Source organism: Methylobacterium sp. 22177 (genome assembly GCF_052045615.1).
Classification (GTDB): Bacteria; Pseudomonadota; Alphaproteobacteria; order Rhizobiales; family Beijerinckiaceae; genus Methylobacterium; species Methylobacterium radiotolerans.
Window position 1 is genome coordinate 1 of the sequence record NZ_JBQEPK010000006.1, and the last position, 56783, is coordinate 56783.

The following is a 56783-nucleotide window of genomic DNA, read 5'->3' on the forward strand; positions in this document are numbered from 1 at the left end:
GGAGCTTCAGGCGGTGGCGGACGCGGTGCGCGCCGAGATGATCGACGCGGTCTCGATCACCGGCGGCCATCTCGGCTCGGGGCTGGGCGTGGTCGAGCTGACGGTGGCGCTGCACCACGTGTTCGACACCCCCGACGACCGCATCGTCTGGGACGTCGGTCACCAGTGCTACCCGCACAAGATCCTCACCGAGCGCCGCGACCGGATCCGCACGCTGCGCCAGGGCGGCGGCCTGTCGGGCTTCACCAAGCGGAGCGAGAGCGTCTACGATCCCTTCGGCGCCGCCCACTCCTCGACCTCGATCTCGGCCGCGCTGGGCATGGCGGTCGCCCGCGACCTCGACAACGCCACCGCCAAGCAGAAGGGCGGCGCGCAGAAGCGCCGCAACGCCATCGCGGTGATCGGCGACGGCTCGATGTCGGCCGGCATGGCCTACGAGGCCCTCAACAACGCCGGCGCCCTGCACTCGCGCCTGATCGTCATCCTCAACGACAACGACATGTCGATCGCGCCCCCCGTCGGCGCCATGTCGGCCTACCTCGCAAGGCTGGCGTCGGGCGGCGCCTACCAGTCCCTGCGCGAGACCGCCAAGCAGCTCGGCAAGCTCCTGCCCAAGGCGCTCTACCAGCGCGCCGCCGCGGCCGAGGAGTACGCCCGCTCGCTGGTGGTCGGCGGCGGCACCATGTTCGAGGAGATGGGCTTCCACTACGTCGGCCCGGTCGACGGGCACAACCTCGACCACCTGCTGCCGGTGCTCAAGAACGTCCGCGACGCCGAGCACGGCCCGATCCTGCTCCACGTCGTCACCCAGAAGGGCAAGGGCTACGCGCCGGCCGAGGCCTCGGCCGACCGCTACCACGGCGTGGTCAAGTTCGACGTGGTCTCAGGGATCCAGGCCAAGGCCAAGCCGAACGCGCCGGCCTACACGCGGGTGTTCGGCGAGAGCCTGATCAAGGCGGCCGACGCCGACGACAAGGTCGTGGCGATCACCGCCGCCATGCCGGGCGGGACCGGCATCGACCTGTTCGGCAAGGCGCACCCGGACAAGACCTTCGACGTCGGCATCGCCGAGCAGCACGCGGTGACGTTCGCGGGCGGCCTGGCGACCGAGGGCTACCGGCCGTTCGTGGCGATCTACTCGACCTTCCTGCAGCGGGCCTACGACCAGGTGGTGCACGACGTGGCGCTGCAGAACCTGCCCGTGCGGTTCTGCCTGGACCGGGCGGGCCTGGTCGGCGCGGACGGGGCGACGCACGCGGGCGCGTTCGACCTGGCGTACCTGTGCTGCCTGCCGAACATGACCGTGATGGCGGCGGCCGACGAGGCCGAGCTGGTGCACATGGTGGCGACCGCCCACGCCCACGACACGGGCCCGATCGCGCTGCGCTACCCGCGCGGCGAGGGGGTGGGCGTCGAGCTTCCGGAGCGGGGCGAGGTCCTGGCGATCGGCAAGGGCCGGGTGGTGCGCCGGGACGCGGAGGCGCGGGTGGCGCTCCTGTCGCTCGGCACGCGGCTGGCGGAGGCCTTGAAGGCGGCGGACGCGCTGGCCGAGCAGGGCGTGGCGGTGACGGTGGCGGACGCGCGGTTCGCCAAGCCGCTGGACGAGGCGCTGATCCTGGATCTGGCGCGCGACCACGAGGTGCTGATCACGGTGGAGGAGGGCTCGCGGGGCGGGTTCGGCGCGATGGTGCTGCACCTGCTGGCCGAGCGCGGCGCGCTGGACGCGGGCGGCGTGCGGGTGCGGACCATGACGCTGCCGGACGCCTACCAGGACCACGACAGCCCGGAGAAGATGTACGCCGAGGCCGGCCTCGACGCCAAAACTATCGTCCGGACCGCCCTCGACACACTGCCCGAGCGGAAGGACAGCCGGTCGCGCCTGCGGCTCGCCTGACCGGGCGGGCCGCACCGGCTCCTCGAGAAGCGGGCCGGCCGCCGGAGGCCGCCCGCGTCCCGGTCCCGTGACGCCGCGGGCCCCGGGCGTCTTGCCGGCGCGCGCGATCCTCCGCATATCGCCGGCACGGGGTGAGGGCGCGCCGCGCCCTCCGGACCCCGCCGGTATGCCTGTCGCACCGCGCCGACACGGGGACGAACGAGCGGATGACCTCCGAGAAACTGCGCCTGGGCGTCAACATCGATCACGTCGCGACCGTCCGCAACGCCCGCGGCGGCGACTACCCGGACCCGGTGCGCGCGGCCCTGCTCGCCGTCGAGGCGGGCGCCGACGGGATCACCGCGCATCTCCGCGAGGACCGGCGCCACATCCGCGACACCGACATCGCGGCGCTCAAGCGCGGCCTGTCCGTGCCGCTCAACTTCGAGATGGCCGCCACCGACGAGATGGTGGCGATCGCGCTGGACACCCGCCCGCACGCCGCCTGCCTCGTCCCGGAGAAGCGCGAGGAGCGCACCACCGAGGGCGGCCTCGACATCGTCGGCGGCCGGGAGCACCTGGCGCCGCGCATCCGGGCCCTCGCGGAGGCCGGCATCCGCGTCTCGCTGTTCGTCGAGCCCGAGCCCGCGATCATGGACGCCGCCCGCGCCCTCGGGGCGCCGGTGGTCGAGCTGCACACCGGCAGCTACTGCGAGGCGGCTCTGGAGGACGACGACGCCCGGACCGCGCGCGAGCTCGCCCGCATCCGGCGCGCGGCGGAGCACGGCGCCGGCCTCGGCCTCGAGATCCACGCGGGCCACGGGCTCACCCTCGGCAGCGTCGGCCCGGTGGCGGCCCTGCCGCAGATCCGGGAGCTGAACATCGGCCATTCCCTGATCGCCGACGCGATCTTCGTGGGACTCGACCGGGCGGTGCGCGACATGCGGGCCGCCATGGACCGGGCGCGGCACCCATGATCGTCGGGATCGGCTCGGATCTCTGCGACATCCGCCGGATCGCCCGGACCCTGGAGCGGCACGGCGCGCGCTTCACCCACCGGGTCTTCACCGACGGGGAGCGGGCCCGCTGCGACCGGCGGGCCGCCCGCGCCGAGGGCTACGCCCGCCGCTTCGCCGCCAAGGAAGCCTGCGCCAAGGCGCTCGGCACCGGCCTCAGCGCCGGCGTCTTCTGGCGCGACATGGAGGTGGTGAACCTGCCCTCCGGCCAGCCGACCCTGCGGCTCGCGGGCGGCGCGGCGGAGCGGCTCGCGGAACTGCTGCCGGCGGGGCACGCGGCGCGCCTGCACGTGAGCCTCACGGACGATCCGCCGATGGCGCAGGCCTTCGTGATCATCGAGGCCTTGCCGGTCCCTGTCGCCGGTTGAGGCCGGCGTCGCGGATTAGCCAGCGGCGGTCGCGCGTTGCGGGGGGCTCGCGCATGGTCTAGACCGCCGGACACGGCGGACACGATTGCGGCGCATTCCTCGGGACAACCGCACATCAGGCCGCGCGCGGCGGGGCCGCGCCCCGCTGAGCGCGGGCGATGCACCTCAACCGAAGACGGAACGCGCGCGTGGATTACGACGGCAAGCCGCTCAGGAAACCCGCCGAGACCGGCACCTGGGCCAGCATCCGCGAGACGCTGAAGGTCGGCATCCAGGCGCTGCTGATCGCCCTGGTGGTGCGGACGCTCCTGTTCCAGCCGTTCAACATCCCTTCGGGCTCTCTGGTGCCGACGCTGCTGATCGGTGACTACCTGTTCGTGTCGAAATATTCCTACGGCTATTCCAAGTATTCGCTGCCTCTCTCGGAATACATTCCGATCCAGGCCGACGGCCGGATCTGGGGAGCCGACCCGAAGCGCGGCGACATCGCGGTGTTCAAGCTGCCCAAGGACAACTCGACCGACTACATCAAGCGCGTGATCGGCCTGCCGGGCGACAAGATCCAGATGATCGACGGCGTGCTCAACATCAACGGCAAGGCGGTCAAGCGCGAGCGGATCGCCGACTACGAGACCACCGACCCCTACGGCCAGCCGACCAAGGTGCCCCAGTACCTGGAGACCCTGCCCAACGGCGTGGTCCACCGGGTGATCGAGCGCGACGGCGACAACGGATTCTGGGACAAGACCGAGCTGTACACGGTCCCGCCCGGTCACTTTTTCATGATGGGCGACAACCGCGACAACTCCACCGATTCGCGCGATCTCGCCAATGTCGGCTACGTGCCCTTCGCCAACCTGGTCGGGCGCGCCGAGATGATCTTCTTCTCGATCGACGAGGGCACGCCGGCGTGGCAGGTCTGGAACTGGCCGGCCCACGTGCGCTGGTCGCGCCTGTTCACGACGATCCATTGACCGGCCCGGACTTGGACGACGCCGCGCAGCCCCGGGCGAACGCCCGATCCCGGCGGGCCCACAAGCCGCGCCCGCCCCTGACCGCGCTCGAGGAGCGGATCGGGCACAGCTTCGGCGATCAGGACCTGCTCACCCGCGCGCTGACCCACACCAGCAAGGCGAGCGGCCGGGGCGGCAGCTACCAGCGCCTGGAATTCCTCGGCGACCGGGTGCTCGGGCTCGCGGTCGCCGACCGGCTCTACGGCGCCTTCCCGGAGGCCGACGAGGGCGACCTCTCCCGGCGCCTCGCCGCCCTCGTCCGGCGCGAGACCTGCGCGGCCGTGGCCGCCTCCTGGGAGGTCGGCCCGCACCTGATTCTCGGCCAGGGCGAGGTCATGGGCGGCGGCCGGCGCAACCAGACGATCCTCGCCGACGTCTGCGAGGCGATCCTGGGCGCGATCTACCTCGACGCCGGGTTCGACGCCGCCCGGGCGGTGGTCGAGACCCATTTCCGCCCCGGCGAGCCGACCGCGGCGGCCCGGGGCCGCGACGCCAAATCCGCCTTGCAGGAATGGGCCATGGGCCGCAGCCTGCCGATCCCCACCTACGCGGTGGTGGAGCGCACCGGTCCCGACCACGCGCCCCGGTTCCGCATCGCCGTGCAGGTCGAGGGCCTCGAGCCCGGCCTCGGTGACGGCACGTCGAAGCGGATCGCCGAGCAGGCCGCCGCCCGGGCGCTGATGGAGCGGGAGGGAATCGGGGCCTCCGCGGATGCGGAGCCGACGGAGACAGCATGAGCGCGCACGAGCAGGACGATCACGACGAGCGGGACGGGCCCGACAGCGCGCCGGCCCGGGAGCCCGCGCGCGACCCGTCCACCCTTCCCGGCACGCCCGCCGACGCGCGGGCCGGCTTCGTGGCGCTGATCGGCGTGCCGAATGCCGGCAAGTCGACCCTGCTCAACAACCTCGTCGGCACCAAGGTCTCGATCGTCTCGCGCAAGGTGCAGACGACCCGGGCCCTGGTGCGGGGCATCCTCATCGAGGGGTCGGCCCAGGTCGTCCTGGTCGACACCCCCGGCATCTTCGCGCCCAAGCGCCGCCTCGACCGCGCGATGGTGCACTCGGCCTGGAGCGGCGCCGCCGACGCCGACGCCGTCTGCCTGCTGGTCGACGCGCGCAAGGGCGTCGACGCGGAGGTGGAGGCGGTGCTCGGCCGGCTCGGCGAGGTGAAGCGCGAGAAGCTGCTGATCCTCAACAAGATCGACCTGATCCCGCGCGAGCGGCTCCTCGATCTCGCCGCGAAGCTCAACGCCGCCGCGCCCTTCGCCGAGACCTTCATGATCTCGGCGCTGAACGGCGACGGCGTCGCCGACCTGCGCCGGGCGCTGGCCGCCCGCATGCCGCCGGGGCCCTGGCTCTATCCGGAGGATCAGGTCTCGGACGCGCCCCTGCGCATGCTCGCCGCCGAGATCACCCGCGAGAAGATCTACGACCGGCTGCACGAGGAGCTGCCCTACCGCTCCACGGTGGAGACCGACCAGTGGCAGATCCGGCCCGACGGCTCCGTGCGGATCGAGCAGACGATCTTCGTCGAGCGGGAGAGCCAGCGCTCGATCGTGCTCGGCAAGGGCGGCCAGACCATCCGGTCGATCGGGCAGGCGGCCCGGATCGAGATCGCCGAGGCGGCCGACGCCAAGGTCCACCTGTTCCTGCACGTGAAGGTGCGGGAGAACTGGGCCGACGATCCGGCCCGCTACCGCGAGATGGGCCTGGAATTCCCGCGAGGCTGACGCGCCGGGTCGCGCGCGGGAGGCTGGGCTTCCCGGCGGGTTCCGGTATAAACGCGGTGTTCCCCCCGGATGAACCGAGTCGGGCGCGGGTTTACCCCGCTCCGCCGCGGATTCGCGTTCCGGATTCGGCACTCCAAATCCCGAATTGTCTATGCGCCATGCCGTCTACGGCCTGCCGCCGGTGGACCTCGCCGAGGTCCCGGGCGACGCCGTCCAGCTCTCCCCGTTGATTCCCGGCGCCGCGCGGCTGGAGGACCTGTCCGAGAACAGCCTCGACGCGGCCACCGTGCTGGCGCCGCCCGGAACGGTCGAGCGGCGCTACGTGCTGGCCCAGGTGCTGCGCGCCCTCGGGCCCGGCGGCCGCATGGTCGCCTTGGCGCCCAAGGATCGCGGCGGAACCCGCCTGGCCAAGGAACTGACGACCTTCGGCTGCGCCGCCGCCGACCAGCCGCGCCGGCATCACCGGATCTGCACGGCGGAGCGCCCGACCGACCTCGCCGGCGTCGCCGAGGCGATCGACGAGGGCGGCCCGCGCCACGTCGACAACCTCGCCCTGTGCACGCAGCCCGGCATCTTCTCGTGGGACCGGCTCGATCCCGGCACGGCGCTGCTCCTGGCGAACCTCCCCGCCCTCAAGGGCCGCGGCGCCGATTTCGGCTGCGGCCTCGGGATCCTTTCGCGGGCCGTCCTGGGGTCCGAGGCCGTGACCGCCCTGACCCTGCTGGAGATCGATCGGCGCGCCGTCGAGATGGCGCGCCGCAACGTCGCCGATCCGCGCGCGACGATCCTCTGGGCCGATATCCGCGCGTCCGGCGCGGTGCCGGAAAACCTCGACTTCGTCGTCACGAACCCGCCGTTCCACGAGGGCGGGAGCGAGGATCAGGCGCTCGGCCGGGCGTTCATCGCGCGGGCGGCCGAGGCCCTGCGCCCCGGGGGGGCGCTGTGGCTCGTGGCCAACGCGCACCTGCCCTACGAGGCGAGCCTGCGCGAGGCGTTCCGGCACGTCGCGGTGGCCGTCCAGGCGAACGGCTACCGGGTCTACGAGGCCCGCCGGTGAGGGCGCCGCTTCCATGAGCGCGGCGAGATCCGTCCGCCTGGACAAGCTCCTCGCCAATCTCGGCTACGGCTCGCGCCGCGAGATCCAGGCCCTCGCCCGCGCCGGCGCGATCCGCCTCGACGGGGCTGAACTCGCGGATGCCGGCGACCGGGTCGCCCTCGCGCCGGACCTGCCGGAGCGCCTCACCGTCGACGGCGAATCCCTCGACCCGCTCCCCGGCCTGTGCCTGATGCTGCACAAGCCGCTGGGCGTGACCTGCTCGCACAAGGAGGCCGGCCCGCTGGTCTACGGGCTCCTCCCCGAGCGCTGGCGCCGCCGCGACCCGCCGCTCTCCACGGTGGGACGCCTCGACAAGGAGACCTCGGGCCTGCTGCTGCTGACCGACGACGGGGCGCTGCTGCACCGGATCATCAGCCCGAAGGCGCAGGTGGCGAAGCGCTACCGCGTGACCCTCGACCGGCCGCTGACCGGCCGCGAGGCGGAGGTGTTCGCCGCGGGCACGCTCGTCCTAGAGGGCGAGGAGCGCCCGCTCCTGCCGGTGCGGCTCGACGTCGAGGACGCGACCCGCTGCGCGGTGACCCTGACGGAGGGCCGGTACCACCAGGTCCGCCGGATGTTCGCGGCCGTCGGCAACCACGTCGCGGCGCTGCACCGGGACCGGGTCGGCGGCCTCGCTCTGCCGGCGGACCTGCCGGCGGGCGCGCACCGGGTGATGACGGCCGAGGACGTGGCGGCGGTGTTCGCGGGCGGGTGATCCGGGCTGCGCGCCTGTCAGTGCAGAGCCCGGGCGAGGGCGACGACCGCGCCGATGACAGCGAGTGTCTGGAAGCCGATCGAGCCCGCCACCCAGCGCACGATTTCGGACCGCGTATCCGCCAGCTCGACGCGCGGATCCGCCTTCGTAACGCGATCGCCCTGCAGCGCTTCCGCCATGGCATCGGCCAAGCCCTCCGCCTGTTCCGGGGACAGCTTGGCTCTCTCCCGGAGAGTCCGGGCGAATGTCAGGGTGTCGAAGGCGACCGCCGCCACGGTCCGAACTGTCGCGAGGCGCGCCCGCGCGGTGCAAGTGCTCTGAGCGCAGGCTGTGATCGAGGGATGGCCCGCGCCGCCCCGCCGCTTCTTGCCTTCGAACCCGCCCTCTGCTAAGCGCCCGCCCATCCCACACGCGGAGCCGGCCTCATGCCTGAATGAGGCGTTTCCGGTGGTCGTCCGAGATCTCGGCCGGCCGCATCCCTCCGCGGCGGATATAACCGGAGAGCACAAAGACATGGCCGTCGATTTCTCTATGCGTCAGCTCCTCGAGGCGGGCGCGCATTTCGGTCACCAGGCGCACCGCTGGAACCCGAAGATGCAGCCGTACATCTTCGGTACGCGCAACAACATCCACATCATCGACCTCGCCCAGACCGTGCCGGCGATGCACCAGGCGCTGCAGGCGGTGAGCGACACCGTCGCCAAGGGCGGCCGCGTGCTGTTCGTCGGCACCAAGCGCCAGGCGGCCGACACGATCGCCGAGGCGGCCAAGCGGTCGGCCCAGTACTACGTCAACTCCCGCTGGCTGGGCGGCATGCTCACCAACTGGAAGACCATCTCGGGCTCGATCTCGCGCCTGCGCAAGGTCACCGAGACGCTGGAGACCGGCGGCCCGGGCCTGACCAAGAAGGAGCGCCTGATGCTCTCCCGCGAGAAGGAGAAGCTCGAGAAGGCGCTCGGGGGCATCAAGGACATGGGCGGCGTGCCGGACCTGCTGTTCGTGATCGACACCAACAAGGAGCAGCTGGCGATCAAGGAGGCGAACCGCCTCGGCATCCCGGTCGCCGCCATCGTCGACACCAACTGCAACCCGGACGGCATCAGCTACATCGTCCCGGCCAACGACGACGCCGGCCGCGCGATCGCGCTGTACTGCGACCTGATCGCCAAGGCCGCCATCGACGGCATCTCGCGCGCCCAGGGCTCGTCGGGCATGGACCTCGGCGCCTCCGAGGAGCCGATGGCCGAGGAGCTGCCGGCGAACGACGACGCGGCCGTCACGGTCGAGTCCGACGCCCTCGACCCGGCCGACGTGGCGATGCTCGCCGAGTCGACCGAGCACTTCGAGCTGCTCGCCGCCCCGCGCGGCGCGCCGGACGACCTGACCAAGCTGAACGGCGCCGGCCCGCAGATCGTGCAGAAGCTCAACGACGCCGGCATCTACCACTACTGGCAGCTCGCCGCGATGACCCCCGAGGACGTCGCCAAGGTCGATGCCGACCTGAAGCTCAACGGCCGCATCGACCGCGATTCGTGGGTCTCCCAGGCCCGCGGCTTCGTCGAGGCCGCCGCCGCGGCCTGATCCAACGGGGCTTCGCGGCGGCACCGTCATCGGGCCGTCGCGAATCCAGGCATACCGGGCCCGGCCGCTCACCCGCGCGCCGGGCCTCTCGCATCCAGACCACACGAAAGGGACCGCCATGGCCAACATCACCGCCGCGATGGTGAAGGAGCTCCGGGAGAAGACCGGCGCCGGCATGATGGACTGCAAGGGCGCGCTCAACGAGACGCAGGGCGACATCGAGGCCGCCGTCGACTGGCTGCGCAAGAAGGGTCTCGCCAAGGCCGCCAAGAAGGCCGGCCGCGTCGCCGCCGAGGGCCTCGTCGCCGTCGAGTCCGCCGGCCACCACGCCGCCGTGGTCGAGGTGAACTCCGAGACCGACTTCGTTGCCCGCAACGACGCCTTCCAGGCCTTCGCCCGCGAAGCCGCCAAGATCGCCCTGAACACCGACGGCACGCTGGAGGGTCTCCAGACCGCCCACTTCCCGGGCGCCACCGAGACCGTCTCGGAGAAGCTGCAGGCCCTGATCGCCACCATCGGCGAGAACATGAACCTGCGCCGGGTCACCAAGCTCGAGGTCAAGAAGGGCGTCATCGCCTCCTACGTGCACAACCAGATCTCCGAGGGCCTCGGCAAGATCGGCGTGCTCGTGGCGCTCGAGTCCGAGGGCGACGTCGACGCGCTCTCGGCGCTGGGCCGCCAGATCGCCATGCACATCGCGGCGACCAACCCGGTGGCGCTGGACGCCTCGGGCGTCGACGCCGCCACGGTGGAGCGCGAGACGAACATCCTGCGCGAGAAGAACGCCGGCAAGCCGGACCACGTCCTCGCCAAGATCATCGAGAGCGGCCTGAAGAGCTACTACAAGGAGGTCACCCTCCTGGAGCAGCCCTTCGTGCACGACGGCTCCAAAACGGTGAGCCAGGTCCTCAAGGAGGCCGGCTCCAAGGTCGGCGGCTCCGTGACCCTGACGGGCTTCGTCCGCTACGCGCTGGGCGACGGCATCGAGAAGGAAGAGGGTCCGGACTTCGCCACCGAGGTCGCCCAGCAGGCCGGCCGCGCCTGAGTTCGAGCGCGAGCGCCCGGCCTGCCGGGCTCGCGCGTGACCAGCCCCGTCCGGCACGAGCCGGGCGGGGCTTCGCGTTTCCGGAGTCGCGGGATCGATCCACGCCGGGCCGTGTTGCGCCGCACGCCCCGCCTCGCGGCGCCGCTCTACGTTCCCGGCATGGCTCTGAAACCCTTCTCCTACCTCATGATCGGCGTGTTCGCCTCCGGCCTCGCCATGACCGTCTTCGGCGCCGTCGGCGTCCTCGCCGGCAGCTGAGAGCCGGCGCCGGCGCTCCGGATTCGGACCGCGCCGGCGGCGCAGACGTCCTCCCCGGGCGCCCGTCTCTCGCACGTCGCTCGCGCGCCGGTAGCATTTCGGCCCACGATCCCCGCCGTATCGGTGCCGGGCCTCTCGACGGCGCTCGGGCGGTTGACGTAGAAGCCTCCCCGCTTGCGCGATGCGGGATGGAGCCGGGGGCCCAGATGCCGGAGACGACGCCGTTTCGCCGTATCCTCGTGAAGCTGTCGGGCGAGGCGCTCGCCGCTCCGGACGGCTACTGGTTGCATCCGCCGACCCTGGCGGCGCTCGCCGAGGACATCGCCCGCACGATCGAGGCGGGTGCCGAGATCGCCATCGTGGTGGGCGGCGGCAACATGATCCGCGGGGCGCGGATCTCCGCGGCCGGCTGGATCGACCGGGCGACCGGGGATTCCCTCGGCATGATGGCCACGGTGATGAACTCGCTGGCGATCGAGACGGCGCTCAACGCCGCGGGCGTCCAGGCGCGGACCATGTCGGCGGTGTCGATGCCGACCATCTGCGAGACCTACGCCCGCCAGCCGGCGCTGCACCATCTGGACAAGGGCCAGGTTGTCGTCCTCGCCGGCGGCACCGGCAACCCGTTCTTCACCACCGACACCGCCGCGGTGCTGCGCGCCGCCGAGCTGCGCTGCGACGCGGTTCTCAAGGCGACGCAGGTGGACGGCGTCTACTCGGCGGATCCGAAGAAGGATCCGAGCGCCACGCGCTACGACCGCATCACCCACGACGAGGCGATCGCCCGCGACCTCAAGGTGATGGACACCGCCGCCTTCGCGCTGGCCCGGGAGAGCCGCCTGTCGATCGTGGTCGGCTCGCTCCACCCGCCGAGCTCGATCGCCGCGATCCTGTCGGGCGACGCGCCCTCGACCCTCGTGGCGCCCTGACACGCGGCACGATCGGGGTCGCGACCGTTTGCGGCCCTGAAAAAATTCGTCCATTGAGGCCGCGACTGCCCGCGCCGGGCTCAAGACCACGTCAGACGTCTCGGGACGACCCTCATGGCCACACCGGAATTCGATCTCAACGACATCAAGCGCCGCATGCAGGGCGCCGTCGCCTCGCTCTCGAAGGATCTCGGCTCGCTGCGCACCGGGCGCGCGACGCCGTCGCTCCTCGACCCGATCCAGGTCGACGCCTACGGCTCGATGATGCCGATGGCCCAGGTCGCCACCGTCAGCGTGCCGGAGCCGCGGCTCCTGTCGATCTCGGTCTGGGACCGCAGCATGGTCACGGCCGTCGAGAAGGCGATCCGCGAATCCGACCTCGGCCTCAACCCGCAGACCGAGGGGCAGACCATCCGGCTCCGCATCCCCGAGATGAACGAGCAGCGCCGCAAGGAGATGGTCAAGGTCGCCCACAAGTACACCGAGGAGGCCCGCGTCGCCGTGCGCCACGTGCGCCGGGACGGCCTCGACCACCTCAAGAAGCTCCTGAAGGACAGCGCCATCTCGGAGGATGACGAGAAGCGTCAGGCCACCGACGTTCAGAAGGCGACCGACCAGTACATCGCCGAGATCGACGGCGTGCTGGCCTCCAAGGAGAAGGAGATCATGCAGGTCTGAGGCGAGAGACGGGACGCGCGTGACCTCCGCCGCCGCACCGGCCGCGCGTCCCTCGGGGCGGCGCGAGCTGTGGCTGCGCGTCGCCTCGGGCCTCGTGCTCGGGGCCGGCGTGCTGGCCGCGCTCGTCTATGGCGGCTGGCCCTTCGCGGGGATCTGGCTCGCCGCCGGCATCGTCGGCTTCGCCGAGTGGATGGTGATGAGCCGCACGGAGCCCCGCGAGGTGCTGATCGCGCTGGGCGCGGCGACGCTCGGCGCCCTGCTGCTCTGCCAGCGCGGCGGCGCCCCGACGCCGGCCTGCCTCGCGGTCCTGCTGCTCGGCGCCGCGGCCTGCGCCACGGTGGCGCGGACCGGCCGGGGCCGGCTCCGCGCCTTCCTCGGCGTGCTCGGCGCGGCGGCGATCGCGGCGGTGCCGGTGGCCCTGCGCGACGATCCTGCCATCGGCCTCGTCGGGCCGGCCTGGATGTTCGCGGTGGTCTGGTCCACCGACATCGCGGCCTACTTCGCCGGTCGGAAGATCGGCGGCCCCAAGCTGATGCCGCGGGTCTCGCCCAACAAGACGTGGTCGGGCGCCCTCGGCGGCCTCGTCGGCGCGGTCGCCGCCGGGACGCTGGTCCCGGTGGTCGCCGACCTCGCCGGCACGACCCTGCCCAGCGCCGCCTCCCTCCCGGTGGTGGCGGGCGTGAGCGCGCTGGCCTCGGTCCTGAGTCAGGCGGGCGACCTGATCGAATCCGGCCTGAAGCGCCGCTACGGCGTCAAGGATTCGGGGAAGATCATCCCCGGCCACGGCGGCGTCATGGACAGGCTCGACGGATTCTTCGCGGTCGCCGTGCTGGCGGCCGTCTATCTCGCCCTGCGCGGCGGCGGTCTGATCCCGTGACGATGAGGGAGTTGAACCCGTGACCCAGGTCGTCACCGTCTTCGGCGCCACCGGCTCGATCGGCCGCTCCACCGCCGACCTCCTGGCCCAGCACGCCGACCGGTTCCGCGTCGGCGCCCTGGTGGGCGGCAAGGATCCCGTCGCCCTGGCCAAGGTCGCCCGCGAGCTCAACGCCTCCTTCGCGGCGCTCGCCGACGAGGCCGCGGGCCCTGCGCTGGCCGAGGCCCTGTCGGGCTCCGGCATCCCGAGCGGGGCGGGGGAGGCGGCCGTCATGGAGGCCGCCGCCCGCGACGCCGACATCGTCGTGGCGGCCGTGAGCGGGGCGGCCGGGCTGAGATCGACCCACGCGGCCCTTCGGCTCGGCCGCAAGGTCGCCCTCGCCAACAAGGAGAGCCTCGTCTGCGCCGGCGACGCCTTCATGCGCGACGCCGCCCGCTACGGCGCCACGATCCTGCCGATGGATTCCGAGCACGACGCGCTGAGCCAGGCGCTGGCCGGCCGGCCGCTCGCCGACGTCCGCACCATGATGATCACGGCCTCGGGCGGCCCGTTCCGGACCTGGAGCCGCGAGCGGATCGCCGCCGCCTCCGCGGCCGAGGCCGCCGCCCATCCGACCTGGTCGATGGGGATGAAGATCAACATCGATTCGGCGAGCCTGATGAACAAGGGGCTCGAGCTGATCGAGGCGCACCACCTGTTCGGCATCGAGCCCGAGCGGCTCGACGTCGTGGTGCACCCGCAATCGGTGATCCACGGGATGGTCTACTGGCTGGACGGCGCCGTGACCGCCGAGCTGGCGCTGCCCGACATGCGCGTGCCGATCTCGCACTGCCTCGGCCTCGGTGACCGGCTCACGATCCAGCGGGGCCGGCCCCTCGACCTCGTGAAGCTCGGATCGCTCACCTTCGAGGCCGCGGACGAGGCGCGCTTCCCGTGCCTGCGGATCGCCCGCGCGGCGCTGGCGGCGGGCGGTGCGGCGCCGACCGTGATGAACGCGGCCAACGAGATCGCGGTGGCGGCCTTCATCGCCGGCCGGATCGGCTTCTACGGGATCAGCGATCTGGTCGAGCGCGCCTGCGCGCACTTCGCCGGCCGGTACCGGACCGCGCCCGCCGACGTCGACGAGGCGCTCGCCATCGATGCCCACGTGCGGATCTGGAGCGCCGAGGCCCTGCCGGAGCTGCGCGCCGCCGGCTAAACCCGGTCATTGCGAGCGCGGCGAAGCAACCCAGGGCGGCGCAACATTCTGCGAGCGTCGCGCCGCTGGATCGCTTCGCCGCGCTCGCAACGACGTTTCCCGCCTGAGCTGCGCCTCAGCGCGCGGGGCCGTACCCGGCCAGGAACACCCGGACTGCCTCGTCGACCTGATGGCGCATCTCGGCCTCGCCGGCGATGCCGCCCGCCGCGAACAGCAGGCGGGTCAGCAGACCCGCCTGGCAGAGATGCAGGAAGTGCCGGGCCGCGAGCTCGGTGTCGGCGATCGTCAGGCGCCCCGCCTGGACCTGCGCGTCGAGGTAGCGCGAGAGGCGCTCGACGCCGCGGGCCGGACCGGCCTGATAGTAGACCTGCCCGAAGCGCGGAAACTTCTCGCTCGCGCCGATGACCATGCGGACCAGCGAGACGTGCGCCGGCCGGCACATCTCGGTCAGGAAGCTGCTTCCGAGCCGCGTCAGGACGCCCGGCACGTCGGGATCGTCCGCGTCCAGGGTGAACAGGGCCTCGGCGAGGCTGGCCTTCTCCTGGATCGCCAGCGCCTCGAACAGGTCCTCCTTGTTCTCGAAGTAGACGTAGAGCGTGCCCTTCGAGACCCCGGCCGCCCGGGCGATCTCGCCCATGCTGGCCCCGTCGAACCCCGCCGCCAGGAACACCGTCCGCGCGCCCTCGAGGATCTGCTGCCGCTTGTCGCCCTCGTGCTGGGCCTGACCCCGCTCCAGCGCCGCACCCTGAGCCATCATCCCGCTCCGCACCGTGACACCGTCACGCTTGACCGAACCGTTCGGTCAAAATAACCTGCGGCTTCTTCGGGGGCGCGTCAAGTCGTGCCTGGTTATTGACCGAACGGTTCGGTCATCGATGTCGAGGCGCTGATATGTCCCTTCGCGAGGACGCCGATCGGCCGAGTTCCGGTCTCGAGACCGGTATTGAGACCGGTATTGAGACCCGAATCGAGGCCGGGGACGAGGCGCGCGCCGAGCGCACCGCGCCGGCCGCCGCCGCGGCGTCCCTGCCGACGCCCGAGCCGGTCGAGGCGCCGCCCGCGCGCAAGCGCTCCATGAGGCGGCTCGTCCTGCTCGGACTGCTGACGGCCGCCCTGGGCGGCGGCGCGTATCAGGGGTGGCAGTGGTGGACCGTCGGGCGGTTCTTCGTCTCGACCGACGACGCCTACGTCCAGGCCGACATCTCGGTCCTCGCGGCCAAGATCCCGGGCTATCTCCAGTCGGTCCCGGTGGTGAACGGCCTCGCGGTGAGGAAGGGCGACGTCATCGCCAAGCTCGACGACGGCGACTACCGCCTCGCGCTGCAGGCGGCGCAGGACAAGCTCGCCACCCAGGAGAGCACGATCGCGCGGATCGGCCGGCAGGCCGAGGCGGCGCAGGCCCAGGTCGCCCAGGCCGCCGCGCAGCTCGACGCGACCCGCGCCGACGCCGTCCGCGCCCAGGCCGACTTCGCCCGGTCGACGCAGATGCAGGCGGATTACGTGGCCAAGTCGCGCATCGACCAGACCCGCGCCGACCGCGACCGCACCGAGGCCTCCGTGAAGGCCATGGAGGCGGGCCTCCTCGCGGCCCGCGCCAACGTGGACGTGCTCCAGGCGCAGAAGCGCGAGGCGGAGAGCCTCGCGGCGGAGCTGCGCACCGCCGTCGACCGGGCCCGGCGCGACCTCGACTTCACGGTCATCCGCGCGCCCTTCGACGGTGTGGTCGGCAACAAGGCCGTCGAGGCCGGCGCCTATGTCGGGCCCGGCACGCGGGTCGCCGCGCTGGTCCCGCTCCAGAGCGTCCGGATCGACGCGAACTTCAAGGAGACCCAGGTCGAGCGCATGCGTCCCGGACAGCCGGTGACCGTGACGGTCGACGCCTATCCGGACCGTGAGATCCACGCCGTGGTGGAATCGTTCTCGCCGGCCTCCGGCTCGGTGTTCAGCCTGCTGCCGCCCGACAACGCGACCGGCAACTTCACCAAGATCGTCCAGCGCCTGCCGGTGCGGGTGCGGGTGCCGGAGGATGTCGCCCGCGAGGGCCTGCTGCGGCCGGGCCTGTCGGCGGTGGTGCGGGTCGATACCCGCGCCGGCGCGGACCGCTCGGTGCTCGACCGGGCCGCGCGCGAGCGGCCGGTCAGCACCGCGAGCCGGTAGGACCCGCCATGGCCGCCACCGCCGCCCTCGCGCCGGGTGCGCCGGCCCGCGCCGCCGAGCCGCCCCTCGACCGCCGCCGCATGGTGGCGTTCGTCTGCATGGTCTTCGGCATGTTCATGGCGATCCTGGACATCCAGATCGTCTCGGCCTCCCTGAACGAGATCCAGGCCGGGCTCTCGGCCTCCGGCGACGAGATCCCCTGGGTCCAGACCAGCTACCTGATTGCCGAGGTCATCTCGATCCCGCTCTCCGGCACCCTGTCGCGGGTGCTCTCGACGCGCTGGATGTTCGCCATCTCGGCGGGCGGCTTCACCCTGATGAGCCTGATGTGCGCCACCTCCTCGTCGATCGGCGAGATGATCGTCTGGCGGGCGCTCCAGGGCTTCATCGGCGGCGGCATGATCCCGACCGTCTTCGCCGCGGCCTTCACGATCTTCCCGCCCTCGAAGCGGACCATCGTCTCGCCGATGATCGGCCTCGTGGCGACGCTGGCGCCGACGATCGGCCCGACGGTGGGCGGCTACCTGACTGACCTGATGTCGTGGCACTGGCTGTTCCTGATCAACGTCGTGCCGGGCATCTTCGTGACCGTCTCGACCTGGATCCTGGTCGATTTCGACGAGCCCAATTACGGCCTGATCAGATCGTTCGACTGGGCCGGCCTCGCCTTCATGGCCGGCTTCCTCGGCTGCCTCGAGTACGTGCTGGAGGAGGGGCCGAACCACGACTGGCTGCAGGACGAGGCGGTCTTCGCCTGCGCGGTCGTCTGCGGGGCGTCGGCGCTGCTGTTCTTCTGGCGGGTCTTCACGGCGAAGCAGCCGATCGTCGATCTCCGGGCCTTCTCGGACCGGAACTTCGCCAGCGGCTGCGTGGCGAGCTTCGTGCTGGGCATCGGCCTCTACGGTCTGACCTACATCTACCCGGTCTACCTCGCCCGGGTGCGCGGCTACTCGGCGCTGATGATCGGCGAGACGATGTTCGTCTCCGGCCTGTGCATGTTCGCCACCGCCCCGATCGCCGGCCGGCTCTCGGGCAGGGTCGATCCCCGCATCATGATGGGGATCGGCTTCGTCGGCTTCGCCTGCGGCACCTGGATCGTCACCGGGCTCACCAAGGACTGGGACTTCTACGAGCTGCTGCTGCCGCAGATCCTGCGCGGCTGCTCGCTGATGCTGTGCATGATCCCGATCAACAACATCGCGCTGGGCACGCTGCCGCCGGCGCGGATGAAGAACGCGTCGGGGCTGTTCAACCTGACCCGCAACCTCGGCGGCGCGGTCGGGCTCGCGCTGATCAACACGATCCTCAACGACCGCTGGGACCTGCACCTCGCCCGGCTGCACGAGCGCTTCACCTGGGCGAACACGGCCGCGCTGGAGCGGCTCGACGCGCTGCAGCGCGGCTTCGACGCCTACGGCAGCGCCGCCTCCGACATGGCCCTGAAGGCGATGACCAACACGGTGCGGATCCAGGGCCTCGTCATGGCCTTCGAGGACGTGTTCCTGTCCCTCACCGTCCTGTTCCTCGCGATTTCCTGCGCGGTCCCCATGATCCGGCGGCCGAATGCCGGCGCGGGCGGAGGCGGCGGCCACTGACGGGCGGGACCGCCGCGCGCGATCGGCCGGTGCGGTATCGGACGGTGCGGTTTCGGACGGTGCGTGCGACGTTCCGCGGCCGAGCCGCAGGATTGCGTTGGCGGTCGGCACCGCCGATCTGCTAGACAGGGCGGATGGCCGGCCCGAGAAGCCGGCGCCGAGACGGCCAGGAATACGGCTTATGGACTTCCTCAACGCGATGGGCGGGACCGCCGGCGGTTTCTTCGGTGCCGTGATCCCGTTCCTGTTCGTGCTCACCGTCGTGGTGTTCGTGCACGAGATGGGCCACTTCCTGGTCGGGCGCTGGTGCGGGGTCGGCGTGCACGCCTTCTCGCTCGGCTTCGGCCCCGAGCTGTTCGGCTTCAACGACCGGCGCGGCACCCGCTGGAAGGTCTGCGCGATCCCGCTCGGCGGCTACGTGAAGTTCCACGGCGACGTGAACGGCGCCAGCATGCCGGATCCGGAGGCCGTCGCCCGGATGAGCCCGCAGGAGCGGGCGATCAGCTTCCCGACCCAGCCCGTGTCGAAGCGCGCCGCGATCGTCGCCGCGGGCCCGGTGGCGAACTTCATCCTGGCGATCCTGCTCTTCGCGGGCGCCATCTGGCTCGGCGGCCGCTACGAGCTGCCCGCCCGGGTCTCGTCGGTGGAGCCGAACAGCGTCGCCGCCCAGGCCGGCTTCCAGCCCGGCGACGTGATCACCGCCATCGACGGCGAGAAGATCGGCGACTTCAACGCCATGTACCGCACGGTCACCGGCAGCGCCGGGACGCCGCTGACCTTCACGGTGGAGCGCAACGACCAGCCCATCACCATCCAGGCGACGCCGGCGACCTTCGAGGAGAAGACGCCGTTCGGCCGCCACCGGATCGGCCGGCTCGGCATCCGCTCCCCCGCGGGCTCGGAGGCGCGCCTCGTGCATTACGGCGCGCTCGACTCGCTCAATCTCGGCGTGAAGGAGACCTACTTCGTCGTCGAGCGCACCTTCTCGTATCTCGGCAAGCTCGTGACCGGCCGGGAATCCGCCGACCAGCTCTCGGGTCCGATCGGCATCGCCCGCGTCTCAGGCGAGGTCGCCAAGACCGGCGGCGTCGGCGGTCTGGTCGGGCTGATCGCCCTGCTCTCCGTCTCGATCGGCCTGCTCAACCTGTTCCCGGTGCCGCTGCTCGATGGCGGCCACCTGCTGTTCTACGCCTTCGAGGTGGTGCGCGGCCGCCCGCTCAGCGAGCGGGCCCAGGAGATCGGCTTCCGCATCGGCCTCGCCCTGGTGCTGATGCTGATGCTGTTCGCCGCCTGGAACGACATCCTCAACCTCGGCGCCTCCTGGCGGAACACCTGATCCGGGGCCGGCGGGGATCCCGGGATCCCCGCCGGATCTCCACCGGAAACGCTGCCCCAATCCCGCCGCGATCTCGCCCGGACACCGCCCGGATGACGCTCCGCCGGCGCGTCGAAACGGGGTTAAAATCGCGTTCACGGGATCGCGAGGGCCGCTGAAAAGGTGCGACGGCCCAGACGTTTACAGGTCGTTCACCACGATCCGCGGTTTGCCCGCAGGCTGACCGCACCGTTAAGTGGCGCGAAGGCCACGACCCCCCAAAATCCCCTGACGATGGCCTCCCGCGCGTTTGCTTGGCAGGGGAATCCCGCTAAGAGCTACGCTTGGACCGAAGCCACGCTTGGACCAGGTGACGGGACGGCCGATCAACGGTCGCCTGTGACGGGCTAACCCCCGCGACCAGAACAGAAACGGGCGATTGCATGATGTCGTTGACGGGGAAGCCCCGACGTAAGTCGGTGCGGAAAACCATCGTCCTAGTCACTGCCGGTCTGGGTGTCGTCCTGAGCGGGGCTGCCCAGGCGCAGCAGATCGTCGTCCAGGGCAACCAGCGCGTCGATGCCGACACGATCCGGTCCTACGTGACCGGGACGGCGTCCGGCTCCGCCGAGGAGGCCCGCCGCAACCTGCTCGCGAGCGGGATGTTCTCCGACGTGAAGGTCGCCCAGTCGGGTGGCCGCACGGTGGTGACGGTCCGCGAGAACAACCTGATCAACCGCGTCGTCTTCGAGGGCAACAAGAAGATCGAGAAGGCCACCCTGGAGGGCGTGGTCGAGGCCAAGGCCCGCGGGCCGTACAGCGAGGCGATCATCAACGCCGACCTCGCGCGCATCCGCGACGTCTACAAGCGCTTCGGTCGCGGCACCGCCAAGGTGACCTACCGGACGGTCGACCTGCCCAACGGCCGCGTCGACGTGATCTACCAGATCGACGAGGGCGATAAGACCGGCATCATCTCGATCAACTTCGTCGGCAACAACGCCTACTCGGAGCGGACGCTGAAGGGGCTGATGAGCTCCTCGGAGATGAACTTCCTGTCGTTCATCAAGACCTCCGACGTCTACGATCCCGACCGCATCACCAACGACCTCGACCAGGTCCGCCGCTACTACCTGAAGAACGGCTACGCCGACTTCCAGGTGGTCAGCGCCGACGCGCGCTACGTCGAGGGCGACAAGTCCGGCTACGTCATCACCATCACGGTGAACGAGGGCGAGCAGTACAAGGTCGGCGCCGTCCAGGTGGATTCGCGCCTGCCGGGCCTCGACACCACGAAGCTCGACAGCGACATCGCCACCTCGGTGGGCGACATCTACAACGCCGACGACGTCGAGAAGACGCTCAACAACGTCACCCGCGAGGTCAACCGCGCCGGCTACCCGTTCGCGCAGGTCCGCCCGACCGGCCAGCGCGACCCGGCGAGCCACCAGGTCTCCCTGGGCTTCGTGGTCGAGGACGGCCCGCACGTCTACGTCGAGCGCATCAACATCCGCGGCAACACCCGCACCCGCGACTACGTCATCCGCCGCGAGCTCGATATCGCGGAGGGCGACGCCTACAACCGCGTGCTGACCGACCGCGCCGAGCGCCGCCTGAACGGCCTGGGCTTCTTCAAGAAAGTCCGCTTCTCCAACGAGCCGGGCTCGGCCCCGGACCGCGTGGTCATCAACATCGACGTCGAGGATCAGCCCACGGGTTCGTTCTCGGTGGCGGGCGGCTACTCCACCCAGGACGGCATCATCGGCGAGGTCTCGGTCTCCGAGTCGAACTTCCTCGGTCGCGGCCAGTACGTCCGCCTCGCCGGCACGGGTGGCCAGTACTCGCGCGGCGTCGACTTCTCGTTCACCGAGCCGTACTTCCTCGGCTACCGCCTCGCGGCGGGCTTCGATGCCTTCTACAAGTACTCCGACCTGACCCGGTACTCGCGCTACGAGACCACGGTGTACGGCGGCCAGCTGCGCCTCGGCCTGCCGATCACCGAGGAGTTCGGCATCACGCTGCGCTACTCGCTGTACAACACCGAGCTGAAGGTGCCGAACACCCTCAAGCGGCCGTACAACGACTGCTCGATCCCGATCCCGGGCTACACCGCCACCTACGCGGCGGGCACGATCGACCCGAACACGGGCCGGAACATCGGCGGCCAGTCGATCTACCCGAACTGCGCGTATGACGGCGAGGCCTCGATCGCCATCAAGGGCTCGCAGGGCAACACGCTCACGTCGCTGGCCGGCCTGACGCTCGCCTACTCGACCCTCGACGTGATCGGCGCGCCCCGCAACGGCCTCTACGCCGAGCTGAAGCCCGACGTCGCCGGCCTGGGCGGCGACTCGAAGTTCTTCCGCGTGACCGCCGACGCGCGGTACTACAAGGAGATCTTCGAGGACGTGGTCGGCTTCATCCGCTTCCAGGGCGGCCACATCTCGTCGCTCAACAACGACCCGCTGCGGGTGACCGACCAGTTCTTCCTCGGCCCGTCGCTGGTCCGCGGCTTCGCGCCGAACGGCATCGGCCCGCGCGACGTCGGCATCGCCGACGCCCGCTCGAACGCGATCGGCGGTTCCACCTACATCGGCGGCACCCTCGAAGTGCAGTTCCCGCTGCCCCTCGTTCCGCGCGATCTGGGCCTGAAGGGCGCGCTCTTCGCCGACGCCGGCACGCTGTTCGGCTATCACGGCCAGCGCAACTTCAACGTGAACGGCGACGCCTTCATCAACGGTGTGTCGCCGACGACCGGGAAGTGCAACTTCAACGCCTTCACGATCGGCGTAGAGCCGGAATGCGTGAACGTCCGCGACACGGCGGCGATCCGCTCCTCGATCGGCGCGTCCATCCTGTGGAACTCGCCGCTCGGCCCGATCCGGTTCGACTACGCCTACGCGCTGTCGAAGGACGAGGGTCAGAAGGTGTTCGTCCCGATCCTCGGCAAGTACGGCCATATCGGCGCGGATCAGGTCCAGGCGTTCCGCTTCTCCGGCGGCTCGCGCTTCTGATAAAAAGTCCCGCGCGCCGGCCGGATTGTCCCGGCCGGCGCGTTGTCGAACATGTCAGATCCCGTTTTCTTCACCGCCGCCGCCACAGGCCTCACCCTGGCCGAGATCGCGGCGGCCGCCGGCACCGGCCTCCCCGAGGGGGCGGACCCGGATCGCCGGTTCAGCGGCGCGGCCTCCCTGGAGAGCGCCGGCCCGGACCACCTCGCCTACATGGACAACGCCCGCTACGGTGACGCCCTCGCGGCGACGCGGGCGGGCGCGTGCCTCGTCTCACCCCGCTTCGCGGCGCGCTGTCCCGCCGGCACGGTCGCCCTCGTCAGCCGCGACCCCTACCGCGCTTACGCCGCGTTGCTCGGCCGACTGCATCCGGACGCCCTGCGTCCCGGCTCGCAATTCGCCGTCCGCGGCGTCGCCCCCGGCGCCCACGTCCATCCCGAGGCCCGTCTCGAGGACGGCGTCACGGTCGATCCCGGCGCGGTGATCGGGCCGGGCGCCGAGATCGGCGCCGGAACGGTGGTCGGACCCAACGCCGTGATCGGACCGGGCGTCCGGATCGGTCGCGACTGCGCGATCGGCGCCGGCACGACTCTGAGCCACGCCCTCCTCGGAAACCGGGTGATCGTCCATCCCGGGGCGCGGCTCGGGCAGGACGGGTTCGGCTTCGCCATGGGCGCCACCCATCTCAAGGTCCCGCAGGTCGGGCGCGTCATCGTGCAGGACGACGTCGAGATCGGCGCCAACACCACGGTCGACCGCGGCGCCTCGCGCGACACGGTGATCGGGGAGGGCACCAAGATCGACAACCTCGTGCAGATCGCCCACAACGTCGTGATCGGGCGCCACTGCGTCATCGTGTCGGGGGTCGGCATCTCCGGCTCGACCACGCTGGAGGACTACGTCGTCCTGGGCGGGCAGGTCGGCGTCGTCGGCCACCTGCGCATCGGCCGCGGCTCGCAGATCGCCGGCTCGTCCAACGTCAACCGCGACGTGCCGCCGGGAAGCCGCTGGGGCGGGACGCCCGCCAAGCCGGTGCGGGCGTGGTTCCGCGAGCTGACGACGCTCGCGCGTCTCGCCGAACGCTCGGGCAAGGACCAAGCGGGAGACGACGCCTGACCGGGAAGGCCTTGCGCTTCCGGCGATTTCTTCCGAAGAGGGCGGTCGGCGCGCCGGAGGCGGCCGGATTGCGGGCCGCCGAAGGCGGCAAGTCGAGGTGCGGATTTCGATGAGTGAGGCGGCGCGCGAGACCGGCACCGAGCTGGGCACAGCCGACATCCAGACGCTGCTGGAGCTGCTGCCGCACCGCTACCCGTTCCTGATGGTGGACCGCATTGTCGAGATCGACCGGGACGAATCCTGCGTCGGCATCAAGAACGTCACGGCCAACGAGCCGCAGTTCATGGGCCATTTCCCCGACATGCCGGTCTTCCCGGGCGTGCTCCTGATCGAGGGCATGGCGCAGACGGCGGGCGCCATCTGCTGCCGCCACATCCGGGCGGACGGGCGGAACACCAAGCAGGTGTTCTTCATGACCATCGACAAGTGCAAGTTCCGCAAGCCCGTCACCCCCGGCGACCAGGTGCGCTTCCACATGACGAAGCTGAACCAGCGCCGGACCATGTGGTGGTTCCGCGGCGAGGCCCGGGTCGACGGCACGCTGGTCGCCGAGGCCGAGATCAGCGCCATGCTGGTGACGGAGTGACCGCGCCCGCCATCCACCCGAGCGCCGTGATCGAGTCCGGCGCCCGGATCGGCGACGGGGCGCGGATCGGCCCCTTCTGCCATGTCGGGCCCGAGGTCGTGCTCGGCGCGGATTGCGAGCTCATCAGCCACGTGGTCCTCGCGGGCCGGACCACGATCGGCCCCCGCACCCGGATCTTCCCCTTTGCGTCGATCGGCCACCAGCCGCAGGACCTGAAGTACCGGGGCGAGGCCTCGACCCTGACGATCGGCGCCGATTGCCTGATCCGCGAGGGCGTCACCATGAACCCGGGCACGAGCGGCGGCGGCCTGGAGACCCTGGTCGGCGACCACTGCACCTTCCTGGCCAACTCGCATGTCGGCCACGATTGTCGGGTCGGCGCCCACGTGATCTTCTCCAACAACGTCATGCTGGCGGGCCATTGCAGCGTCGGCGACTACGCGATCCTGGGTGGCGGCGCCGCCGTGATCCAGTTCGCGCGGGTCGGCGCGCACGCCTTCGTGGGCGGCCTGTCGGGCCTGGAGAACGACTGCATCCCCTACGGCATGGTGCTCGGCAACCGGGCCTACCTGTCGGGGCTCAACATCATCGGCCTGCAGCGCCGCGGCTTCGCCCGCGAGGACATCCACGCGCTGCGGCGCGCCTACCGCCTGCTCTTCGCCCCAGAGGGCACGCTGATGGAGCGGGTGGAGGACGTGGCCGCGACCTTCGAATCCCACGCGGCGGTCGCCGAGATCCTCGACTTCATCCGCCTCGGCGGCAAGCGCTCGATCTGCACGCCGCGCGAGGTTCCGACCCCGATCAGCGCCGCCTGAGCGGCCGGGCCGTGACCGAGGCCGATCCCGCCCCCGAGGGGGCCCTGGTCCTGATCGCGGGGGCGGGGCGCCTGCCCGAACTCGTCGCCGAGTCGCTCCGCCGGGCGCGCCGGCCCTTCCGGGTCATCGCCCTGCGCGGCTTCACCGGGCCGGCCCTGCGCGCCGGCGCCGACGCGACGGTCGATCTCCTCGATCTCGCGGCCACCCTGAAGCTGCTGCGGCGCTGGGGTCCGGCGACCGTGGTGCCGGCGGGCGGCGTCTCCCGCCCGAGCCCGGCCGCGATCCTCAACGCCGGCGCCGCCCTGCGCAACCGCGAGGCCCTGCGGGCGATCGCCGGCGGCGGGGACGACCGCCTGCTGCGGGCCGCCGTCGCGCTGGTCGAGGAGGAGGGACACCGCGTCGTCGGCGTCCACGAGGCCGCGCCGGACCTGCTCTGCCCAGACGGCCCCCTCGGGCGCCGGGCCCCGGACGCCGAGGCCGCCGCCTCGATCCGCACCGGGCGCGGCGTCCTGGACGCCCTCTCGCCCTACGATCTGGGGCAGGCGGTGGTTCTGGCCGGCGACCGGATCCTCGCGGTGGAAGGGCCGGAGGGCACGGACCGCATGCTCGCCCGGGCGCGGGCCCTGGGGCGCCGCCCCTTCGGGTTCGGCCGGGCAATGCCCTCCACCGTGCTGGTGAAGGCCCCGAAGGTCGGCCAGGACCGCCGCATCGATCTTCCGGCGATCGGCGCGCGGACCGTGCGCAACGCCGCCCGGGCGGGCTGCGTCGGCCTCGCCCTGGAGGCGGGCGGGACCCTGGTCATCGACCGGGCGGCCACGGCCGCGGAGGCCGATCGCCTCGGCCTCTTCGTGGTCGGGTACGGAGGCGCGCCGTGACCGGCCGGCCCCGGACGATCTGGCTCGTCGCCGGCGAGGATTCCGGCGACCAGCTCGGCGCCAAGCTGATGCGTGCCCTGCGCGAGGCCGCGCCCGACACCGTCTTCGGCGGCGTCGGCGGCGAGGCCATGGCGGAGGCGGGGTTCGCGTCGCTGTTCCCGCTCGATGACGTGGCGGTGATGGGCTACCTGCCGGTTCTCGCCCGCGCCCGGACGCTGCTCCGCCGCATCCGCGAGACGGTGTCGGCGACGATCCGCGCCCGGCCGGACGTGCTGGTGATCATCGACAGCCCGGGCTTCACCCACGCGGTGGCCCGGCGGGTGCGCAGGGCGGCCCCCGGCATCCCGATCATCGACTACGTGTCGCCGAGCGTCTGGGCGTGGCGGCCCTGGCGGGCGAAGGGCATGCGTCCGTTCATCGACCACGTCCTGGCCCTGCTCCCCTTCGAGCCCGACGCGCATCTGCGGCTCGGCGGCCCCCCCTGCACCTATGTCGGGCACCCGCTGATCGAGCGCCTCCCGGAGCTGCGCCCCGGCGCGGACGAGCGGGGGCGGCGCGACGCCGTGCCCTACAGCCTCGTGGTCCTGCCGGGCTCCCGTCGGTCCGAGATCGAGCGGCTGATGCCGGTCTTCGGCGCGGCCCTGGCACGCGTGGCCGAGGGCCTCGCGGTCGAGGCGGTGCTGCCCGCCGTGACCCGGCACAGGGCCCTGATCGAGCGGCTCTCGGCCGACTGGGCGGTGCCGGTCCGCATCGTGACCGGCGAGGCGCCGAAATACGCCGCCTTCCGGGAGGCCCGGGCGGCGCTCGCCGCCTCCGGCACGGTCACGCTGGAGCTGGCGCTCGCCGGCGTGCCGATGGTCGTCGCCTACAAGGTCTCGCGGGCGGAGGAGTTCATCGCCCGCCGGCTGATCCAGGTCCCGAGCATCGTGCTGCCGAACCTGATCCTCGCCGAGAACGCGATGCCGGAATTCGTCCAGGCCGACTGCACCCCGGAGCGCCTCGCGGGCGCCCTGCGGCCGCTCCTGGCCGGCGGTGCCGACCGCGACGTCCAGCTCGCCGCCCTCGGCCGCATCGACGGGCGGATGCGGCTCGCCGCGGCGGACACGCCGAGCCGCGCGGCGGCGCGGATCGTCCTGCGCGCGGCCGAGGGGCGGGGGCCGGGTCCGGCGGCGTGACGGTCCCCCTCAGCCGGCGCGGCGGCCGCAGCGGATGTAGGTCGAGGTCCCGCGGCTGCTCGACCAGGTCAGATGCTCGCCGTCCACCTGCAGGCGGACCTGCGACGACCAGTGGCGGCCGCGATCGCTGCACTCGGCGGCGGTGACCCAGGCGGCGCCGCTCCGCCGCATGTCGTGGAAGAGGCAGAGCGTGCGGCCCGCACGGGCGCGGTCCTGCGTGATCGTGGCGGGGATGTAGCCGCGGCGCCGCGACCGGGCCCCGCAGGCCTCGGGTGTCGGGCCCCAGACGCCGACGTACTCGGCCGCGGCCGACGCGACGGCCGGAGCGGGGACCGGAGCCGGCACCGGCCGGGCGTTCGCGACCGCGGGCGCCGCCGCGGCGGTCTGCGGGGCCGGCGGCGCCGCCGCGGCGGCCATGGCGGTCTGGCCGGGCGTCTCGGCCGGGGGCGCGGGCTGGTCGGGCTCGTCGAGCATCACCACGCGGCGCGCGGCGCGCGGACCGGCGGAGCTCCCAGCGGACGGGCCCGCTTCCGGCATGGACGGGCGGAACGGCAGGTCCTCGGTCAGGTAGGCGGCGCTGTAGGCGAACAGGCCCACCCAGCCGAGGATGAGGAGCGTCGGCAGGGCGAAGCGACGCCAGGAGCCGGCACGCGCCCCGTCGCCCGGATCCGCCAGCACGACCGCCCCCATGGTCCGCCCCCTTCTCGTCCGATCAGCGGCCGAAGATGCCCTTCAGGAACTGCGCCGTGCGGTTGCGCTTGCGCTTGCGCTCCAGCTCCGACGCGTCCTTGAGCCACGCCACCTGCACCACGCGCCGCTCGCCCTCGAAGGGCTCGTGGCCGTGCCAGGAATTGTCCGCCCGCAGGAAGGCGAACATCGTGCCCATGGTCGGCGGGACCTCCACCGCGAAGGGCTCGTAGTTGCGGCCGTCGTACAGCACCCGCAGGCGGCCGGCCGCGGGGGCGTCCCAGGCATCGTTCATGTAGACGAGCAGGGTCAGCACCTTCGACGGGCCGTCGGTGTGGATCGAGCCGTATTTCAGCTGGCTGCGGCGCATGATGGTCGTCAGCCGCGGGCATGAGACGAGGTCGATGCCGAATTTCTCGCCGAGGATCTCCGAGAAGGCGTCGCTCTCCAGCTCGTCGATCAGCGCCTTGAACCGGCCCTTGAGGGCGACCTCGTCCACCGTGAGGTAGCCGGGCTTGGCGATGTCCGGGAAGTCGCGCCGGATGTCGTCGATCGCCTCGGGATTCAGGACGTTGCTGCCGAGCGTGTAGGCGTAGGGCTCGCGGGAGACGGGCGCGGCGCGCACGGCGGAGATGTCGAGGATCGAGAGAGCGGACATCGCTGGGTCCCTTGGCTCCGGCGCCGGTCGGCCGGCACGCGGGGCGCCGGAGACGCGTGCCGGGGGGGCCGGTCCAGCCGTCGTGCCGGGGCCGCCCGCGCAGGCGTCCACGATCACAAATCTAAAGCGGCTTTCGGCAATCCCGGAATCTCCTAATCCGCCGATTGCGGCGGTCCGACGGCGAAAGCGGCCCGGTGGCGCATTCCGGTGACAGTCTCGGACGGCCTGCTTGTGCAGGATGGCGCCAGACCCGCGGGCTTTCTTCCCGGGTGCGTACCGGAACCCGTGCCCGATGAGGCCGTTGGCCCTCGCTCTGCTGTTCGCCCACCTCGCCGCCGTCGCGACCGGGGTCGAGGCCCGCGCCCAGACGCGGCCGCCGCGCGGCTCGATGACGGCCCGCATGACCTGCTCCGAGGCGATGGCCCTGGTGAAGAACGAGGGCGACGTGATCATCGCCGCCGGGACGGCGCCGGAGCGCTTCGTCAGCAATCCCGGGCAGTGCAGCGGCTCGGAGATCGCCGAACTGCGCTTCGCCCCCACGCGCGACAACCCGCAATGCCCGATCGGCTACCATTGCCGCGAGCCCGGCTTCGAGGAGTGGAACTGGTAGCCGCGCTGCCCGCGCCACCCGCGTAAATCGCCGCACCGTCGGAAGGTGACCAAAGTTTCACGCGACAGCGCGGCCAGAGTGCCACTATCTGGCCATCTGCCGGGGCCAAGGCCGCCGGTGGCGTCCCGAGCGGGCGCGCACGGATGGGGGATCGACGCGTGGCAGCACTCAGGACCGGACTGGGCATCCAGGCCGTGCTCACCGCCCTGGCCGCGCTGATCCTGCTGGCGTTCCCCGGAATCCCGAGCCCGCCGCTCTACGTCTCCCTCGCCGGCTTCGCCATGGCGGGCATCCTGATCGCCTCGAACGGCATCTCGGCCTACCTCAAGGTCTTCGTCTCGGTCTACGGCGTCGGCTACCTGCTGCTCGCGGGCTCGAAGACGGTCGCCGCCATGGGGCTGCTGCCGCCGGTGGTCGCGGCCCTGCTCCCGCCGGCCTTCGCCGCCACCGGCGCGGTGGTCTTCGCCGCCATCGTGCTGGGCATCTCGCATCTCGAGCCGATCCGCGCGATCACCAACATCGCCGACCCGTACTTCGCCAACCGCGACAAGCCGACCAAGGAGATCGGCCTGTTCCGCTGGTTCGGCACCACCGAGGGCCGGATCGGCCGCAACCTCGTGGCGCTGTCCATCTTCGTGAATTTCGCCGACGTGGCGCTGACGCTGCGGTTCAACTTCTTCTACCGCGACATCTACAACTCCCTCCAGGAATACGACGCGAACGCGTTCTGGTACCAGCTGCTCTGGGTGTTCGTGCCGCTGGCCACGCTGAACATCGCCATCGGCATGTTCGACCTGTTCGTGGATTCCTCGCTGCTGATCCGCTGGCGCACGTGGCTGACCCACAGCCTGTACGAGCGCTGGCTCGGCAACGGCACGCACTACCGCATCCCGTTCACCGACGAGGAGGCGGACAACCCGGATCAGCGCATCCAGGCCGACGTCAACAGCTTCATCGTGCAGACCACGACGCTGTCGATCCGCCTGCTCAGCCAGGCCGCGCAGCTCGTCTCGTTCATCGTGATCCTCTGGACCCTGTCGCGCGACTTCGTCGTGCCGTTCACCGACACGGTGATCCCGGGCTTCCTGGTCTGGCTGGTGATCGCCTACGCGGTGGTCGGCACGTGGCTCACCCACCTGATCGGCCGGCCGCTCATCGGGCTGGACTTCCGGCAGGAGCAGGTCGAGGCGAATTTCCGCTTCGCGCTGGCCCGGAACCGCATCTACTCGGAGCAGATCGCCCTGCTGCGCGGCGAGCGCGCGGAGGCCTCGCGGCTCTCGAGCCTGTTCCACAGCGTGATCGACAACTACGTCGGGATCATCTTCCGCCGCATCAAGCTGATCGCCTTCACGTTCAGCTACCGGCAGGCGAGCGTGATCTTCCCGATGGTGCTGGCGGCCCCGTCCTTCTTCGCCAAGAAGATCACGCTGGGCGCGCTGCAGCAGACCTCCCAGGCGTTCGGCCAGGTGCAGAGCTCGCTGTCGTTCTTCGTCGATTCGTACACGACGCTGGCGGCCTACAAGGCCAACACCATCCGTCTCGGCTCCTTCCGCCGGGCCATGACCAAGGCCGAGGCGCTGGAGGCGGCGGGCTACGGCCTCGTCCAGGGCAACGACAGCGCCGGCGACGTCACCGCGCGCGACCTGGTCCTCGCCCTTCCGAACGGGAAGCCGATCGTCACCGCCGACGCGCTGACCCTGCCGCGCGGCGGCGCGACCCTGGTCACGGGTCCCTCCGGCTCGGGCAAGTCGACCCTGTTCCGGGCGATCGCGGGGATCTGGCCCTTCGGCAAGGGCCGGGTCGACGTGCCCGCCGGGCAGTCGGCGCTGCTGCTGCCGCAGCGGCCCTACATCCCGCAGGGCACGCTGCGCGGCGCCGTGGTCTACCCGAACACCACCGACCAGTTCCCGGACGCGGCGATCAGGGACGCCCTGACGGCCGCCCAGCTCGCCCACCTCGTCGACCACCTCGACGAGAGCGACACCTGGGAGCGGCGGCTGTCGGGCGGCGAGCAGCAGCGGCTGGCCATCGCCCGCGCGCTGCTGGCGAAGCCCGAATGGCTGTTCCTCGACGAGGCGACGGCCTCCCTCGACGAGCCTTCCGAGGCGGCCCTCTACCGGATGCTGCGCGAGCGGCTTCCCGGCACGACGATCGTGTCGATCGGCCATCGCTCGACGCTCGACGCCTTCCACGACCGGCGCATCGCGCTCGAGCCGGAGAGCGGCGTGTTCGTCCCGCGCGTGCAGCGGCAGCCGCTGCCGGCAGAGTAGCCGGCGGCACGACCGGCCCTCCCTCCGCCGGGAGGGGCGCCGATGTCCGGCTGCTCAGCCCTGCGGTCTTCCGCCGATCGACGCGGGCGCCGTGCCCTGTCCGTCATCGCGAGCGCGGCGAGGTGATCCAGGGCAGCGCGACATCTCGAAGATTTGGCGCGACCCCGGACCTTTCGCTCTGCTCGCAAGGGCTTCGGTCGTGAGGCTTACGCCGTCCGCAACCCGGCGGCGGCCCGGGCCGCCCGCTCGATCGCCGCCGGGTCGGGGGCGCCGGGCTTCACCACCCAGCTGCCGCCGACGCAGAGCACGGACGGGATCGACAGCCATTCGGGAGCGGTCGCCTCGGTGATCCCGCCCGTGGGGCAGAACCGCACCGCGCCGAACACGGCCGCGTGCGCCTTCAGCGCCTTGATCCCGCCCGCGGCCTCGGCCGGGAAGAACTTGAACCGGTCGAGCCCGTGGTCGAGGCCGCGCATGATGTCGGCCGCCGTGGCCACGCCGGGCAGGTAGGGCACGCCGTTGGCCTTGGCGGCGTCGGTCAGCGGCTCGGTGAGGCCCGGCGAGACGATGAACTCGGCACCCGCCGCCAGCGCCTTCTCGAGATCGCGCGGGTTGAGCACTGTCCCGGCGCCCACCACCGCGCCCTCGACCCGCGTCATCTCCCGGATGACGTCGAGGGCGGCCGGGGTCCGCAGGGTGACCTCCAGGGCGGTCAGGCCGCCCTTGACCAGGGCCTCGGCGATGGGCCGCGCCTGGGCCGCGTCGTCGATCACCAGGACCGGAATGACGGGCACGGAGCGCATCAGCGCGTCGATGCTGGTCAGATCGTTCATGGTCGGCAACTCCCTCTCGGTTTCAGAGGCCGGCGGCGGCGAGCATCGCCGAGGCGCCCCGCTCCGCCGTGTCGGCCCCCTGGCGCATGAACGCGAACAGCTCCCGCCCGGTGCCCTGCGCGGCCTCCGGCGCCTCGGCCTCGGGGCGCGCCGCGAATTCCGCATCGTCGACCAGAACCTGCAGCAGCCCGTCGGCGGCGCTGAGGCGGACGATGTCGCCGTCGCGGATCCGCCCGATCGGGCCGCCGCCGAGCGCCTCGGGGCTCAGGTGGATGGCGGCCGGCACCTTGCCCGACGCCCCCGACATCCGTCCGTCCGTCACCAGCGCGACCTTGTGGCCGCGATCCTGCAGCACGCCGAGCGGCGGGGTGAGCTTGTGCAGCTCGGGCATGCCGTTGGCTTTCGGGCCCTGGAACCGGACCACGACCACCACGTCCCGCTCCAGCTCCCCGGCCTTGAAGGCCTTCAGCACCTCGTCCTGGTCGGAAAAGACCCGGGCCGGGGCCTCGATGGTGCGGCGGTGCTCCTCCACGGCGCTGGTCTTGAACGTCGCCCGGCCGAGATTGCCCTTCACCAGTCGCATGCCGCCGTCCGGCTGGAACGGGTTTCCGGGGCGGCGGATCATCGTGTCGTCCAGGCTCTCCGGCACTGCGTCCTCGAAGACCAGATCCTCGCCGTCGAGTTTCGGGTCGCGGGCGTGGTCGCGCAGCGACTGGCCCGCCACGGTCAGGATGTCGTCGTGCAGGAGGCCCGCGTCGAGCAGCGCCGCCATCACGAAGCTCATGCCGCCCGCGGCGTGGAAGTGGTTCACATCGCCGGCGCCGTTCGGGTAGACGCGGGCGATCAGCGGCACGGCGCTGGAGAGCCGGTCGATATCCTCCCAGTCGATCACGATGCCGGCGGCGCGCGCGATGGCCGGCAGGTGGATCGCGTGGTTGGTCGAGCCGCCCGTGGCGAGGAGGCCGACCGCGGCGTTGACGATCGCCTTCTCGTCGACGCAGAGGCCGAGGGGGCGGTAGTCGTTGCCGGCGCCGCCGATCTCGGTGAGGCGGTGGATCGCCGCCCGGGTCACGGCCTGGCGCAGCTTGGTGCCCGGATTGATGAAGGACGCGCCCGGCATGTGCAGGCCCATCATGTCCATCATCATCTGGTTGGAGTTGGCAGTGCCGTAGAACGTGCAGGTCCCGGCCGCGTGGTAGGAGGCGGACTCGGATTCGAGCAGTTCCGCCCGGCCGACCTTGCCCTCGGCGTAGAGCTGGCGGATCCGCTGCTTCTCCTTGTTGGCGAGGCCCGAGGGCATGGGACCGGCCGGGATCAGGATCGTCGGCAGGTGGCCGAAGCGGAGCGCCCCGATGAGCAGGCCCGGCACGATCTTGTCGCAGATGCCGAGGAGCGCCGCCCCGTCGAACATGCCGTGGCTCAGCGCCACCGCGGTGGAGAGCGCGATCGTGTCCCGGGAGAACAGCGACAGCTCCATGCCGCTCTGGCCCTGCGTGACGCCGTCGCACATGGCCGGCGTGCCGCCCGCGACCTGCGCGGTGGCGCCGCGCTCCCGGGCGAACAGCTTGATCTGCTCCGGGTAGCGCCCGTAGGGCTGATGGGCCGAGAGCATGTCGTTGTAGGCGGTGACGATGCCGATATTCATCACCGTCCGCTCGTCGCGGATCGCCGCCTTGTCCTCGCCGGAGGCCGCGAAGCCGTGGGCGAGGTTGCCGCAGGCGAGCTTGCCGCGCCGGACCCCCGCCTCGCGCTCGCGGGCGATCAGGTCGAGATAAGCGCGCCGGGTCTCGCGGGAGCGCGCCACGACGCGCTCGGTGACCGCCGCGACCTCGGGATGAAGCTCGGTCATGCTCGTTCCTCCAGGCTCGGTGCCGACGGGCGCGCGGCCGGGGCCGCGAGTCGGGATCGGCCGCGCGGCCGCGTCGTCGGTGGCCGGTATCTAAGGGGGTGCGCCGCGGGATGTAACCCGGGGCGAGCGCCGGCGACGCCATGCGGTCTGCCTGCCGGCGCGGGAAACCCCGAGTTCAGGGCAGCGAACGCTCACGCCCTCGATCGATGCCACCGGCCTCGTCGTGACGAGCGGAGCGAAGTGACACAGGGCAGCGCGACCCTGGATCGCCTCGCTGCGCTCGCGGAGCCGGTGGGTCCACGCCCCTGCGCGGATGCCCGACGTCGGCAGGTCTCGAAGCGTTCCTCCGAGGCCTGCCTCAGCGAGGGGTTGAACCTCAGGGGCGCAGCGCGTCCCTGGACTCAATACTCCCAGAAGATGCGCTGCAGCTCCTTGGTGTCGCTGGTCTTGGTGAGCGCCACGGCCGCCAGGATCTTGGCCTTGGCGGGGTTGAGGTCGTGGGCGACCACCCAGTCGTACTTGTCGTCGGGCTGCTCGGCGTTGCGCAGGACGAAGCCGTCCGGCACCCGCGACGAGCGGATCACGATGGCGCCCTTGGAGCGGATGTCCTTCAGCTTGTCGACGAGGTAGCCGGGCACCGAGCCGTTGCCGGTGCCGGCGTTGACGATCGCCTTGGCGCCCGCCTGGAGCTCGGCGTCGTAGACCCCCGGGATCATGTTGCCCGAGCCGTAGACGATGCCGACCAGCGGCAGGCTGTCGATCTGGTCGATGTCGAACTCGGAGCTCATGTTGTGCCGCTTCGTCAGCGAGCGGAAGAAGTAGGTCTTGCCCTCGACCACCATGCCGAGCGGCCCCCACTGGCTGTAGAAGGCGCTGGGCACGATGTTGGTCCGCTTGTTCACGTCGCGGCCGCACTGGATGTAGTCGTTCATCGTCACGGTGACGCCCTGGCCGATCGCCTCCTTGCTGGCGGCGACCGTGACGGCGTCGAGCAGGTTGAGGGCGCCGTCGGCCGAGATCGCCGTGCCCGGCCGCATCGAGCCGACCACCACGATCGGCTTGTCGCTCTTCACCACGAGGTCGAGGAAGAACGCGGTCTCCTCCAGCGTGTCGGTCCCGTGCGTGACGACGACGCCGTCGACGTCGTCCTGCTTCAGGAGCTGGGACACGCGCTTGCCGAGCTGGACGAGCTGGGCGTCGGTGAAGCTCTCGGAGGCGATCTGGAAGACCTGCTCGCCGCGGACGTTGGCGATGGTGTTCACCTGCGGCACGGCCGCGATCAGCTTGTCGACCGGCACCTTGGCGGCCGTGTAGGTGGCGCTGTTGGCGGCGTCGGCGCCGGCGCCGGCGATCGTCCCGCCGGTGGCGAGGATCACGACGTTCGGCTTCTTCGCTGCGGCGGCCGTGCCGGCCTCGGGCATCTCGCGGGCGACGAGGGGCGCCGCCCCGAATCCGCTGGCCAGGGCCAGGGCGAAGACCGCTCCGCGCAGGGGAAGAGCCGCGCCGCTTCGGCAGGAGAACATCGGAGATCCTCGACGGTTGACGGGAGAGCGAGTGGGACTCGCCGCGGGGATGGTAGCCGCGCCTCCGGCCGAGGCAAGGATCATGCAGGGCGCCGACGCGCAGGGCGCGACGGATCGTTACGCAAGCTCGGGCGTTGATGGCGGTTGGTGTCCGCTCGGAGGTAGAAGCCATGCTGCATCTCGCCGGCCTGCTCGAGGAACTCGAGCGGAGCGAGCCCGCGCGGGCCGCGATGTCAATCCTCGAGACGTCCCTCGCGCGCCGCTCGACGGAGGAGCAGGGGGCGTTCTGGCGCGCCGTCGACATCTACTACGTCTCGCGGAAGGCCCCGCCGGAGGCGACTGTGCCGGGCGAAGTCGTGCCGGGTGAAGTCGTGCCGAGTCAGGCCGCGCCGGAGCTGGCCGCCGCGTCCTGAGCGCGGCCTCGGGACCCGATCGCGGCGCTCAGGCGCTCGCCGGCACGGCCGGCGGCATGCCGGCGCCGCTCTCGGGCTCGCTGCCCGCGCGCTCCGCGTCGCGGGTTTCGGGCATCAGCGCGAGGTAGAGGACGAAGCCGAGCGCCGCGATCGCCGCCAGCGCCAGGAAGGCGGTGGCGTAGCCCGCCGACACGATGATCACGCCGGCGAGCGTCGCGCTCAGGGAGGCGCCGATGCCCTGGGCCGTCGCCACGGCGCCCTGGGCGGCGTTGAACCGGCCGCCGCCGCGGGTCAGGTCCGCGACCACGATCGGGAACAGCGCGCCGTAGACGCCGGCGCCGATTCCGTCGAGGAGCTGGACGCCCACCAGCCAGAACGGGTTGTCCGACAGCGTGTAGAGGACGCCGCGCAGCGCCAGGATGCCGAAGGCGGTGAGGAAGATCGGCTTGCGCCCGATCACGTCGGCCTTCGCGCCCACGAAGATCGCCACCGGCACCATCACGCACTGCGCCGCCACGATGCAGACCGCGATCAGCGAGGTCGCGTGGTCCTTACCCGAGACGTGCGTCAGGAGCTGGCCCACCGAGGTCAGCATCGCCGCGTTGGCGAGGTGGAAGATCGCGCAGAGCACCGCGAAGATCAGGAGCGCCCGGTTCTGCAGCAGGGTGGCGAGGCCGGAGGGCTTCTCCTGCGCCTCCTCCTCGTCCTCGGTCATGCCCCGGGCGAGGTCGTTGTCGATGGCGTCGGCCGGCACCATCAGCATGGCGCCGATGGACAGCGCCGCCAGGATGCCCATGAGCCAGAACACCACCACCGGTCCGAAGAAGTAGGCGAGTCCGCCCGCCACGGCGGCCGAGACCGCGTTGCCGGCGTGGTTGAAGCCCTCGTTCCGGCCGATCCGCTTGGCGAACATCTTCGGCCCGACGAGGCCCAGCGTGATCGCGGCCAGCGCCGGCGGGAAGATCGTCCCGGCGACGTGGGCGATCGATTGGGTGGCGGTGACGAGGTAGAAGTTCGTGATGAACGGCAGGACGAGGCAGCTGGCCGTCACCGCGATGGCGCCGCCGATCACCACCGCGCGCTTGTGGTTGGTGGCGTCGATCAGCGCGCCGGCGGGCGTCTGCGCCACGAGGCCGAGAATGCCCGCGATCGTCATCACGAGGCCGGTCGTGGCCTCGTTCCAGCCCTGGTCCGGGCCGCGCACGGCGATCAGGTAGATGGCGAGGTAGGGGCCGAGGCCGTCGCGCACGTCGGCCAGGAAGAAGTTGAGCGCGTCGAGGCCGCGCAGGGCCTTGGCCGAGGGCGTCCGGCTGCCGGCGCCGCGGGCGCCCGTCTCGATGCTGTTCATCCTGCCGCGATCCCCCGACCGACGGACGGCGCGGCTCCGATCCGGGCCGCGCCGTCGCACGCGGGGCTCGACGCCCGCGCGCGCCATCGGTTCCCGCGCCGCCGGGACCTCACGCGGGATGTGAACGATTCTCCGGCCCGTATGGGCCTCAGGCCGGGTCGGTGCCCGCCGAAGCGTCGGGATTTCCGACAGCATCTGTCGTCTCTTCCGACAGATCGATCCCCGGCGCGGCGAGGCCGTAGCGCTCGATCTTGGCGTAGAGGAGCTGCCGCTGGATGCCGAGCCGGCGGGCGGCCCGGGCGCGGTTGCCGTCGGCCTCGCGGAGCGCGGCGGCGATCATGGTCCGCTCCAGGTGGGCCACGGCGCCGGGCAGGTCGCCGGCGAGCCCGTCCGTCACCGCGTCGTCGCCGCGCCGCTCGGGCCGCGCGGCCGGCAGATCGATGGCCTCGGCCGCGATCACGCCGCCGCGCACCAGCACGGCGGCCCGCTCCACGACGTTGCGCAGCTCGCGGACGTTGCCGGGCCACTCGTAGGCGAGCAGGCGCGAGGCGGCACCGCCGCTCAGGCGCTTGCCGGAGGGGACCAGGAAGTGCTCGGCGAGCGGCACGATGTCGGCCAGCCGCTCGCGCAGGGGCGGCAGGGCGATCGGCACGACGTTCAGCCGGTAGTACAGGTCGGCGCGGAACGTGCCCTCGGCGACCAGCGCCGGCAGGTCGCGATGCGTCGCCGCCACGAGCCGGACATCGACCCGGGCGGACCGGCCACCCAGCGGGGTGACGACGCAGTCCTGGATCACCCGCAGGATCTTGGCCTGCATCGCCGCCGGCATGTCGCCGATCTCGTCCAGGAACAGGGTGCCGCCCTCGGCCTCGTGGAAGGCGCCGGCGCGGTCCGAGGCCGCCCCGGCGAAGGCGCCCCGGACATGGCCGAAGAGCTCGCTCTCCAGCGCGTCGGCGGGGATCGCCGCGCAGTTCACCGGGATGAACGGCCGCGCGCGGCGCCGCGAGAAGGCGTGGAGGGCCCGGGCGACCTCCTCCTTGCCGGTGCCGGTCTCGCCCTGGATCAGGATCGTGGAGGCGCTGTCGGCGACGAGGCCGATGGTCTTCTGGACCTTCCGCATGCCCGCGCTCGACCCGATCAGGACCGGGTGGCCCGGCGGCGGGGCGGCGCTGCCGGGATCGCAGCGGGCGTCGCGCAGCATCGCGTCGAGGGCGGCGGCGAGATCGGCCCGGCCGATCGGCTTGGTCAGGTGGTCGTGCGCCCCCAGGCGCATCGCCTCGATGGTGTTGGCCGGGCTCGCGAAGGCCGTCAGCACCGTCACGGGGGGCGGCTCCGGCAGGGCGCGGATCCGCTCGAGCGTGGCCATGCCGTCGAGGGCGCCGGGCATGCGCAGGTCGAGGAGCACCGCCGCCACCGGACCCTCGGCCAGCCGCGCCAGGGCCTCCGAGCCGGAGGCGACCGGGAGCGCGGTGTGCCCGAGATCGGTCACCGTCTCGGCGAGCCCGTCGCGCAGGGCTCTGTCGTCGTCGACGATCAGGATGGTTGCCATGGCAGGTCCAGGACAAAGGTGGTCTCCGGAGCGCCCTCGACCAGCCTCGCCTCGCCCCGATGGGCCAGGGCGATCTCGCGCACGATCGCGAGCCCGAGGCCGGTCCCGTCGGGCCGGCCGGTGACGAACGGCTCGAACAGGCCGGCGCGGATCACCGGATCGACGCCGGCGCCGGTATCGGCGACGCTGAGGCGCAGCCGCAGCGCGCCGTCGACCGTCGCCCGCTCGGCACCGAGGCGGATCCGGCCGCCCGGCGGCGCGTGCTGCAGGGCGTTCAGCAGCAGGTTGTCGACGGCCCGGGCGATCTGCGCCCGGTCGAGATGCGGATGGTCCGTGGCGGGCAGCCCGTCGGCGGCGACCGCGATCCGGACCGACCGCGCGCTCGCCAGCTCCTCGTGCAGGTGCGCGCACTCGGCCAGGAGCGGCTCTACCGGCGTGGGCATCCGGTTGAGCGGCCGCGCCTGGGTCAGGTTGAGGAGGTCGCGCAGCAGCGTGTCGACCCGGGCGATCTGGCCGAGCACCGCCTCGAGGGCGGCGGCGGTCCGGTGGGGATCGCCGCTGACCAGGGCGTTCTCGGCTTTCAGGCGCATCGCCGCGATGGGATTGCGGATCTCGTGGGCGACGCTCGCCGCCAGCCGGCCGACGGCGGCCAGTCGCTCGGTCGCCACGATGCGCGCCTGAGCCTCCCGCAGCCGCCCGCCGGCGGCGTTCAGGGCGTCCACCAGCCGGTCGAGTTCGCGCTCGCCGGTGCGGTCGAGATGGGGCAGATCCTGGCCGTCCGGGCGCGGCGCGGCGAGCGCGGCCTCCAGCCGGGCGATCCGCCCCGAGAACCCGTACAGGAACCAGCTCAGGAACGCGGCCGATCCGAGCACCGTCACGGCCAGGAAGCCGAGGCCCGCGAGGAAGCGCGTGTAGGTGGGGCCGTCGTTGACGTGCGCGCGCGTCATCGACCACGCGGTCAGGCCGGCCTCCGGCCCGTGAAGGGGGCAGGCCTGGAGCATCAGGACCTGGGTCCGGCTCGGCCGGCGCTCCGAGACCGCGTGGTCGACCCGCAGCGCCTGCGCGTTCAGCGCCGCGATGGCGTCGCGCTCGGCCGCCGGAAAGTCGGTCTTCGGCCCGGATCCCTCGTAGGTCGGATAGGCGTAGGCCACGGATCCGCGGGCGGCGCTCCAGATCCCGCCCTCGAGGCCCGGGAAGCGCGCCAGCGCGGTCGACAGGGTGCCGACCAGGTCGGCCTCTGCGCTACCCTTGCCGCGGGCCCGGACCAGGGCGGCGTACCGGTCGATGATCTCGCGGCAGGCCCGCCCGACCGCGAGGTCGGCCTGCGCCACCTGGACACCCGTCGACTGGTCGTAGACGCCGAGCATCAGGTAGGCGGTCGCGGCCGCGGAGGCGAGCAGCAGGACCCAGAGCGCGAGCAGCCGGGCGCGCAGGCTGTAGGCCGTCACGGCGGTGTCCGACCCGGCATGGCGCTGGCTCCTGCGGCGGCGTCGCGCCCGGACCCCGTTCCTACGCCAAGGCCCGGCCCCGTGACCACTCGACGACGCGAGGACGGCGCGCAGGATCGCGATGACGGAGCACCGCGCGCGGGCGATCCCGGGCCAGGCCCGGGACCGCCAGGAGAGGTGCGCCGCGTCCGGTGCTCCTCTCGGACAGAAAGACAGTCAGTCGTCGGCGTGGGCGCGCCCGCTCACTTGCGGTTCGTGATGAGGCTGTCGACGTTCTTGTTGGCTTCCTTATTCTCCTTCCGCTGCATCACCACCTCGTGCTTGGTGTCCTTCATCGACATCTCGTCGCGCTTGCCCTGGGGCATCTCCTTCGGGGCCGCCAGGGCCGGCGTGACCGACCAGAGACAGGCCAGGCAAAGTGCAGCGCGCGCCGTAGTCTTGAACATGATGCCTCCTCCATTCAATTGACAGTGCGAGACGTCTTGGAGATATCGCCGGTTCCACTTGCGCGGATCACGGACGTGCGATCTGGTCCGCCGCGTGGATGGTGCCGTCTCACGGCGGACCCGACGGGTTGATCGGCAGGGCGTCGCTCCCGAGCTGCACGCAGGTCAGCATCGCCACGTAGGAGGGGGCGCCGCCGATCTGGCTCTCCGCAGCGCAGGTCCGGCGCTCCGCCACGTCGAACGTCGGCCAGCGCTTGATCAGGGTGCGCCGCGCGGCGGCCTCGTCGGACAGGCAACCCCGGTAGCTCGCCCGATCGACGGCGTTGGATCCCGCCCGGTGCTCCGGCGCGCAGATCGCCCGGATGTTGAAGTGCGGAACGCCCGCCGTCCGGGCGGAGGCCGCCGGGGTTCCGCCGAGGAGCAGCTCGAGTCCCAGGATGGTCGAGATCCAGAATCGCCGCATGGAGCCCTCCCTTGTGCGCGCCGACCGGGCCGCGCCCGAGATCCGTCGGGCGCGGCCGTCCTCGGCGGTCGGTCACTTGCTGGTCTTGGCGCCCGCGGTCGTGCCGGTGGCCTGCGGCGCGCCCTTGTCGGCCGTGGCGGCGGTCGCCTTCTGGGGCACCGCGATCGCGTCGATCACGTCGAAGCGCATGTTATCCTGGGCCGACTTCAGGGCGGCGTTCGCCTCATAATACTTGCCCTGATTGATCAGCGTCGCGGCCTGATCGACGTCGGTGATGGTCTTGTTCAGGGGCAGGACCGCCATGGTGAAGTTGACGTCGACGTGGGCGAGCTTGAGCTTCTCCAGGGCGCCCTTCTGGTCGCCCTGGGCGAGGTTCTTGTTCGCCTCGGTCACCGCGGAGGCCTTGGCGGGCGTGGCCACGAAGTCGTCGCCGAGGGTCAGCTGCGCGTCGACCGGAACCCAGGCCACCTGCTCCTTGGAGGCCGCCTTGGTATCAGCCTTGGCGTCGGTCTTGTCGCTCGGCGCGGTCGCCTTGTGGGCGGCCATGTCGGCGGGCGACTTGAGATCGGCCTCGGCCTTGGTGAACACCGCGTCGTCGGTCTTGGCCTTCGCGAAGGCGGCCTGCGCCTTGGCGATCATGTCCTTGGCCTGACTCGGGTTGGCCTCGAAGATCGCGAGCCGGGTGAGCTGAAGATCTCTGAAGCCCTGCGCGCCGTCCTTCGAGAGCTTGCCGACATCCTTGTCGACCGCCGCCTGGCTCGCGCTGATCTGCGTGCCGTTGTTCTGGACGGCCTTCTCCGCCGCGTAGGCAGTTCCACCGAGGATTGTGGTGAGCACGAGAGCCGCAGCCATAGATTTGCGATAGGACATGATAATATCTCCCTCTGGTGCCGGAGATAAGGCCTTCATCTGCATTGGCCTCATTCATTCCGTGTTCAGATAATAGATCAGCCATCATTTGGTCGCATGACCGAAGGATTAAAAAACGGCAATGCGCCGGGCGCTGGCCGTGGGGGCTCGGCGCGGCGGGAAGCGGCCGGCGCGCGCGTTCAGCGGCGCCAGCAGGGCCGGTGCCATGAGGCCGTGCGCGTCGGGGCGTCGGGGCAGGCGCGGCGGGTGCCGCCCAGGACGGCCCCGGGGTGGCGCATCAGCGTGCAGCTCGCGCCGATGCGCGCGCCGTGACGCCGACGATCTCCGCTCCGGCGCGATAGTCGGCGTCCACCGGCTCGCCGGCGTCGAGGGAGGCGCCCGCGCCGGCCGTGTCGATCCGGGTCCGGCGCGCGAAGATCCGCTCCGCGGCCGGGCTGCGGGCGCGCGCCCGGCCGCGGAGGAACCGGATCCTCACGCGCTCTCCGCGAGGTCGGATTGCCGCTCGAACAGGGCGCGGTAGGCCCCGTCCGGGCGGCGCATCAGGGCGGCGTGCGACCCGTCCTCGACGACGCGGCCGCGGTCGAAGACGAGGATGCGGTCGAGGGCCCGCACCGTCGACAGCCGGTGAGCGATGACGATGGCGGTGCGCCCGCGCATCAGCCGCGCCATGGCCTCCTGCACCAGCGCCTCCGATTCCGAATCCAGGCTGGATGTCGCCTCGTCGAGGATCAGGATCGGCGCGTCCGCCAGGAAGGCGCGGGCCAGCGCCACCCGCTGGCGCTCGCCGCCCGACAGCTTGACGCCGCGCTCGCCCACCGGCGTGGCGTAGCCCTTCGGCAGCCGCGCGATGAAGTCGTGCGCGTTGGCGAGGCGCGCCGCCCGCTCGATCTCCCGGGCCGAGGCGCCGGGCCGGGCGTAGGCGATGTTCTCGGCCAGGGAGCGGTGGAACAGCACCGGTTCCTGGGGCACGATAGCGACCTGCGCCCGCAGGCTCGCCTGGCTCGCCGACGCCACGTCCTGTCCGTCGATCGTCACGCGCCCGCCCGACACGTCGTAGAGCCGCTGGATCAGCTTGACGAAGGTCGTCTTGCCGGAGCCCGAGCGCCCCACCAGTCCGACCCGCTGGCCGGCCGGAATCGCGACTGTCAGCCCGTCGTAGAGGGGCCGCGTGTGGTCGCCGTAGTGGAAGCGCACGGCCTCGAAGCGGATCGCCCCGCCCGCGACCGCGAGTGGAACCGCGCCGGGGCGGTCCGCGACGCCGACGGGTTCGGCCTCCAGGGCGACCAGCTCCTCCATCTCGTTGATGGCCCGCTGCAGGTGGTTGATGTGACCGCCGATGTCGCGGAGGTAGCCGTGCACCACGAAGGTCGAGGTCAGGACGTAGGCGACGTCGCCCGGGCTCGCCCGCTCCCGCCACCACAGCCACAGGGCGATGGCGACGATGACGGTGCGCAGGACGAGCAGCAGCCCGAGCTGGCCGGTGCCGCCCCAGGTGACGATCATCCACGTGCGCCGGGTCCGCCGCTGCCACTTCCCCAGCAGCCGGCCGAGCCGCGCCTCCTCCCGCGTCTCCGCGCCGAAGGCCTTGACGACGGCGTTGTTGCCGATCGCGTCGCTCAGCGCGCCGCCGAGGCGGGTGTCGAGGGCGTTCGACAGGGCGGCCGCGGGCGCGATGACGCGGGTCGCGAGGAGGACGGTCGCGCCGATATAGGCGCCCGCGCCGATCGCGACCGTCGCGCCGAGGGCCGGCCAGTGCAGGCCGAGCACGAGGGCCGTGCCCACCAGGACGACGAGCGCGGGCAGGAGCGACAGCAGCAGCGTGTCGTTGAGCCCGTCGATCGCCCACATGCCGCGGGAGATCTTCCGGACGGTCGAGCCCGAGAAGGTGTTGGCGTGCCACTCGGTCGAGAAGCGCTGGACGCGGGCGAAGCCGTTGCGGACGATATCGCTCATGGTGTGCAGGGAGAGCGGCACCACCAGGCTCCAGGCGACGTGCCGCAGCAGCACGGTGGCGAGGCCGAGCCCGGTCATCGCCAGGAAGGCCGGCCAGGCCGCGTCCAGCGCGGCGCCGCGCTCGCTCCCGGAGAGCGCGTCGACCAAGCGGCCCGCGTAGAGCGGCAGCAGCACTTCCGCCAGGGTGGCGAGCGTGATCGCGCCGGTGAGACCCGCGACGAGGGGCCAGCGCGCGCGCCAGCTGCGGACGACGAAGGTCAGGACGCGACGGACCGCGTCCGCCTTCCGGGGTGACGACAGAGACATGCAAGTGCCCGACGCAGGGACAGCGTCGGCTCCGGGTGACGCGGGCGTCCCATCGCGAATGATGCGCGCCGGCGAAATCAGACGGGACTGGGTTCAGAGGCGCCGGGCCACGGGGCCGGGCGGGAGCGGGAGGCGGCTAGCCGATCCGTGCGGGGGCGCCGACCCGTCCTGCTCCGAGGGTCGAGATCTTGGCGATCATGCAGCCCCCTCCCTGATGCGAGCGCGACAGGCCTTTGAGGCTAGGAGGGGCCGAATTGATTCGCAATGCCCATAGCGACGCTTCGGGCCTTCGCGATAGGCCGCGTCTGACCGCCGCTTCGGACCGGTCTTTCGGCCGCCGCCACCGCCGATCCATGCGCCCGGTTCAATCCTGCGAGGACCGGAAAACGGTCGCGCTTCGTTGAAAAGCTGACGCAACGCGGTGTAAACACTTGGCTGCAAACTTGGCCGTTGTGCGGCGCCTTGGTTGCGCGCCTCTCTCGGATCGCTGTCGCGGATCCGTACATGGAGACCGACGGTGTCGCACTCCCTGGTGAACCGGGACGCGCTCGAGGAACTCACGGCCGTGATCGGCACGGAGAAGCTCGTCCGCATCCTCGACCGATTCGTCGTCAGCCTCACCACCGCCTTCGAGGGGCCGGATCGTGCCAACGACGATTACGGCCGCGAGGCGCACACGCTGGTCTCGATGTCCGGCATGCTCGGATGCGCCGAGCTCTCCCGGGCCTGCCGCGGCCTCGAGGAATCGGCCATGGCGGGCGACGATCTGACCCGATCGCTGGTCGATCTCAGGACCCTGCGCGACCGGACGGTCGCGGCCCTGCGGGACCTGCAGGCGGAGACTCGGCTGAGCGCCTAGCGCCGCGCAGCCGGATCAGGCCGCCACCACCGCGTCGAGGGGAGCCTCGAAGGTCAGCACCGCGCCCTCGCGCGGGTAGCTCATGTGGGCGGTGCCGCCGAAGCAGTGGGCGAGGCTGCGGGCGATGAGCCGCGTGCCGAACCCCGTGCGGGTCGGCGGGGTGACCGGCGGTCCGCCGCTCTCCTCCCAGCGGAACCGGAGGGTCTGGGCGCCGGCCGCCTCGGCCACGTTCCACGTGATGCAGACCCAGCCGGCGGCCACCGACAGCGCGCCGTATTTGGCGGCGTTGGTTCCGAGCTCGTGCAGCATCAGCGCCAGGGTCATGCCGTGCCGCGGGCCGAGCGTCAGGTCGGGGCCGGCGATGCGGAACCGGCCCGCGACGCCGTCCCCGTGGAGCGACACGGCCCCCTCGACCAGGCCGCTCAGGGACGCCCGGGTGAAGGAGCCCTGCAGCAGCACGTCGTGCGCCTTCGCGAGGGCCAGCAGCCGCGCGGCCAGGGCCTCGCCGGCCGCTTCCAGCGACGGCGCGTTGCGCATGGTCTGCGCCGCGACGGCCTGGACCATGGCCATGGTGTTCTTCATCCGATGGGCGAGTTCCTGCATCAGCAGCGTCTGGCGCGCCTCGGACAGCTTCTGGTCGGTGATGTCGCGCGACACTGCCAGGATGCGCTCGGGCCGGTCCGGCGCCGCGCCGATCGGCGTGACGGCCACGTCCCACCAGCGGATCGCGCCGCCGGTCTCCGACTGCGCCTGGAACCGGCTCGGCCGGCCGAGCCGCGCCCGGTCGAGCGCCTCGGCCACCGCCTCGCGGTCCTCGGGGCGCGTCCAGACGTCGATCCACGGCCGGCCGATCGCCTCCGCCTCGTCTCCCGCGGCCGACAGGGCCGGGCCATCCTCGCTGGCGGTGATCAGGCAGCCGTCGCGGTCCAGCAGTTCCAGGTAATCGTTGGGGGCCTGGGGCAGGCCGACCGGGCTTGCGCGGCCGGCAGCGCGCGCCCGCGCCTCGGGCGCGAGCCCGGCCCCTTCGCGGGGCGGCGGCCCGCGGGGCGCCTCGGCCCGTTCGGCCGCCATGCGTCCGGCCTCGACACGGCTCGCCGCCTCGATGATGCGGCCGAGCCGCCGGCTCCGCTGCCGCTCCCAGTCGGCCTGCGCGGTTGCCTGGCTCAGCAGTCGGCGCAGGCGGATGTTCTCCGCCTCGAGCGTCTCGACGCGGCGCTCCGCCCCGTCGGTCCGCGGCCGTACGATGTCCGCTTCCATCGCCCGCCCCCCACGTCGTCGCGACGGGGCGCCCGTGCGCGGCGCGCCGTCGGAGGTCCCCGACCGCGGCGCGGCGACGGATGTCGGAGGCAGGGCCGCACCGGCGGTTCAGACCGCTTCTGGTGCCGGTTCCCCGCCCGCAGCCGAGCGAATCGTTGGATGTGTCACGCTACCATGACGCGCGGGATTATCAACTCAGTCCCGTATTCGATTGCGGGTGTAAACTTATGTTGATGTCTCTGGCCGGTGCGAAGACGGTTACTTGTTTCGCATCAGCAGCACGAGCCAGCCGATCCCGAGGATGAAAATTATCAATCCGATCGAGACGAAGACGGGCGTGCCGAGATCGATGAGGCGGGGCGCGAGCTGGGTGGCGAAGGCCGCCACCACCAGGGCCACCGCGACGCGCGCGGCCGCGCGCTCGATGCCGCGGGTGACCTTGTCGAGGCCCTTCACCTCGATCTCGACGGTGACGCGGCCCTGCTTCAACCGCACCAGCATCAGGTGGATCAGGGTCGGCAGCTCCGAGGCGGCGCCGTAGAGGCCGACGCCCAGGGCCTCGGCCTTCTGCTTGAGGGCCGAGAGCGAGAACTGCGTCTGCATGCTCGCCCGGACCGTCGGGCCGGCGGCGGCGAACAGGTCGAAATTCGGGTCGAGGTGGCGCATCACGCCGTCGGCGGTGACCAGCCCCTTGAACAGGATGGCGAGGTCGGTCGGCATGGCGAGGTCGTTCTCGCGGGCCATGTTCATGAAGTCGGTGAGCACCAGCCCGAGATTCAGCGGGATCGACGAGTGGCTCTCCACGAAGGACTGGGCCGAGACCTGGAGGCGGGTGAGGTCCGGGTTGCTGGTGCCGGTCCAGTCGAGGAGCACGGCCATGAGGCCGTCCGCGTCCTGCTTGAGCATGGCGCCGATCAGCACGAGCAGCTGCGAGCGCCGCCGCTGCGACAGCCGGCCGATGATGCCGAAATCGATGAAGCCGATCTTGTTGCCCGGGAGCGCCAGCATGTTGCCGGGATGCGGGTCGGCGTGGAACACGCCCTCGATCAGCGCCATCTGCAGGAACGCGTCGGTGCCCTTCTGGGCAAGCAGTTTCTTGTCGATGCCCGCCGCGCGCAGGGCCGCCTCGTCGTTGGGCGGGATGCCGTGGATGAAGTCCTGAACCAGCACCCGCTCGGAGCAGTACTCCCAGTGGATCTTCGGGAAGACGATGTCGTCGCGGTCCTCGAAGATCTGGGCCAGCAACTCGCAGTTGCGCGCCTCGTTGAGCAGGTCGAGCTCGCCGTTCAGGCCCTCCGCGAGGTGGCGCATCTGCTCCCGCGGCTGGTAGCGGGCCATGTCGGGCCACTCGTTCTCGACGATGCGGGCGCCGTGCGCCATCAGGCGCAGATCCGCCTCGATGATCTTGCGCAGGTTCGGCCGCAGCACCTTGACGATGACGTCCTCGCCCGAGTGCAGCCGCGCCCGGTAGACCTGGGCGATCGACGCCGAGGCGATCGGGTTGGTGTCGAACTCGGCGAACACCTCCATGGGCGAGGCGCCGAGATCGAGCTCGAGCTGCGGGCCGATCTGCTCCCACGTCACCGGCACGACCTGGCTGTGGAGCTTCTGCAGCTCCTCGGTCCAGGCCGGCGACAGGAGGTCCGGCCGGCTCGCCAGCACCTGCCCGAACTTGATGAAGGTCGGCCCGAGCGCCTCGATCGCCCGGCGCAGCCGCTCCGGCTCGGACAGGCGCGTGACGTCGACCCGGGGCTGACGGCGCGGCACCAGCGGCAGGTAGCGCAGGCCGAGCCGGTCCACGACGCGGGTGACGCCGAAGCCGATGAGGATCGTCGCGATCTCCGACAGCCGCTGGCGGTCGCGGGCGGCAACGAAGGCTGTCTTCAGCATGAATGGAGCGATCCGGTCGGACGGGATTGGGCGTCCGGACAGCACGAGCATAAGGACTTTTTTGCGGTCGCGAACCCCGGTTCCGCCCCGGGGCCGCAACTTAGGCGGCGCGGTCGGCGGGGCGCGGCGGCGGCGGGGCCGGCGCGGACGGGGGCGCTGGCGGCCCGTCAGAAGGCCGGCTCCAGGCCGCTGGTCCGGTAGGCCTCGGCCGCCCGCGGCGTCGTCAGGCCTGCGAGGAAACGGGCCGCGCCGTCCCGGTCCGTCGCGCCGCGCAGGATCGCCGCCGCGAAGGTGGTCATCTCCTGCACCGGGTCGGGGAGGGGGCCGACCACCTCGATGCCGGGCACGACCATCAGCTCGCTGATCTGCTGGACGGCGATGTCGGCCTCCCCGGAGACGAGCTTCTCTGCCGTGAAGCCCTGCGGGATGATCGTCGCCTTAGCGTTGACCGCCTCGGCGAGGCCGAGCCGCGGCAGCAGGCCGGCGAAGTAGATCCCGCTGGCGCCGGTCCGGGAGTAGGCCACCGAGCGCGCCGCCACCAGGGTGCGCTTCAGCGCCTCGACGGTCGCGATGTCCGGATGCGGAGCTCCGGCCTTGACGGCGATGCCGTAGCGCGAGCGCACCACGTCGACCCGGCTCTCGGGCTCGACGCGTCCCTCGGCGACCAGCCGGTCCATCGCGTCCGACAGGACCAGCACCGCGTCGGCGGTCTCGCCCTCGGAGAGGGTCTTCATGATGACGGTGGTCGGCGCCCAGTGGATCGTCGTCCGGCCCCCCGCGGCCTCGAAGGCCGGGACGACGTGGGCGTCGAAGGCGCCGCGCACCACCAGCGCGCATTTCAGGCGTGTCTCGGGTCGCTCGTTCGCCATGATGGGTCTCGTGTTTCGTCTCTGGAACTGGGCGCCCCGGCGCTCCGCCGGGTCACGTCGGCTCGGCTGGCCCGCCCTCGGGCGTCGCTGCGCGGCCGCCTCAGGCTGAGTGGGCGATGGTCCGCGCGCCGAGAAGCCGGACCGTCATCGCGGCGGCTCGGCGCGGGAATAGTCGATCGCCGTGAAGCCGCCGCCCTGGTAGCGCTCCACCACCGGGTTGCCGCTGGTCTTCCCCTCCAGCGCCGCCGCGTGGGAATCGGCGCTGTCCTGCGGCGCCCAGCCGATGACGGCGCGCCCGTCCTTCCGCCACCAGGTCATGCGGCTGTTGTTCGACGCGCCCCAGATCACCACCGAGCCCGTCGGGCCGAGGTCCGGGGCCAGGGTGGCGCGGGTGATCAGCCGGGTCAGGTCGGCGTAGGACAGCCACGTGGCCAGCATCCGCGCGTCGGTCGGCTCCGGGAAGCACGAGCCGATCCGCAGGAAGACGCTCTCGATCCCGTGCTTGTCGCGGTAGAGGCCGCCCATCAGCTCGCCGTAGGCCTTGGACAGGCCGTAATAGCCGTCGGGTGCGAGCCCGCAATCGTCGTCCAGCACCTCCGAGCGCGCGTGGAAGCCGATCGCGTGGTTCGAGGAGGCGAAGATCATCCGGGCACCCTCGCGCCGGGCCGCCTCGTAGGCGTGGTAGAGGCCGCGGATGTTCGGGCCGATCACCGTCTCGAACGGGTGCTCCACGGAGATCCCCCCGAAATGGAGGATCGTGCCGCAGCCCTCCGCCAGCCGCAGGATCGCCGGCCCGTCCTCCAGGTCGGCGACCTGGAACCGGGCCCCCTCGGGTAGCGGATCGGGGAAGGGGACGCGGTCCGTGAGCCGGAGCGTCCAGCCCTGCGCGCCGAGCGCGCGGGTCAGCACGCGCCCGAGGGCGCCGGAGGCCCCGGTCAGGAGGACGGGTTTGGACGGGACGGTCTCGGCACTCATGGGACGCTGCTCCAGATTCCGGCGGCCTAGTCGGGCAGCCTTGATCAGACGGCCTCGGTCAGACGGCCTCGGTCAGACGGCCTTGGCCGCGGTGAGGGGACCGGCTTCCGCCGGGTTGCGCGGCCGCCGCACGAAGATCGCCATCGCGACGACGCCGGCCGCCGCGATCAGGGCGGCGATCACGAAGGCGCTGGCGTAGCCCCCGAGATACTGCACGGCCAGCCCCGTGGCGGTCGGCCCGATGATGCCCGAGATGTTGCTCAGGAGGTGGATGAAGCCGCTGACGCCGCCGACCCGCGCCTCGGGCACCAGCTCGTGGATCGTCGCCCAGCAGGATTGCACCGAGCTGGTCAGCATCAGCACGGCGAGCGCGATGAGCGAGACCGCCATGGCGGTGCTGGTCGCGGCGTTGACGGCGAGCAGGGCGACGCCCGCGACGGCCAGCGGCACGATCGTGGTGATCTTCCGCGCGGCGAGCTTGTCGCCCATGCGCGTGTAGACGAAGTCCGCCACCACGCCCCCGCCGACGTATCCGACGAAGCCGCAGGCCCAGGGAATCGAGGCGACCAGCGCCATCTCCTTCACCGGCATGTGCAGCGCGTCGGTGAGGTAGCTCGGGAGCCACGAGAGGAAGATGTAGAGGGTGTAATTCACCGCGAACATGCCGAGCCCGAGCGACAGGGTGCTCGGCAGGAACAGGTATTCCTTGAGCGACCGGGCATGGTCGGACGGCGCGAGGTGCGTGACGGCCCGGCTCCGCTCCACGAGGGCGATCTCCTCCGGATCGACCCGGGGATTGTCCTGCGGCCGGTCGGTCATGAGCATCCGCCACGCCACGACCCAGAGCAGGCCGACGGCGCCGATGGCCACGAACGCCACCCGCCAGCCGTACTGGATCGCCAGCAGGCCGACGACCGGCGCCGCGATGGCGCTGCCCACCGTCTGGCCCGAGAAGGTGAAGCCGATGGTCCGGGCGGTCTCCTCGCGGGGGAACCACGTGGTGATGGTGCGGTTCGTGGTCGAGTTCATCGGACCCTCGGCGAAGCCGAACAGGGCGCGGACGACGAACATCTGGGCGAAGCCGGTCACCGCGCCGGTGAGCATGCACAGGACCGACCACGCGGCGGCGGCCCAGCTGTAGACGCTGCGCGGCCCGTAGCGGTCGGCGAGCTGGCCGCCCACGAAGGCGAACAGCGCGTAGCCGAAGAAGAACGTGCTGAAGATCACCCCCAGCTCCGAGGGCGACAGGTTCAGGTCCTCCTTGACGAAGGGCGCGGCGACGCCGAGCGCGGCCCGGTCCATGTAGTTGATGATACCGGCGATGAACAGCAGGAACGCGATCAGGAATCTGTAACGCTTGGCGAACATTGGGCATCCTCCGAAATATTTATGGTTTTCTTTTCTTGATTGCTCGGTGCGGCCCGGCGGCCAGAGGTCACGGTTCGACCGCCGCCGGCTCCGCCTCTCCTGCCCCTGAGGGGCATGGTCAGGCCCACGCTCGGCGCGGGCCCGAACGCGCGTCGGCGCCTCCTACAAGAACGCGATCGTGCAGGGGCTGAGGCTCGGGCGTTCGCCCGTCCGAGTCAGGTCCCCGGTCTCGGGATCGATGGCGAAGGCGACGAGGCTGTCGCCCTGCTCGTTGGCGACGAGCAGGTGGCCTCCGTCCGGTGCCAGGATCATGAAGCGCGGGTCGCGGCCGCCGGAGGGCGTCCAGCCCGCCGGCTCGAGGCGCCCGGCCGGGTCCGCCCGGAACCGCGCGATCCCGTCCTGCCCGCGGTTCGACGCGTAGACGAACCGCCCGTCCGGCGTGACCGCGATGGCCGCGGCGGTGCTCGCCCCGAAGAAGTCCGGCGGCAGGGTCGAGGCGAGGTGCAGGGGCGTCAGCGTCCCGGCGTCCGCGTCCCACCGGCAGGTGGCGACACTCGAGTCCAGCTCGTTGACCAGAAAGGCGAGGGGCCGGTGCGGGTGGAACGCGATGTGGCGCGGGCCGGCGCCGGGCCGCATCGCGGTCTGCGAGACGACGGCGAGCCGCTCACCCGCGAGCTTCAGCACGAAGACGCGGTCGAGGCCCTTGTCGGGGACGACGACGTGGCGGCCGTCCGGCGACAGGACCACGTGGTGCGGGTGGGCGCAGGCCTGCTCGGTCCGATGCGGGCCCGGCTCGCCCGGCAGCGGCAGGACGTCGCGCGCGGGCTCCAGGCCGCCGTCGGCGCGCACCGGCATGAGGGCGACCGATCCGCTGGCGTAGTTGGCGACGATCAGGAAGCGGCCGTCGGGGGCGAGGGCCTGGTGCACGCTGTTGGTGCCGCCGGTGGCGGCGCTGCCGAGACCGCGCAGGGTGCCGTCGGGCGAGACCGCGAAGGCGCTCGCCGCCTCGCCGTCGCCCTGGACCGTGTAGAGGATCGCGCGCGCCGGGTCGGTCACCAGGAAGGACGGGTTCGTCAGGTTCTCGACCCGCCCTAGACGCGTCCAGTCGCCGAGGTCGCGGCCGGTCCGGTAGATGTCGATGCCCTGGCCGCGCGCCCGGCGCCGCTCGGTCGTGAAGCAGCCCACGAAGGCGAGGCCGCGGGGGGCGGTATCGGTCATGCGGAGCATCCGGATCGGGGACAAGGCTGCGGCGGCAGCCTGCGGGATCGACCGCGCGGGGATGCCGGCCGCCCGAGAGCGGCCGCTCCGGCGCCCCGGGAGGGGGTCCGCCTCGCGGGGACCGGCGCGCTGCGCGTGTTCGGGAAGACGATCATGGTCGATCCTCCCGCCATTGGCTCAGGCCCGCCGCGGGGCGCGGCGCAGGAAATCGGGATTGAGTTCGGACAGGCGGTTCACCCCGATCAGCGCCATGTCGCGGTTGAGCTCCTCCTTGAGGATCCGCATCGCGTGCTCGACGCCCGGGACGCCGCCGAGCGCCGCGGCGAACATGAAGGGCCGGCCGAGCAGGACGAAATCGGCGCCCAGCGCCAGCGCCTTCATCACGTCGGTGCCCCGGCGGACGCCGCTGTCGACGATGATCTTCAGCCCGCCCTTCCGGGCGGCGATCTCCGGCAGCACGTCGAGGGGGGCGACGGCGTAGTCGAGCTGGCGGCCGCCGTGGGTCGACAGGATCACGCCGTCGGCGCCGCACGCCCGCGCGATGTCGACATCCTCCGGCGCCAGCAGGCCCTTCACCAGCAGGTTGCCGGACCAGCGCTTGCGGATCGCCTCCAGGTTCTTCCACGAGAGCTGGTCGCGGGCGATGGTGTTGCGCACCGCGCCCTGGGACATCATCGGCGGCCCGCGCTCGGCCTCCGTGTTCTCGAAGTGCGGGGCCCCGTGCTTGAGGAAGGTCCGGGCGACCGTTCCGAGCAGCCAGCGCGGGTGGGTGACGCTCTGCCACGCCACCTTCGGCGTGACCTTGATCGGCATGGAGAAGCCGCTGCGGATGTTGTGCTCGCGGTTGCCGAGGGTCGGGGTGTCGGCCGTGACCACGAAGGTCCGGTAGCCGGTGGCCTCGACCCGGTCGAGGAGGCGGTCGATCCGGTTCTGGTCGCCCGGCAGGTAGCCCTGGAACCAGGCCTGCGGGTTCTGGGCGTGGACGTCCTCCAGCCTGATCAGCGAGGAGGCGCTGAGGCACATCGGCAGGTTCATCCGCCGGGCCGCCTCGGCGAGCACGAGGTCGCCCCGGTAGGCGATGAAGGCGGCCCCGCCCAGCGGCCCGATGCCGAAGGGCGCCGCGTAGGTCTGGCCGAACAGCGTGGTGGCGGTGTCCCGCGCCGAGGTGTCCCGCATCAGGCGGGGCACGAGGGCGTAGTCGGCGTAGGCGCCGCGGCTCTGCGCCAGGGCCGAGCCGGTCTCGACCCCGCCGGAGACGTACTGGAAGATCATCGGCGGCAGCAGCTTGCGCGCGTGCCGCTCGAAGTCGTCCAGCGCCAGCAGGTCGCGGAACCGGTAGGGCGTGACCGCGTCGCTCCGCTTCAGGCTGGTGACGATGGCCTGCGGGGCGGCGATGCCCGCCGCAGTCGCGTCGGCGCCGCCGACGGTCGGCGCCGCGCGCTCGGGGGCTCCCAGTCCGGAGGCCGGCCGGTCGAGCGTCGCCATCGGGTCCTCCTGCGGGTCGCCGGATCGCGCGGCCTCTTGAAAGCGCTTTCAGATAGCCAGCGGCCGGGCGAGGTGTCAATATTCTGCCGGTCCGGCTCAGTTGGCCGGGCATCGCCGCGTCGCGTATCCGGTACCGGCGCGATGCCCGTCGGGCCGCTCGGGGGTGGGGGATCGATCTCAGTGCTGGACCTGCCGGAAGAGATCCTCGAGCCGCCGACGCGCGGCCCGGTTGCCCGGGACGTCGCCCGCCGCGCCGGCGTCTCGACCGCGACGGTCTCCCGGGTTCTCAACGGCTCCGCCGGGGTCCGGGCCGACAAGCGCGAGGCGGTGATGCGGGCCGCGCAGGATCTCGGCTTCGTCGCCAACGGCGCGGCCCGGGCGCTCTCCACGCGACGGTTCATGGCGGTCGGCGCGGTCGTGCCGAACATCGAGAACGAGGCCTTCGTGCGCGTGCTGTCGAGCTTCCAGGACCGGCTGCGGCAGGCGGGCTACACCCTGGTCGCGGCCAATGCCGGCTATGACCTGGAGGACGAACTCCGCGAGGCGACGTTCCTGCTGGAGCGGGGCGTCGACGGGCTGATGCTGGTCGGCGACATCCACCACCCGGACCTCCACGCCCGGATCGCCCGCGCCGGCATCCCGATGGTCCAGACCTTCAGCCTGTCCCGCGAGCGGCCCTGCGTGGGCTTCGACAACGCCGCCTCGGCGGCCCGGGCGGCCAACTACCTGATGGACCTCGGTCACCGCCGGATCGGGGTGATCTCGGGTCTGCGCAAGGACAACGATCGCGGCGGCGCCCGGGTCACGGGCATCGCGGCGGCGCTCGCGGCCCGGGGCCTGCGGCTCGCCCCGGAGCACGACATCGAGATCTCCTACGGGATCGGCGGCGGCCGCGACGGGTTTCGCCAGATGCTGGCGGGCGGACCGCCGCCGACCGCGATCATCTGCGGCACCGATCAGATCGCCTTCGGGGCGATGATCGAGGCGCGGGCCCGCGGGCTCTCCGTCCCCGGGGACCTGTCGGTGATCGGCCACAACGATTCCGACTTCGCGCCCTTCCTGGACCCGGCGCTGACGACGATCCGCATCCACTCCGCCGAGATCGGCCACGCCGCCGGCGACCACCTGATCGCCCGGATCCAGGGGCGGCCGATGGTCCGCCTCACCGAGATCGACGCCGAACTGATCCTGCGCGCGAGCACGGCCCCGCCGAGGCGTACCGGCGCCTGACCTGCGCTATCTTGCCACCGCTTTGAAATCGCTTACAACATGCGGACCGGCGCGGCCGGGTCCGCGCCCTCTCCGGAACACAGCATGGCTCCCCGCATCGTCCTCCTGCACGCGACGCCGGTCGCCATGGCGCCGATCCAGGCCGCCTTCGCCGAGCGCTGGCCGGAGGCCGAGACCGTCAACCTGCTCGACGACGGCCTGTCCCTCGACCGGGCGAAGGAGCCGGGCGCGATCTCGGAGAGGATGATCGAGCGCTTCGTGCGGTTCGGCCGCTACGGCCACGACATGGGCGCCGACGGCATCCTGATCACCTGCTCGGCCTTCGGGCCGGCGATCGATCGGCTGATCGAGAGCGTGCCGGTGCCGGTGCTCAAGCCCAACGAGGCGATGTTCCGCGCCGCCATCGCTCAGGGCGCGCGCATCGGCATGCTGGCGACCTTCGGCCCCTCGGTCGGCACGATGACGGACGAGTTCGAGGAGTTCGTCGCCGAGACCGGGCGCCCGGCAAGCCTGCGGACGGTCCTGGTGGACGACGCGATGGCGCGGCTGCGCGCCGGCGATGCCGAGACCCACAACCGGCTGATCGCCGAGCGGGCGCCGGACCTGCGCGACTGCGACGCGATCATGCTCGCGCATTTCTCCACCTCGCGCGCGGCCGAGGCCGTGCGGAAGGCCGTCGACATCCCGGTGCTGACCGCGCCCCACGCGGCGGTGGACCGGATGCGGGCGATGATCGAGACCGGCGGGAGCGCCTGAGCCATGACGCGACCCATGAAGCTCGGGTCCTACAAGGATCGTCTCAGCGGCCATTGCGGCTTCCTGTTCACGGAGCTGCCGCTGGCCGAGCGCTTCGCGGCGGCGGCCCGGGCAGGGTTCCGCGCCGTCGAGCACCCCAACCTGTTCGCGACGCCGGCCCGCGAGGTCGCGGGCTGGCTGGAGCGGGCCGGCGTTCCGCTGGTCCAGACCGGCTTCCCGGCGGGGGACGCCGCCAAGGGCGAGAAGGGGTTCGCGGCCCTGCCCGACAGGATCGACTACTACCGCTCCACGATCGAGCCGACCCTGGACTACGTCGCGCAGCTCGGCTGCCGGATGGTTCACCCGATGGCGGGCGTCCGGCCTGCCGGGGTCGAGCGGGCGCGGCTCTGGGACACCTACCTCGACAACCTCGCCTTCGCGGCCGACGCCGCCGGCGCGCGGGGCATGACGGTGATCGTCGAGCCGATCGGCCCCGGCTCGATCGCCGACTACGTGATCGACGACCCGCTGGTGGCGGTCGAGGCGATCCGGGCGATCGGTCGCGACAACGTCAAGCTCCTGTTCGACGCCTATCACTGCGTCTGCCTCGGCCACGATCCGGCGGCGCTGATCCGGGCGCACGCGCC

General features: G+C 71.9%; 53 protein-coding genes (1 of these 53 running past the window's edge). 31 read left to right on the plus strand and 22 right to left on the minus strand.

Going from position 1 to position 56783, the window contains the following annotated elements:
• From dxs to ACTJK8_RS08465, 8 genes are all read left to right on the plus strand, one after another.
• A partial coding sequence (gene dxs, locus ACTJK8_RS08430; RefSeq protein ID WP_440761786.1) for a 1-deoxy-D-xylulose-5-phosphate synthase occupies window positions 1-1894 on the plus strand: 1894 nt, incomplete at its 5' end.
• 206 nt (window positions 1895-2100) lie between these two features.
• Window positions 2101-2850: a pyridoxine 5'-phosphate synthase gene (locus ACTJK8_RS08435; protein ID WP_024829303.1), complete on the plus strand. Its 750-nt coding sequence runs from the start codon at window positions 2101-2103 to the stop codon at window positions 2848-2850.
• Window positions 2847-3257, plus strand: a complete 411-nt coding sequence (acpS, locus tag ACTJK8_RS08440) for a holo-ACP synthase (protein ID WP_440761787.1) — start codon at window positions 2847-2849, stop codon at window positions 3255-3257. Before ACTJK8_RS08435 ends, acpS begins: the two co-directional genes overlap by 4 nt.
• A gap of 158 nt (window positions 3258-3415) precedes the next feature.
• Window positions 3416-4231: a signal peptidase I gene (gene lepB / locus ACTJK8_RS08445; protein WP_012320396.1), complete on the plus strand. Its 816-nt coding sequence runs from the start codon at window positions 3416-3418 to the stop codon at window positions 4229-4231.
• Window positions 4228-5007 (plus strand): ribonuclease III, encoded by a 780-nt coding sequence (gene rnc, locus ACTJK8_RS08450; RefSeq protein WP_012320395.1) that lies wholly within the window; start codon window positions 4228-4230, stop codon window positions 5005-5007. The genes lepB and rnc overlap by 4 nt, the downstream gene beginning before the upstream one ends.
• Entirely contained in the window at window positions 5004-6002 is a 999-nt protein-coding gene (era, locus tag ACTJK8_RS08455) for a GTPase Era (RefSeq protein WP_012320394.1), read from the plus strand. Before rnc ends, era begins: the two co-directional genes overlap by 4 nt.
• A 151-nt stretch (window positions 6003-6153) precedes the next feature.
• Window positions 6154-7059 carry a class I SAM-dependent methyltransferase gene (locus tag ACTJK8_RS08460; protein ID WP_012320393.1) on the plus strand — a complete coding sequence of 302 codons (906 nt, stop codon included), beginning with the start codon at window positions 6154-6156 and terminating at the stop codon, window positions 7057-7059.
• Window positions 7060-7072: 13 nt separating this feature from the next.
• Window positions 7073-7813, plus strand: coding sequence for a pseudouridine synthase (locus ACTJK8_RS08465; RefSeq protein WP_012320392.1), 741 nt, complete (start codon window positions 7073-7075; stop codon window positions 7811-7813).
• A 17-nt stretch (window positions 7814-7830) separates the two neighbouring features.
• Here the strand turns inward: ACTJK8_RS08465 and ACTJK8_RS08470 are convergent, their stop codons facing one another.
• On the minus strand, window positions 7831-8088 hold the full coding sequence (locus tag ACTJK8_RS08470; RefSeq protein WP_029360749.1) for a hypothetical protein: 258 nt from the start codon (window positions 8086-8088) through the stop codon (window positions 7831-7833).
• Window positions 8089-8326: 238 nt separating this feature from the next.
• On the opposite strand from ACTJK8_RS08470, the gene ACTJK8_RS08475 reads away from it, so the two are divergent.
• From ACTJK8_RS08475 to dxr, 7 genes are all read left to right on the plus strand, one after another.
• Complete coding sequence (locus tag ACTJK8_RS08475) at window positions 8327-9394, plus strand: 30S ribosomal protein S2 (RefSeq protein WP_012320390.1); 1068 nt, start codon at window positions 8327-8329, stop codon at window positions 9392-9394.
• Between the two features lie 118 nt (window positions 9395-9512).
• Window positions 9513-10439, plus strand: coding sequence for a translation elongation factor Ts (gene tsf, locus ACTJK8_RS08480; protein WP_440761788.1), 927 nt, complete (start codon window positions 9513-9515; stop codon window positions 10437-10439).
• A gap of 111 nt (window positions 10440-10550) precedes the next feature.
• Window positions 10551-10697, plus strand: a complete 147-nt coding sequence (locus tag ACTJK8_RS08485) for a hypothetical protein (protein ID WP_209735471.1) — start codon at window positions 10551-10553, stop codon at window positions 10695-10697.
• A 206-nt stretch (window positions 10698-10903) separates the two neighbouring features.
• The gene (gene pyrH / locus ACTJK8_RS08490) at window positions 10904-11626 is read left to right on the plus strand and encodes a UMP kinase (protein ID WP_024829306.1); all 723 of its coding nucleotides are present in this window, start codon (window positions 10904-10906) and stop codon (window positions 11624-11626) included.
• A gap of 114 nt (window positions 11627-11740) precedes the next feature.
• Complete coding sequence (gene frr / locus ACTJK8_RS08495) at window positions 11741-12304, plus strand: ribosome recycling factor (RefSeq protein WP_012320386.1); 564 nt, start codon at window positions 11741-11743, stop codon at window positions 12302-12304.
• Window positions 12305-12323: 19 nt separating this feature from the next.
• Window positions 12324-13181: a phosphatidate cytidylyltransferase gene (locus ACTJK8_RS08500; protein ID WP_012320385.1), complete on the plus strand. Its 858-nt coding sequence runs from the start codon at window positions 12324-12326 to the stop codon at window positions 13179-13181.
• 19 nt (window positions 13182-13200) lie between these two features.
• Window positions 13201-14379 (plus strand): 1-deoxy-D-xylulose-5-phosphate reductoisomerase, encoded by a 1179-nt coding sequence (dxr, locus tag ACTJK8_RS08505; protein WP_116656592.1) that lies wholly within the window; start codon window positions 13201-13203, stop codon window positions 14377-14379.
• Window positions 14380-14494: 115 nt separating this feature from the next.
• Here dxr and ACTJK8_RS08510 read toward each other — a convergent pair whose 3' ends face one another.
• Entirely contained in the window at window positions 14495-15133 is a 639-nt protein-coding gene (locus ACTJK8_RS08510; RefSeq protein WP_012320383.1) for a TetR/AcrR family transcriptional regulator, read from the minus strand.
• A gap of 137 nt (window positions 15134-15270) precedes the next feature.
• Between ACTJK8_RS08510 and ACTJK8_RS08515 the strand changes: the two genes are divergently transcribed.
• The 9 genes from ACTJK8_RS08515 (at window position 15271) to lpxB (ending at window position 27024) form a co-directional block, all read left to right on the plus strand.
• On the plus strand, window positions 15271-16536 hold the full coding sequence (locus ACTJK8_RS08515) for an HlyD family secretion protein (protein WP_440761789.1): 1266 nt from the start codon (window positions 15271-15273) through the stop codon (window positions 16534-16536).
• 8 nt (window positions 16537-16544) lie between these two features.
• Window positions 16545-18131: a DHA2 family efflux MFS transporter permease subunit gene (locus ACTJK8_RS08520; RefSeq protein WP_440761790.1), complete on the plus strand. Its 1587-nt coding sequence runs from the start codon at window positions 16545-16547 to the stop codon at window positions 18129-18131.
• Between the two features lie 181 nt (window positions 18132-18312).
• Window positions 18313-19467 (plus strand): M50 family metallopeptidase, encoded by a 1155-nt coding sequence (locus ACTJK8_RS08525; RefSeq protein ID WP_012320380.1) that lies wholly within the window; start codon window positions 18313-18315, stop codon window positions 19465-19467.
• A 422-nt stretch (window positions 19468-19889) separates the two neighbouring features.
• The gene (gene bamA, locus ACTJK8_RS08530; protein WP_012320379.1) at window positions 19890-22460 is read left to right on the plus strand and encodes an outer membrane protein assembly factor BamA; all 2571 of its coding nucleotides are present in this window, start codon (window positions 19890-19892) and stop codon (window positions 22458-22460) included.
• Window positions 22461-22511: 51 nt separating this feature from the next.
• Complete coding sequence (lpxD, locus tag ACTJK8_RS08535; protein ID WP_012320378.1) at window positions 22512-23573, plus strand: UDP-3-O-(3-hydroxymyristoyl)glucosamine N-acyltransferase; 1062 nt, start codon at window positions 22512-22514, stop codon at window positions 23571-23573.
• Between the two features lie 109 nt (window positions 23574-23682).
• On the plus strand, window positions 23683-24159 hold the full coding sequence (gene fabZ / locus ACTJK8_RS08540; protein ID WP_012320377.1) for a 3-hydroxyacyl-ACP dehydratase FabZ: 477 nt from the start codon (window positions 23683-23685) through the stop codon (window positions 24157-24159).
• The gene (lpxA, locus tag ACTJK8_RS08545; RefSeq protein ID WP_012320376.1) at window positions 24156-24974 is read left to right on the plus strand and encodes an acyl-ACP--UDP-N-acetylglucosamine O-acyltransferase; all 819 of its coding nucleotides are present in this window, start codon (window positions 24156-24158) and stop codon (window positions 24972-24974) included. Before fabZ ends, lpxA begins: the two co-directional genes overlap by 4 nt.
• An 11-nt stretch (window positions 24975-24985) precedes the next feature.
• Window positions 24986-25849 carry an LpxI family protein gene (locus tag ACTJK8_RS08550; protein WP_012320375.1) on the plus strand — a complete coding sequence of 288 codons (864 nt, stop codon included), beginning with the start codon at window positions 24986-24988 and terminating at the stop codon, window positions 25847-25849.
• Window positions 25846-27024: a lipid-A-disaccharide synthase gene (gene lpxB, locus ACTJK8_RS08555; RefSeq protein ID WP_012320374.1), complete on the plus strand. Its 1179-nt coding sequence runs from the start codon at window positions 25846-25848 to the stop codon at window positions 27022-27024. The genes ACTJK8_RS08550 and lpxB overlap by 4 nt, the downstream gene beginning before the upstream one ends.
• A gap of 9 nt (window positions 27025-27033) precedes the next feature.
• Here the strand turns inward: lpxB and ACTJK8_RS08560 are convergent, their stop codons facing one another.
• Window positions 27034-27714 carry a hypothetical protein gene (locus tag ACTJK8_RS08560; RefSeq protein WP_024829312.1) on the minus strand — a complete coding sequence of 227 codons (681 nt, stop codon included), beginning with the start codon at window positions 27712-27714 and terminating at the stop codon, window positions 27034-27036.
• Window positions 27715-27736: 22 nt separating this feature from the next.
• Window positions 27737-28369 carry a 2OG-Fe(II) oxygenase gene (locus ACTJK8_RS08565; protein WP_012320372.1) on the minus strand — a complete coding sequence of 211 codons (633 nt, stop codon included), beginning with the start codon at window positions 28367-28369 and terminating at the stop codon, window positions 27737-27739.
• A 292-nt stretch (window positions 28370-28661) separates the two neighbouring features.
• On the opposite strand from ACTJK8_RS08565, the gene ACTJK8_RS08570 reads away from it, so the two are divergent.
• Together ACTJK8_RS08570 and ACTJK8_RS08575 are read left to right on the plus strand one after the other, a co-directional pair.
• On the plus strand, window positions 28662-28979 hold the full coding sequence (locus ACTJK8_RS08570; protein WP_043074150.1) for a hypothetical protein: 318 nt from the start codon (window positions 28662-28664) through the stop codon (window positions 28977-28979).
• Between the two features lie 158 nt (window positions 28980-29137).
• On the plus strand, window positions 29138-31249 hold the full coding sequence (locus tag ACTJK8_RS08575) for an ABC transporter ATP-binding protein/permease (RefSeq protein WP_043074149.1): 2112 nt from the start codon (window positions 29138-29140) through the stop codon (window positions 31247-31249).
• A 206-nt stretch (window positions 31250-31455) separates the two neighbouring features.
• Here ACTJK8_RS08575 and eda read toward each other — a convergent pair whose 3' ends face one another.
• From eda to ACTJK8_RS08590, 3 genes are all read right to left on the minus strand, one after another.
• Window positions 31456-32082 (minus strand): bifunctional 4-hydroxy-2-oxoglutarate aldolase/2-dehydro-3-deoxy-phosphogluconate aldolase, encoded by a 627-nt coding sequence (gene eda, locus ACTJK8_RS08580; RefSeq protein WP_012320369.1) that lies wholly within the window; start codon window positions 32080-32082, stop codon window positions 31456-31458.
• Between the two features lie 22 nt (window positions 32083-32104).
• Window positions 32105-33931 (minus strand): phosphogluconate dehydratase, encoded by a 1827-nt coding sequence (gene edd, locus ACTJK8_RS08585; RefSeq protein ID WP_024829315.1) that lies wholly within the window; start codon window positions 33929-33931, stop codon window positions 32105-32107.
• 401 nt (window positions 33932-34332) lie between these two features.
• A complete protein-coding gene (locus tag ACTJK8_RS08590) occupies window positions 34333-35454 on the minus strand; it encodes an asparaginase (protein ID WP_100251831.1) in 1122 nt (373 codons plus the stop codon).
• 170 nt (window positions 35455-35624) lie between these two features.
• Here ACTJK8_RS08590 and ACTJK8_RS08595 point away from each other — a divergent pair, with 170 nt between their 5' ends.
• On the plus strand, window positions 35625-35867 hold the full coding sequence (locus ACTJK8_RS08595) for a hypothetical protein (protein ID WP_024829316.1): 243 nt from the start codon (window positions 35625-35627) through the stop codon (window positions 35865-35867).
• A gap of 28 nt (window positions 35868-35895) precedes the next feature.
• On the opposite strand, the gene ACTJK8_RS08600 is transcribed toward ACTJK8_RS08595, so the two are convergent.
• From ACTJK8_RS08600 to ACTJK8_RS08635, 8 genes are all read right to left on the minus strand, one after another.
• Complete coding sequence (locus ACTJK8_RS08600) at window positions 35896-37215, minus strand: MFS transporter (RefSeq protein WP_440761791.1); 1320 nt, start codon at window positions 37213-37215, stop codon at window positions 35896-35898.
• Between the two features lie 148 nt (window positions 37216-37363).
• On the minus strand, window positions 37364-38764 hold the full coding sequence (locus ACTJK8_RS08605; RefSeq protein WP_024829318.1) for a sigma-54-dependent transcriptional regulator: 1401 nt from the start codon (window positions 38762-38764) through the stop codon (window positions 37364-37366).
• On the minus strand, window positions 38749-40212 hold the full coding sequence (locus ACTJK8_RS08610) for a sensor histidine kinase (RefSeq protein ID WP_024829319.1): 1464 nt from the start codon (window positions 40210-40212) through the stop codon (window positions 38749-38751). Before ACTJK8_RS08610 ends, ACTJK8_RS08605 begins: the two co-directional genes overlap by 16 nt.
• 242 nt (window positions 40213-40454) lie before the next feature.
• Complete coding sequence (locus tag ACTJK8_RS08615; protein ID WP_020093001.1) at window positions 40455-40658, minus strand: hypothetical protein; 204 nt, start codon at window positions 40656-40658, stop codon at window positions 40455-40457.
• A gap of 109 nt (window positions 40659-40767) precedes the next feature.
• A complete protein-coding gene (locus ACTJK8_RS08620) occupies window positions 40768-41121 on the minus strand; it encodes a hypothetical protein (protein ID WP_012320361.1) in 354 nt (117 codons plus the stop codon).
• Window positions 41122-41193: 72 nt separating this feature from the next.
• Window positions 41194-41991 (minus strand): YfdX family protein, encoded by a 798-nt coding sequence (locus ACTJK8_RS08625; RefSeq protein WP_440761792.1) that lies wholly within the window; start codon window positions 41989-41991, stop codon window positions 41194-41196.
• 277 nt (window positions 41992-42268) lie between these two features.
• Complete coding sequence (locus ACTJK8_RS08630) at window positions 42269-42466, minus strand: hypothetical protein (RefSeq protein WP_051475867.1); 198 nt, start codon at window positions 42464-42466, stop codon at window positions 42269-42271.
• Window positions 42463-44250 (minus strand): ABC transporter ATP-binding protein, encoded by a 1788-nt coding sequence (locus ACTJK8_RS08635; RefSeq protein ID WP_127992625.1) that lies wholly within the window; start codon window positions 44248-44250, stop codon window positions 42463-42465. The genes ACTJK8_RS08630 and ACTJK8_RS08635 overlap by 4 nt, the downstream gene beginning before the upstream one ends.
• Before the next feature lie 517 nt (window positions 44251-44767).
• Here ACTJK8_RS08635 and ACTJK8_RS08640 point away from each other — a divergent pair.
• Window positions 44768-45109 carry an Hpt domain-containing protein gene (locus tag ACTJK8_RS08640; RefSeq protein ID WP_012320358.1) on the plus strand — a complete coding sequence of 114 codons (342 nt, stop codon included), beginning with the start codon at window positions 44768-44770 and terminating at the stop codon, window positions 45107-45109.
• A gap of 15 nt (window positions 45110-45124) precedes the next feature.
• On the opposite strand, the gene ACTJK8_RS08645 is transcribed toward ACTJK8_RS08640, so the two are convergent.
• The 7 genes from ACTJK8_RS08645 to ACTJK8_RS08675 all read right to left on the minus strand — a co-directional run bounded on the left by ACTJK8_RS08645 (window position 45125) and on the right by ACTJK8_RS08675 (window position 54171).
• Complete coding sequence (locus ACTJK8_RS08645; RefSeq protein WP_440761793.1) at window positions 45125-46366, minus strand: sensor histidine kinase; 1242 nt, start codon at window positions 46364-46366, stop codon at window positions 45125-45127.
• Window positions 46367-46624: 258 nt separating this feature from the next.
• Window positions 46625-48256, minus strand: coding sequence for an ABC1 kinase family protein (locus ACTJK8_RS08650; RefSeq protein ID WP_024829322.1), 1632 nt, complete (start codon window positions 48254-48256; stop codon window positions 46625-46627).
• Between the two features lie 167 nt (window positions 48257-48423).
• A complete protein-coding gene (locus tag ACTJK8_RS08655) occupies window positions 48424-49125 on the minus strand; it encodes a molybdate ABC transporter substrate-binding protein (RefSeq protein WP_012320355.1) in 702 nt (233 codons plus the stop codon).
• A gap of 144 nt (window positions 49126-49269) precedes the next feature.
• Window positions 49270-50100, minus strand: coding sequence for an NAD-dependent epimerase/dehydratase family protein (locus ACTJK8_RS08660; protein ID WP_440761794.1), 831 nt, complete (start codon window positions 50098-50100; stop codon window positions 49270-49272).
• Between the two features lie 72 nt (window positions 50101-50172).
• Entirely contained in the window at window positions 50173-51468 is a 1296-nt protein-coding gene (locus tag ACTJK8_RS08665; protein ID WP_012320353.1) for an MFS transporter, read from the minus strand.
• Window positions 51469-51630: 162 nt separating this feature from the next.
• Window positions 51631-52686: a lactonase family protein gene (locus tag ACTJK8_RS08670; RefSeq protein WP_024829325.1), complete on the minus strand. Its 1056-nt coding sequence runs from the start codon at window positions 52684-52686 to the stop codon at window positions 51631-51633.
• Between the two features lie 177 nt (window positions 52687-52863).
• On the minus strand, window positions 52864-54171 hold the full coding sequence (locus tag ACTJK8_RS08675; protein WP_024829326.1) for an alpha-hydroxy acid oxidase: 1308 nt from the start codon (window positions 54169-54171) through the stop codon (window positions 52864-52866).
• A gap of 180 nt (window positions 54172-54351) precedes the next feature.
• On the opposite strand from ACTJK8_RS08675, the gene ACTJK8_RS08680 reads away from it, so the two are divergent.
• The 3 genes from ACTJK8_RS08680 to ACTJK8_RS08690 all read left to right on the plus strand — a co-directional run.
• A complete protein-coding gene (locus tag ACTJK8_RS08680) occupies window positions 54352-55401 on the plus strand; it encodes a LacI family DNA-binding transcriptional regulator (RefSeq protein ID WP_024829327.1) in 1050 nt (349 codons plus the stop codon).
• An 84-nt stretch (window positions 55402-55485) separates the two neighbouring features.
• Window positions 55486-56157, plus strand: a complete 672-nt coding sequence (locus ACTJK8_RS08685; protein WP_440761795.1) for an aspartate/glutamate racemase family protein — start codon at window positions 55486-55488, stop codon at window positions 56155-56157.
• A gap of 3 nt (window positions 56158-56160) precedes the next feature.
• A protein-coding gene (locus ACTJK8_RS08690) for a hydroxypyruvate isomerase family protein (RefSeq protein ID WP_234740681.1) crosses the window boundary here: on the plus strand, window positions 56161-56783 show its 5' portion. Its footprint extends 187 nt past the window's final position; only the first 623 of its 810 coding nucleotides appear in the window; it begins with the start codon at window positions 56161-56163; its stop codon lies off the right edge, out of view.

Excerpts from the sequence above, each read along its gene's own strand:
- ACTJK8_RS08515 (WP_440761789.1), top strand. The coding sequence starts at position 15,271 with ATGTCCCTTCGCGAGGACGCCGATCGGCCGAGTTCCGGTCTCGAGACC.
- ACTJK8_RS08660 (WP_440761794.1), bottom strand. The coding sequence starts at position 50,100 with ATGAGTGCCGAGACCGTCCCGTCCAAACCCGTCCTCCTGACCGGGGCC.
- ACTJK8_RS08510 (WP_012320383.1), bottom strand. The coding sequence starts at position 15,133 with ATGGCTCAGGGTGCGGCGCTGGAGCGGGGTCAGGCCCAGCACGAGGGC.
- ACTJK8_RS08655 (WP_012320355.1), bottom strand. The coding sequence starts at position 49,125 with ATGGCGAACGAGCGACCCGAGACACGCCTGAAATGCGCGCTGGTGGTG.
- ACTJK8_RS08595 (WP_024829316.1), top strand. The coding sequence starts at position 35,625 with ATGCTGCATCTCGCCGGCCTGCTCGAGGAACTCGAGCGGAGCGAGCCC.
- eda (WP_012320369.1), bottom strand. The coding sequence starts at position 32,082 with ATGAACGATCTGACCAGCATCGACGCGCTGATGCGCTCCGTGCCCGTC.
- ACTJK8_RS08465 (WP_012320392.1), top strand. The coding sequence starts at position 7,073 with ATGAGCGCGGCGAGATCCGTCCGCCTGGACAAGCTCCTCGCCAATCTC.
- lepB (WP_012320396.1), top strand. The coding sequence starts at position 3,416 with ATGCACCTCAACCGAAGACGGAACGCGCGCGTGGATTACGACGGCAAG.
- fabZ (WP_012320377.1), top strand. The coding sequence starts at position 23,683 with ATGAGTGAGGCGGCGCGCGAGACCGGCACCGAGCTGGGCACAGCCGAC.
- ACTJK8_RS08570 (WP_043074150.1), top strand. The coding sequence starts at position 28,662 with ATGAGGCCGTTGGCCCTCGCTCTGCTGTTCGCCCACCTCGCCGCCGTC.
- ACTJK8_RS08665 (WP_012320353.1), bottom strand. The coding sequence starts at position 51,468 with ATGTTCGCCAAGCGTTACAGATTCCTGATCGCGTTCCTGCTGTTCATC.
- frr (WP_012320386.1), top strand. The coding sequence starts at position 11,741 with ATGGCCACACCGGAATTCGATCTCAACGACATCAAGCGCCGCATGCAG.
- ACTJK8_RS08645 (WP_440761793.1), bottom strand. The coding sequence starts at position 46,366 with ATGGAAGCGGACATCGTACGGCCGCGGACCGACGGGGCGGAGCGCCGC.
- ACTJK8_RS08675 (WP_024829326.1), bottom strand. The coding sequence starts at position 54,171 with ATGGCGACGCTCGACCGGCCGGCCTCCGGACTGGGAGCCCCCGAGCGC.
- ACTJK8_RS08685 (WP_440761795.1), top strand. The coding sequence starts at position 55,486 with ATGGCTCCCCGCATCGTCCTCCTGCACGCGACGCCGGTCGCCATGGCG.
- ACTJK8_RS08590 (WP_100251831.1), bottom strand. The coding sequence starts at position 35,454 with ATGTTCTCCTGCCGAAGCGGCGCGGCTCTTCCCCTGCGCGGAGCGGTC.
- ACTJK8_RS08560 (WP_024829312.1), bottom strand. The coding sequence starts at position 27,714 with ATGGGGGCGGTCGTGCTGGCGGATCCGGGCGACGGGGCGCGTGCCGGC.
- ACTJK8_RS08670 (WP_024829325.1), bottom strand. The coding sequence starts at position 52,686 with ATGACCGATACCGCCCCCCGCGGCCTCGCCTTCGTGGGCTGCTTCACG.
- ACTJK8_RS08620 (WP_012320361.1), bottom strand. The coding sequence starts at position 41,121 with ATGCGGCGATTCTGGATCTCGACCATCCTGGGACTCGAGCTGCTCCTC.
- ACTJK8_RS08635 (WP_127992625.1), bottom strand. The coding sequence starts at position 44,250 with ATGTCTCTGTCGTCACCCCGGAAGGCGGACGCGGTCCGTCGCGTCCTG.
- ACTJK8_RS08435 (WP_024829303.1), top strand. The coding sequence starts at position 2,101 with ATGACCTCCGAGAAACTGCGCCTGGGCGTCAACATCGATCACGTCGCG.
- ACTJK8_RS08605 (WP_024829318.1), bottom strand. The coding sequence starts at position 38,764 with ATGGCAACCATCCTGATCGTCGACGACGACAGAGCCCTGCGCGACGGG.
- tsf (WP_440761788.1), top strand. The coding sequence starts at position 9,513 with ATGGCCAACATCACCGCCGCGATGGTGAAGGAGCTCCGGGAGAAGACC.
- edd (WP_024829315.1), bottom strand. The coding sequence starts at position 33,931 with ATGACCGAGCTTCATCCCGAGGTCGCGGCGGTCACCGAGCGCGTCGTG.
- bamA (WP_012320379.1), top strand. The coding sequence starts at position 19,890 with ATGATGTCGTTGACGGGGAAGCCCCGACGTAAGTCGGTGCGGAAAACC.
- ACTJK8_RS08525 (WP_012320380.1), top strand. The coding sequence starts at position 18,313 with ATGGACTTCCTCAACGCGATGGGCGGGACCGCCGGCGGTTTCTTCGGT.
- ACTJK8_RS08565 (WP_012320372.1), bottom strand. The coding sequence starts at position 28,369 with ATGTCCGCTCTCTCGATCCTCGACATCTCCGCCGTGCGCGCCGCGCCC.
- era (WP_012320394.1), top strand. The coding sequence starts at position 5,004 with ATGAGCGCGCACGAGCAGGACGATCACGACGAGCGGGACGGGCCCGAC.
- ACTJK8_RS08600 (WP_440761791.1), bottom strand. The coding sequence starts at position 37,215 with ATGAACAGCATCGAGACGGGCGCCCGCGGCGCCGGCAGCCGGACGCCC.
- ACTJK8_RS08475 (WP_012320390.1), top strand. The coding sequence starts at position 8,327 with ATGGCCGTCGATTTCTCTATGCGTCAGCTCCTCGAGGCGGGCGCGCAT.
- ACTJK8_RS08625 (WP_440761792.1), bottom strand. The coding sequence starts at position 41,991 with ATGTCCTATCGCAAATCTATGGCTGCGGCTCTCGTGCTCACCACAATC.
- lpxD (WP_012320378.1), top strand. The coding sequence starts at position 22,512 with ATGTCAGATCCCGTTTTCTTCACCGCCGCCGCCACAGGCCTCACCCTG.
- pyrH (WP_024829306.1), top strand. The coding sequence starts at position 10,904 with ATGCCGGAGACGACGCCGTTTCGCCGTATCCTCGTGAAGCTGTCGGGC.
- acpS (WP_440761787.1), top strand. The coding sequence starts at position 2,847 with ATGATCGTCGGGATCGGCTCGGATCTCTGCGACATCCGCCGGATCGCC.
- ACTJK8_RS08520 (WP_440761790.1), top strand. The coding sequence starts at position 16,545 with ATGGCCGCCACCGCCGCCCTCGCGCCGGGTGCGCCGGCCCGCGCCGCC.
- ACTJK8_RS08460 (WP_012320393.1), top strand. The coding sequence starts at position 6,154 with ATGCGCCATGCCGTCTACGGCCTGCCGCCGGTGGACCTCGCCGAGGTC.
- ACTJK8_RS08615 (WP_020093001.1), bottom strand. The coding sequence starts at position 40,658 with ATGTTCAAGACTACGGCGCGCGCTGCACTTTGCCTGGCCTGTCTCTGG.
- ACTJK8_RS08650 (WP_024829322.1), bottom strand. The coding sequence starts at position 48,256 with ATGCTGAAGACAGCCTTCGTTGCCGCCCGCGACCGCCAGCGGCTGTCG.